This window comes from Streptomyces sp. SAS_270, assembly GCF_052543295.1.
Genome location: NZ_JBMNDS010000082.1, coordinates 1 through 45,654, shown reverse-complemented (window position 1 = coordinate 45,654; position 45,654 = coordinate 1). Strand labels below are relative to the sequence as shown.

The window sequence follows — 45,654 nt, the reverse complement described above, 5'->3', positions numbered from 1 at the left end:
CAAGCGACGAAACGACAGCTCACCACTCCCGCAGAATCACCGACCCCATGCCCGACCAGCGAAATCGACGGCCTCAAGATCGGTACGACAACAGCTACTTAAGGATCCCGCCAGCGGCCGCGGTCAGGGACTATGCCCTTTCCGGGACCCGGACGCCGCAACGCGACGGATCACCGGAAGTCTGCCCCTGAACTGCCCAGGCCGGTGCGCCTGAGCAGTTCAGGTCGCACCGGCCGAGGCTGTCAGGGCACGTCGGCCAGGCGCCGCGCCCAGAAGGGGCGGTCGGTCCAGCGGGCCTCTTGGGCGTGGATGACACGGTGGCCGCGCAGATATGCGCTCCGTGCGGCCGCGACCTGGTCCGCGTAGGCGCCGAGGGACGAGTCCGCGCCGTCAGGAACGCCACTCAGGCGGGCGTCGACGGCCAGGCCCGCGCTCAGCCCGGTGTAGAGGGCGGTCAGCACGCCCTGGGAGGAGAGCGGGTCGAAGGCGACCGCCGCGTCACCGGCGGCGGTCCAGCCGTCTCCGTACACCCGGTCCAGGTGCGCCGTGTGCGCGGCGGCCCGGCGGGGCGCGGTGGGTGACGTGGGCGGGGGCCCGTCCCGGTGGACCCATCGGGACACGTGGCGGGTGGCCGACATCCGTCGGTGGAAGTGGCGTGCGGTGTGGGTGGCGGCCGGCAGGTCGGTGTCGGTGAAGTAGGCGACCAGGCGCCCGCCGGAGGGCTGCGGGGCGGTGTACCACCAGCCGTCCTCGTCGGACTCGACGAGGGAGCGGCGGTCGGTGTCCAGCGGGTCCGCTTCCAGGGGCACGTACAGGGCTGTGAGCCGGTCCCGGACCCGCCGCCGGGCCCCGCACCGGACCGCTATCGCGGCGGCGCGGCCGGTGGCGTCGATCACCCAGCGGCAGCGCACCGTACGCTCGCCACCGGACGCGGACGCGGACCCGGACGCGGACCCGCCTCCGCCTGCGGACCCGCCCCCGCCCCCGCCCCCGGACCCGGAATCGGCCTCGGACCCGGACGCCGGCCCGGTATCGGACCCGCTCCCGCTCCCGCCCCCGGACCCGGACGCCGGCCCGGTATCGGGCCCGCCCCCGCCCCCCGACCCGCTACCGGCAGGGCCCGTGCCGCCGCGCAGGACCAAGGTCCAGCCGCTGTCCGGCGTCCGCACCGTTTCGCGTACGGCCGTGCCCTCGGCGACCTCCGCCCCCGCCGCGCGGGAGGCATCGCGCAGTCGCTGGTCGAACAGCCGTCGGTCGAGGTGCCAGCCATGGCCGTGCGGGTCGTTGATGAAGTCGACGGTGTGCAGGTCGGCCGAACCCCACGCCGAAAGACTGCCGTAGCAGGGCAGGTGTCCGGAGTCGAGAACACGGTCGGCTATGCCGAGATCGCCGAGCAGGACCCGCCCGGCGGGTACGAGCGTCTCGCCGACCTTGGGCGGCCCGGTGCCGGCGTCCGCCAGCAGGACCGTACGGCCCGCCCGGGCGAGCATGAGCGCGGCGGCGCAGCCGGCCGGGCCGCCGCCCGCCACCACGACGTCGTAGGTGTCCGCGCCGAGAGCGAGGGCGGCGCTCACCGCGCGTCGCGGAAGGGGTCGAGTTTCTCGAGGTATCCGGCGGTGATCTCCTCCTCGCGGTAGCCGGTCGCCCTGGCCGCTTCGCCGACGGCCCGCGCCGCGGACTCGGCCTCGACGGCTTCGGGGGCGAGCCTTCCCTCGGGCGAGCGGCCCGCCGCCGCGGCCAACACGTGCGGCCCCGCCTCGGGCACCTGCACGTTGACGAGGTTCGCCCTGTCCGGTGCCTGAGCGAGCGGTTGTCCCGGGCGCGACTCCACCAGGATCCGGTCGGGGAACTTCCCGTCGCCCACGGTGTAGTCGCGCACCTCGACGACGCCGAGTTTGGCCCAGTCCTTGATCATCTGTGTGCGTTGCTCGTTCATGGTGCCGGTGAGTCCGCGCAGCCAGGTCGCCCGCCGCTCGAATGCCTCCTCCCGGGCGCTGTCGTCGCTCCCGGCCGACGGCGTGTTGACCTTCTCGAAGTCCTCCAGCTTGAGCACATGGTTGGGTACCTGGGCAGGCCAGAAGGTCGGCAGGTACGGGCTGTACCGGGGCCCCAGGTTGGCCAACACCTCGTAGCCCGAGCGGCAGCTCGCGGTGTCCGCCTGCCAGGGGGCGGCCATCCAGCGGGTGAGGTCACCGGGGCCCTGTGCCTGGAGGGGGCCAGTGGCGGAGACCGCCTCGTCCGGAAGCAGGGTGGGCCCGTAGTCGGGTTCCGCGGTGGCGGGGGCGCGGTGCCGGATGCGGAAGGGCGCGCTGAACATGCTCGCGTGCCTGATCGGCCAGGTGACCTCGATCCCCGGGTGGAACGCGTCGGCGGCGCAGCCCTCCAGGGCCGCCCGGTCCAGCAGCCCCGGCTGCTCGGCGGCAGGGGCCTCGTCGACCGTGGGGCGCGGCTGCTGCAAGGGTCCGGCCACGAACGCCCCGTCCGCCCAACGCTGCAGCATCCAGTCCTGGGTCGGCGACAGCGCCAGGTGCTGAAGCATGGACTTGGGCTTGCTGGCCATGGCGTCGCCGTACAGCCACGGCCACGGCAGCGGGGACTTTCCGTCACGGTCGTAGTCGCGCAAGGAGGCGTACACCTGGCGGCGCAGTTCCCGGGTTCGGTTGGACGGATCGGCGAGCCTCTTGCGCATCGTCGGCGAGAGGAAGAAGTTGGGGCCGTTCCAGCCGAACTGGGTCGCGAAACCGTGGTTGACCCACTGCAGATCGCAGAACCTGCGGAATATCGGCTCGATGTGATCGGCGAACGAGACCTGCTGTGGGCGGGTCAGCGAACCGGCCTGGACGAAGACGTCGAAGAGCAGGTCGTAGAGGGTACGGACGGACTTCACGCCGGGGGCGTAGTGCGGAGGTCCCACCACGACCCAGGCCGGGACGGCGGTCAGATCCTGGCCGTCGATTGTGACCTTCGCTGTCACCGGGCCGTCGGACACGTCGTCGTACCAGGTGTTGTTGTTGGTGACCCCGGTGATCGGCTGGTTCTTGTAGGAGGCGGAGTTTCCACGGCCACCGAGCACCACCAGGCGGCCGTCGGAACGGGTGGAGATCTCGCCGAGGTACACCGCCTTGTCCATGACCTTGCCGGTGTCGAATTTCTGCGTCTCGGTCTTCGAGCCGCGAACGGTGCGGCTGCCGGGATCGTTGACCAGCTTCTTCCTGTCGGCGACCACGACGTCGGCGTTGCGTCGACCGTACTGCTCTGCCGTGAGCGTCTTGCCCTCGGGGATGTCCAGCGCCAGATGGAACTGATACCAGGCGGCCTTCTTGTTGGCCAGATGCACCGTCCACTGGATCTCGGTGACACCCTCGCTGCCCGGCTTCAGTTCCCGTACGACCTCCCCGGCGGCGTTGTAGCCGTACACACGGAATCGTGCGGCCTGCCTCCGTATCGCCCCGGAAGCGTCCTTGTAGGAGCCGGCGTCCGCTGGTTTCTGGTCCGGTGATTCCGGGCCGATGAAGGGTGCCTCTGCGCTGTTGCCGACCCGGGCGACACCGATGGCGGGGTGGATCTTCACCTGCACGATGTGACTGTCCATCAAAGAACCCTCCGTTGTGGATTCAACCGGTCGAACGTATGTGATCGCACATGAAGAGGGCGCAGGCCGAGCTCGCGTTCCGAGGGCGGGGTTCGGGTCAGGGTCCTGCCCGGCGCCAGTCCGTCACTGGGCCGGGGTCCGTGTGGTCCGCGGGCAATGCCGTGTAGTTAAGCGGTGTCCGCGCTGGTCAAGGGCATAGAGGCATGGCCTGCGAGGGTGTAGAGAGCGCGCCCCGTCTTGCGGATGATGCCCTCGCTTGACCATTGGGACAGTTGAACGCAGAAGCTGTTCAGGTTGGTGATGCACAGCATGCGTGCGAGTTCGCGGCCGTGCCAGGCCCGGCCGGGCTCGGCGGCGAGGATGGTGAGCACGCGGTGCTGGCGGCCCGCAGTCGGCGACGTCCGGGAAGGGGCGGGTGTCGGTGTGTGGGCGGCCGGGCTCCATGAACGGCGATGGCGGACCTGTGGCGGCGGTGGGGTGTCGTGGGCCGTGTAGAGCGTGATGGCGATGCTCTGGCTGGTCAGTGGCCTGTTGTCAGCGGGGCGGGCGGGGGAGCGGGAGATCGGGCACTTGACCTTGCGGATGCTGGTGCGCAGACGGCGGGGCGGGAGCAGGTCGGACAGAACCGCTCGGCCGATGTCGCCGACCAGATCGGAGTCCCCCGCGGCCGGGACGACGCCGCGGCCGGCGGTCAGGAGGTCCCGGGCGGTCTCCAGGGCGGTGGTGAAGCTTGCCCGGTCCGGATCGAGACCCGGCGCTGACTCGATGGCGGCCACCATGGCGATCCGCAGGACCTGGTAGGTGGCCAGCAGCGCCCACATTTCCTGTTCGACTCCGACCGGGTCACCCGAGCGCAGGACCCTGCCGGTGAGGAGCGTGTGACGCAGGGAGTGGAACGCGCCCTCGGCTTCCCAGCGTTCGTGATAGAGCCGTACCAACTGCTCCGCGGGGTCGACGCGATGGTCGAGCAATGTGGTGAGCAGCCGGTAGCGCCCCTGGACGTGGCGGCCGTCGGTGGTGGTGACGGTGATGTCGGCGTCGATGACGCGGAGGAGTCCTTCGGCGATGATTTTGCGCATCTCCTGGTCGCTGGCGCCCGCGTCGCGGGCGTCGAACAGGCGCTGCGCGTACGCCGGTGGGAGGTGGACGGTGAGGCGGCGGAAGCGTCCGTCGTCGGTGCTGCCGACCGGGGCGGTGTAGCCGAAGCGGGCCCTGGTCTCCACGGTGATCCCTCCGGTGGCGGCGGCCTGCTTCCGCCGGCACTTGCGGACCTGCGGCTGCCAGCGGACCCGCACCGCTGCATCGATCTTCGCGGCGATCTCCTCGGACGGGTGCTTGCGCGCGCCGCGCCGGTAGCGGTTGACCGAGTCGGCGGTGACGCCGATCTCCTCCGCGACGGCCTTCGCGGACTTCATCTGCTGAGCAGGTAACCGATCTTGCCCTTCAGGGTCTTGGGCGGCTCGCGGGTGAACATCTCCCAGCTCGCGCGCTCGATGGCGTCCTCAATCTCTCCCGCCACGGCCCTACTCGCCTTCGTCCAGGACCGCGTCGCCGCCCTTGATGTGCCGGGCCGGGTTGAAACCCTGCCCCATCAAGTCGACCGGCCACAGCATCGACTGAACGCCCTCCAGCTTCGCCAGGCCCGGAGTGGGCCCGAGGCGGAACCCGCCCGGCTGGGGCTTGCCGGAGGCGGCGTACGGCAGGGAGTCCAGCGGGCTGTCGCCAGGGCTCGGGTAGACGACACAGTCAGAGAGCACGGCGAGCGGGAACAGCTCGGTCATCCGGGACATGTTCAGCAGCTTGCGGTGCATGTTCACCCGCGCCTTGGAGATGACCGCGGCTCGGATGTCGGGACGCCAGGTCGGCCTCTGCAGGGCCGGCCACCGCTCCCCTGCTTATAGGCCTTGCCCTGCGGGCGCTCACGCAGCTTGCCCACGCCGCCCTTCGTTCTGCAGGTGCGCTGTCAAAGCAGCCCATATGCGGAACGTGCCGTGCGCGCACGACCGGTCGATCCACGTCAGATCCGACGCCGGGACGGTGCGCCACAGCGGATGGAAGCCATTGACCGCGGCCGTCACTTCCGCTGCGGCCAGACGCGGAACCTCCTGCCAGCGCCCAGCTCCCCCACCCCACACCCTTCCGAACACGCAAACCGACACCGAACACCGTGCCGCCGCGCAGTCACAGAAGGATCAGAAGTGCCGTTCCTGGGACAGCGGAACAGGGCGGGGTGTACCGCCCCACGACAGCCGTACCCGCTACAGAAACCGCCCCACTGCAGTGACGCTGTCCTTCACAAACGGGCCAACCAGCAAGAACATCCCAACCTGACATGCCGTCATTGACACCCACCCACTGACACCAAACCGGCACATCGCAGCGGCGGTCTTCACCTGTGCCGCGGCCTGCGTGCGTCCTTCGTGGTGCGGATCCTGCGCTCCAGGTCGGTCAGCGGCTCCAATACGTTGATGGGTTCCGGGGACGTGACCAGCCGGGCTGCGCCGCCGACAAACTCCACATTGGCGTAGTCGCGGTAGTCGAAGACGTGCTGCGAGTTCAGCCGGAAACCTACGGCGGAGGTCGCGTAGTACGCCACGCGCTCCGGGTGGAAGTAGGCGGCCAGACCGTCGCGTACCAGTCGCGCACTGGTGCTGCGCGAGTCGTCGCACAGCCATTGGAAGTAGCCCTCGGCCAGATGCACAGGGACACTCGGAAGGGAGGCGGCGGTTTCCTGGGTGACCCAGCCTGCCTCGACTGCGGGCCTAAAGATGTCCGGGTGGTCGAACTTGGTGATGCAGACCGACACTTGGTGCGGCAGCCGCCCTCGGTCCTGGCGCCCTGCGCTGCTGATTCGCTGACTCAGCTCGGTGAGCGTGGACAGGAAGTGGGTCAGGCCCTGAGCCGTCTCCGAGGCCTCACCCAGCGGGTCGAAGAAGTAGATCAGGCCCTGAGCGTCAGCGAGTTGGTCAACCACCCTGGTGTGGAGGGGGCTTTCCGTCCGGAACGCTTCACCAGGCGCGTCCTGGAGCTCCAGGACGAACTTGGCGTCTCGGTGCCGCTTGCGCAGCAGGCCCACGGCGGGCGTGCGGCCCTGGAACGACCAGCTCACGCCTTCGAGGCTGTCGGTGGCAGTGGGGAAGGTCCGCTCGACCGCCAGCTTCGTCACGCCCTCGTTGAGGAATGCGTTGGCCTTCGCCGTCGTCCCGGCGATCAGCCAGTTTGCTTCCCCGTGCCGCTGCGCCTGCATCGCCGCGATGGGCAGGGCGGCCAGGTACGTCGTCTTTCCTGCACGCGGCGCGCCCCACAGCCCGATCCGGATTCGGTCGCCCGCCGCCGAGTCGTCCTGCCGGGTGGCTGCGGTGGCCCGCAGTGGTTCGGGAGGGCCTTGCGGTACAGATGGCTGGCCATCGAGCAGAGATGCGCGGGTCGGCCGGGGGTAAGGGGTGGGCTCTGCCGACTCACTCAGCACCCACCTGTCCTGCCCCCGCCCTCGGACGATGCGGCCGGCGGAGGAAGTGTCACGGGTAGGGCTCTCGTCAGGCTGCGCCTGCCGCTGGATGGCTTGGAGAGTTTCCTGCATCGTCAAAGGGTCAGCGAGCAGCTCCGTGATCTCCTCAGCGACCCGCGCTTCCCACACATCGAAAGTGTCCTGTTCGCGGTCAAGCTCGCCGTCGTTCATTCTGCCTCCCCTCGTCTGTTGCCACTCCAAGCCTGCCTGAGCTTGCCTCGCGCGTGGCGAAGGTTCGAGTCCACCGTGGCTCTCTTCAATCCGAGGATCTCTGCGATTTCCTCAGGCCGGTAGTCATCGAGATGCCATGCCATGACCTCGCGCTGCCGTTGCGGCAGCCCCAGCAGGAGTTGGAGGACCATGACTGCCTCGCTCAGCTCGTCCGCCACCGTGTCTGGGCGCGTCGGCCGGGGGCCGGCATCCCGGCCACTTGCCACGAAAGACGCTCGCGTTTCGCATCACGTTCGCAGCTGTCCAGTGCTACACGGCGCGCCGTCACACGTACCCATGTCTTCGGGTACGCCACGTTGTCGCACTCAAGGAACAGACGCAGCATCGCCTCCTGCACCGCGTCCGCCACCAGATCAGGAGGGAAACCCTGGAGCATGAGATGCCGGACCAGGTTCGGGTAATCCTTCCGGAAGAAGGCTTCGAACTCGTCGTTCGTCACTGCCAAGGCCTCCCCCCACGCTGATCTCCCATTGCGAAGCACGGGATGGCCATTTCACGGACGGCGTCCCCTGAGCAGCCAGCCCAACGAAACCAGGACCGTCCCGGCGACAGCTGTCGCGACCACAGAACCCGTCGCGGCGAAGACGGTTGCCACTGTCACCCCAACCTCCCTGACCATGACCACTCGCTCGTCCAGACGTCCGGATGCGACTGGCACGACTGGCTGACCGGCTTCGCGTTCGCTGCCGCTCGCGGCAGCGAACGGTCGTTGCGGGTCCGGCGCCTCGTTGATGTCCGTCATACCGACTAGAGCGACGATCTTCCGTAGATCTGTAAAAACCGGCGGCCAACTGTCCGGGCGTGCCCGAGGACCGGGACCCTGACGGCTACCCCTCACGCCGCCGACGGGAGCCGGTCCGAACTCAGCTGTCGCTCCATACAGTTGATGGTCCCGGCCCTCCTGGCCCGTGACCGCGGTACCGCAGCACCGCCGAATCGGTTCTCCGAGAAAGCCATGGAAGGGTCGGTACCCAGCCATGCTCCCCAGGCGATGAACCGAGTGTCGGAGCAAGTCAGAGTTGCGGAGCGGGGCGGCAGCTCTCTCTCTGACTCCGGCAGAGACCCGCCGTAGGAGCACTGGGGTTGGGCTTGCCGCCGAACCGTCCGCCGGCCGGGCGCGACCGCCCCAAGCCCGGTGTCAGCCGCCGCAGTTACCCTCCTGGGATGGCTGACGCTTACGACTTCCTCCTCACCATCGACCTCAAGGACAACCTGACGCAGGACGAGGTCACCGAGCTCCGCTGGCACCTTGGCCTCGGCCCGCAGCCACAACAGCTCTGCATCCTCACCGAGTTCCCCGAGGTGATGCTCGACGACGGCGAACCGATCCTGGACGACAAGGGCGAGATCCAGGCGGAGAACGCCCCGTACCCGGTACTGGCCCAACGGGGCCCGGCCTGGAAGATCGGTGGAGCGGCCCTCTCGGAGCTGGCCCGGCGCGAGATCCCGCGCCCTGGGTGGGCGCTGACGACGCGCCAGGCACTGCACCCCGACGAAACCGAACACGTCGACCAGCTGCTCGACTGTCTCGCGGCCCGCGCCGACTACGACTACGTCGACGCCGACGGCTCGCCCGGAAGCGGCGGCTTCGGCACCTACGTCGGGTACGGGCGCTTCTACGAGGACGACCACGTCACCAGACTCCTCGTGATCAAGAACGGCGAGATCGTCAGAAAAGGATGACCACGATCCCCCAGCTTGCGGAGCGCCGGACCGTCCGTCGCCTGCATACCGTCCCCCACAGCACGGAAGACCAAGTACAGCCATCTCTGGCGGAACGGTGAGATCCTCTCAGCGCTTGCATGCGGCGCAGCGCGGCCCCGCGGCGGACAGGATGACACCCCCTCCCGGAGGCTGGACCGTGCGGAGACCTGTCTCCGCACCCAGCATCGGGCCGGGGTGCGCGGTCTATTCTCCGCCAGTACGGCTGTGGTGGCGCGGAGCGGGTTGTGCGAGGGTCAGTCGAATACGCCTGCTACGACCAGCGTGCCGGGCACGAGGAATAGGTCTTGGCGCACGTGGGGATCGATTCCGGTCCACGCAACGCGTGTGGCCGGCTCCTCAGCGAGTACCACGGGATCGGGGCCAAGTGCGACGGCCACGCCTTCATTGGGGTGGCCGACCTTCCAGCCCCACGCGGAGTAGATCGGGACGAGGTCGCGCCGACCTGCCGCCAGCTTCGCCATCACGAGTCGGTGTCCCACCGCGCGGAAGTGGTCCAACAGAGCGTCACGCAGCAGTGGGCCTATCCCTCTGCGTCGGTGGTCCGGGTGTACTGCGATGACGTCCAAGAGTGCGATCCGGCGGGTGATCTCTTCATCGGACACCTGCAGTCCTGGAAGGGCCAGGCTGATGCCCGCTCCTGCAGCCACACCGACAACTTGGCCGTTGGCCTGTGCGACCAGTCCTGCAGCGAACCGGCTTGCAGGAGAAGGCGCAAGACGATACAGGCCCAACTCCTCCGGGTCGTCTTGCGCAATCACTCCGTGCAGCAGGGGCATGACCTGTGCCAGGTCAGCCTCTGTCAGCGGGCGCAGTACGGGGTCGCTTTTCGGCGCTGCGCCCTGGGCCCGGCGGCTCTGTCGGTGAGTCGTGGGATCAGGCACACTTCCGTGAGGGCGATCAACGACGTTCTGCCGCGGTGACGTCCTGTCATCTGGGACCGTAGTGCGGTGTGATGACCTCATAGCGGTGCTGATTCCGCACTTCAGCGCGGTGCTGGTGGAGCGGGTGGTCCTTGAGCGCGAGACGATCCGGGTCTTGGCCAGGACGCGGAGCCGTAGGGTGCCGTGGCCGGACTGCTCGGTTCGGTCGAGCCGGGTGCACAGCACTTACGAGCGGCGGCTGGCTGATACCCCGGTCGGCGGTCAGCCGGTGCTGGTCGAGCTGACCGTGCGCCGGCTCTACTGCGAGAACAAAGACTGGATCGGCGCCGTCCGCACCGAAGACCTGCCCGGCCTGAACAGCTTCGCCACCGGCCTGGAGAAGGACTGGGACGCCGTCATCCAGGGCCTGAGCAGCCGCTGGAGCTCCGGGCCCGTCGAAGGCCGCGTCAACCACATCAAGATGATCAAACGCCAGATGTTCGGACGGGCCAAGCTCCCGCTGCTACGCAAGCGTGTCCTGCTCACCGCGAGACAGCCGGGCGTCACGAGTGCGAGCTGTGCTTGATAGAACGACGTCATGAGTTCGAACGACGACCAGATAGCGCAGGCCGAGAGCCGACTCGGAGTTCGGTTCCCCGCCGACTACCGGACCTTCCTGGCTACGGAAGGGAGCATGAGCCGATTCGTTCTTCCGGCGGACGACTTCCTGATGATCAACGCCATAGAGGAGCTCGTCGATGTCAACAAGGCAGGCGACATCCAAGAGCGATTCCCCGGCGGCGTCGTCATCGGTGGGGACGGTGGCCGCGAGATGCTCACCTACGACTTCCGGCAGGAGCCTCCGGCTCTTGTTCTGCTCGACAACTCCGCCCAGGACTGGTCGGCCGCCATCCACCAGGCAACCTCGCTGACTGCCTTGCTTGAACAGTTCCCCGAGCAGGGGTGGAACTGGGACGACCAGGAGCCCTCAACTCACTGACCCTCGCCCTCACGGAATGTGTGCCTGATCCGAGTCGCGATGTCGTTTGTCGTTGAGCGCGGATGGCACTGCCGTGTCGGCGAAGGTGAAGTCGCCGAGTTTTAGAGGCACTTGGGGCTTGTGGTGGGACGATGGTTGTGCTTCTCCCGCTGGGGGCACCGATGCGTCCGTCGAAATCCAAGGCCGATCTGTACGCGGCGATCCGCCGGGACCACCGCGCCGGGACGTCGATGCGTGCTCTGCAGCCAGCCGGCAGGGAAGGAGATCTCGACCCTGCCGATCCCCCCCCACACTCCTCAAGGCCGTCCAGGGCCTGTACCAGGCAGTCCCTCGTGCGGCAGAACCCCACGGCCCCCGAGGACAGCGACTGCCTGTTGCTGTCCACCGCCGCGCACCCCAATCTCTGGGACTTCGACAACGCGTACGCATCGCGTCTCGACCATCCCTACAGCGCGCCCCGGCCCACGCCGTCCGAGCGGTCGCCCGCTACCCCCATCCTCCGACGCCCGGTGAGGACCCGTCATGCCCGCCTGCACCACATACACCCTGGCACATGTGGGTCGCCATAGATGATGGTGCGATGAACAACATCAGTGACGCCCACCTGAAGGTCCACTTCCGAATGGAGGTGGACGAGGATGGCTGGCCTCCGACGACCGTCGAAAGCCTCTGGGCCGTGGATCTGGGCGACGGGACCGCGCGCCTGGACAACACCCCGTGGTTCGTCCGCGGGGTCGCGAGCGATGACATCGTCAAGGTCGAGGTCGACGAAGAAGGCTTGTGGTGGGCCGGTGAGACCGTTCGCGCCTCGGACAACTGCACCATCCGGTTGATCGTGCTGAGGGACGGAGGTTCGGCAGCAGCCAGGCAGACCGTGCTAGAGACCTTCCATCGGCTCGGAACAACCGGCGAGGGCATCGAGCAGTTCAGGATGGTCGCACTGGACATCCCGCCGACGGCGGACCTTCCCCCGATCCGCAAGTTGCTGGAGCACGGCGAAGCCCAGGGATGGTGGCATTGGGAAGAAGGGTGCGTCACCACGGCATGGACAGATTCAACCTCGGACTAGGGTCAGGCCTGCCGCGGTCTGATCAAGCCCTCGATCGGCTCGCGGGGCAGCCCGTCGGAGACAGGAAGCGCGATGAGCACGGCCCCGGGTCCACCGGACAGTCCTCCGGAGACATCACCCGCTCACACCACCGGCAGACCAAGTCAGCTCGCGCGCCGGCAGCGCTAAGGCGCCTCGCTGCGTCCGCTGCGGCCGCGAACCATGTCCGATCCACAACCGTCGTCGGGGCGGCTTCAAGCAGCTGCTTGCTTCGCCACGCGCTCAGCCCCGTCACTGACCGAACCGCCAGCACAAGGTTGAGGCCCTTGCTCCCACTTGAAGTCAACCGCACGTCGAACTCTGGATCTTCCACAATCCCCCCATCGGATGCAGCCAGATCCTCTGGCGGACCGATCGCCATCACGGCGCATCGACTCATGCTGCCTAGATCCACTCTCGGGCATCAACCCCAATAGTCCAGAGAAACTTGCATCCGTTGCCCAATGCTCCGCGTCAACCCCCAGCAGCGCAGGCGTCTGGAAAAGATCATCCGCAACCTCGCCGGCCGAATCGAGGAGGCCCGCGCCAACGGCTGGCTCGGCGCGGTCCAAGGACTCCAGATCAGCCTGGAAGCCGCCCGCAACAAACTCTCCTCACTTAACCGACCGGCCCGAACCCGCAACCGCACCTCAGTCACCCCGGGCATGCCGCTCATCCCGGGGGAGATCGATGAGATGCGGCCTCGGCCGTCGATGCTTCCACGGGTCTTCCAAGTCACGCCAAAGATCAGCCGGGTTCACCCTCTTGCTGCCTCCGCAGAGCACCAGGTCGCGGTCAGGCCACGAACTGCACTGTCACTGCACCTACTACGACAAATGCCGAGCCAGAGGAAAGACCCACACCCAAGCGCTCCTCCGCCTCGCCCGCCAGCGGATCAACGTCCTGTTCGCGATGCTCCGCGACGGCACCTTCTACGAACCCCGAACCCCACGCCTCGCTTGACCAAAGACATAGAGGCCCCCCGAGCATCACCACCGCCCTCCCCCCCCCCGGTACAGCCGACTTCGCCCACTCGTGACCAAGCACGAACAGCCCGGACACTGCGCCGGGAAGCAGTCAGAAATACGCGCACGGGCGTATCACCGCAGACCGGTCGCCCCGCCCCGGCACAGCTGACCCAGCCCGCGCGCGGCGGCCGACCCGTGAACTGGCCCCTGTCCCACGGGATGTCAGCACGCAGCACTACCGTCCCGCCATGGACTTGGACTGGGACTGGGACTTCATTGATGACGACCTGTTCTCCTGCACCGGTTGCAACGACGACAACACCCCCGACCCGCAGGTCCGGCGCCGGAACAAGACGCTGTGTGTCCGCTGCGACAGGGCCGCACGGCAAGTCCGCCGCTACCGGATCACCATCCCGCGGAGGAACGCGATCATGCGCTTCCAAGGCGACGTCTGCGCACTGTGCCAAGAAGGCCCGCCAGCCGACCCCTCCCTCGATACCGGCAGCTTCTGGCACATCGACCACGACCACCGCTGCTGCCCGCCCGGTGGCTCCTGCGGCCGGTGCGTCCGCGGTCTGCTGTGCCTGCCCTGCAACGCCACCCGCCTGCCCGCCTACGAACGCCTCCCCGACAGCCCCCGCTTCAACACCTACCTCACCAGCCCACCCGCCCGGCACCCCGCGGCCCGCCCCACCTCGCGAGACCACACAGGCACCCGCGACCTCCACAGTTCCCTCATCGATGCCTTCTTCGCCACCACCACCGACCTCACCGAGACGAACACTCCTCGCCCCTGACTGAGGCGTGCCTGCACGGACTGCGCGCCCGGCTGAGCGAGGACATCGACTCCCTGGACGACTGACCTGCCTCCGCACATTGCGGAGATGGCCCGGAAGGTCGCTGAGGCGCTGGAGGTGCCGCAGCCGGCACCCGCGTGCCGACGGGGTCGCGACGTCGTAGTGGCTGTGACCAGCACGTTCACAACACTCCTCGGGCGAAGGCTCCGGCTATACGGCTGCGACTGGCCGGATTCGACGCTGCTCACTTGGCCGTCAGTGACCCTGAAATTGCCACAGGTAGCTCGCCACCGGAGAGCGACCACCATCTGATTCGCACTCGATGTCCATGTGGCCGTAGGAGGAGGAAACCTCCGGCTTCGCCCACTGTCGTAAATCGCGGTGCGAGCCCTCGTCCGACATGGTCGCGTCCGGCGTGAGGTGGCGAAGAACGCCCCTGGTCGGGCGGTCACCTGCTTGGCGCAGCACCCCTGGCCCCCGGTCCGCGTTGGGCCCGGCCCGGCGGTCTTGTGACTGCTGTCTTGTCGGGTCGTTAGGTCTGATGTGGAGCGCGGCGACCTGACGAACAGGGGCCATTCGGGGGGAAGTTGTAGTGTTCATGACGCTGCGTGCTGGTCTTCGGCGTCGCATCACAGGGGTCTGTGGGTTGAATTCGGCGACAGAATTTCACCTGGCTCCAGGCCGACTGAAATTCCCTGATCGCGGCACATGGTGCGCGGCCGTGCTGTCGGAAGTGCTTTCGCCGTCAGTGATGGGGGCGGTCTCCCTGCTGGTCGTCGGGTTCTCGGCTACCAGGCTCGGCGGCTCGGGGCCTGTGTGGGCTGTCGCGCTTGCGTTCGGCTGTGGTGGGCCACCGCTGGCGTATGCGGTCAAGTCGCTGGGCGGCTGCGGATCGTTGAGTATGCACCTGCTGGGATGGCGGCAGCGCCTGGCTACGGGGATGATCGCTCTCGTTGCCTTGGTGGTGAACCTGGGGCTGGCGGCGGGGTTCCATGCGCCGCGTCGGCTCGTGGATTTTCTTGCCTTCTCGGTGGGTGGCCTTGTTGTAGCGAGTCTTGTGACCGTGGTGTGGCGGATCAGCCTGCATACCGCGGTGGTTGCCAGTCTGCTGGGAGCCGCTGGTGTGCATTGCGGGCTTTCGGTACTGGCTGGGTTGCCGGTGGCTGTCGTCATGGGGTGGGTGCGGGTCCGCGTCAGAGCGCACACGCCGGTGCAGGTCGTCCTCGGTTGTTCGGCGGGCCTGGCCTGGGCAGCCTTCTACTGTGCTGTGTGGGGCTAGCAGGCTCTGATCGACCATCAGCCGTACCAAGAGACATGCACACTCTGATCTCCACGCCTCCCAGATCTGTGAGGCAGCCGTTGGGTTTACGGCTTGGTGGCGACACAGATGGTGTACCGCCAGGTGTCCTGGTGGCGGTACATCTCAACCGCGCTCATCGCGTTGATGAGGAAGTTCTCGCAGCCCACGCTGCGCGTGAGTGCATAGGGCAGCCGGCCGAGCGCTGAGAAGGCCCACAGCATCGGCAGGATCTTCGCCGTCGCGTCGTAGGACGATTCGACGGCGAAACCGGTCCGCCGAAGAAGCCGCTCCAGCTCCCCATGGGTCATCGCGAGCAGCCCTGGCATACCGGAGAGGTCACAGACTCGGAGAAGCGCGGTCCGCGCCTGCGGCGACAGCTGGGCCTGCGGGGTACTCGAATACTCCAGCATCACCAGCTTTCCGCCAGGACGCAGGACACGGAAGAACTCGGCGAGCCCTTGCGGGGGGCTAGGCGAGTGGACGAAGGACTCCATCGTGTAGACGCCGTCGAAGGAGGCGTCGGCAAACGGGAGCGCGTGATAGTTGGCCCGGAGGAAACGGGTGCGCCTGCCCGGCTCGCCTGCCCGGGCCGCCCGCTGCCGCGCGATGGCGATGTCCGACTCGATTCCGTCGATCCCGGTGACATACACCCCGCTTGTCCGTGCGACCGTGCGCGCCGTGTCACCGACGCCACATCCGGCATCGAGCAGCGAAGACGTCGGCGGCAAGGCCAGTTTGCGGGCCGCGATGACTTCCATGCGCCGCATGGCTGCCGTGAATCTCCAGGGGGAATCACCGGGTTCGTACCAGCCGAAGTGACGCGTCCGGCCGAGCAATGCCGTGTACCCCAAACGTGATTCGAACGCCCGGTAGTACGGCAGGACATGCTGCCGGTAGTAAGCATCGGTCGATCGGGTCACCGCCCCAGCCCCTCCGCTTCTCACCTGACGTCGTCACGGACCACAACGATCTGGCGGGCCGGCGGGTAACGCGGACGTTCGCCAGTCGGGCGGGCCTTGAGCCTGCGGTCATGGCGCGCCTGCAGCGGCCGCGCTGTACCGAATGACGTCGCGTCAGCGCGGGGACTGCACGCTCTGTTGGACCTCGGTCATCTCTCTTTCTCAACCAACGGGTGGTTCTGGGGCCTCGGGTGCGGTCGGCACGCAGCCAGCGTCTTCCTCGGCTCGGCGGGCTCGTCCAGCACCGCTCGGGACCCGGCGAGTGCTGCCGCACCCGGGGTGGCGGACAGAGCGTTGTGTGTGCGTCGGTGGAAGGCGAGCAGGCCGAGGAGCGCGGCCCCGGCGAACCAGGTGAGCTGGAGGGCGAGGCAGGAGCGCAGCGGCGTGCCGGTGAAGCCGGCGGCGGTGGAGGCCTGGACGGCGCCGTAGGAGGGGAGGCAGGCGATGGCCCAACTGTTGGCGCCGGAGCTGACGATGGGGTTCTGCAGGGCGGTGTCGAGGACACTGGTCATGACCAGCGCGAACATTCCTTCGACCTCGCGACGCAGGAGGGCTCCGAAGACGACACCGAGGGCGCCGTAGGTCATCGACGCGCAGAACAGTGCGGCGGCGAGCAACAGGGGCTGCTGCGGAGTCCAGGACAAGCAGGCGATTGCGGTGGCATAGGCAGCGATCGCCACCGAGGCAACCGCGAGCGCGGCGGTCTTGGCCAGCACGAGGTGGGTGCGCGGGTAACCGGCCAGTACAAGGCGGCGGTCGAAGCGGCCGCTGGCAAAGGTCGCGGCGAACATCATGAAGCCGGTGATCAGTGTGACGGCGTTGATGGCGCTGGTGACCTGGGTGAGCTGGTTGCCGGTGGGGGTCAAGATGCGGCCGGTGGCCCGCAGCCGGAAGTGGACCCGGGCGCTCGGGACGACGAGGTGGGCCACTGCGCTCCAGGTGGGCACGAAGGCGGCTACCAGGAGCATCGCGAACCGGTTGCTGGCATGGACAACAAGCTCATATCGGCTGGCGGTGCTGAAGAGCATCAGATGCCGCTTCACACCGGCTCCTTCCGCTGCGCGCGCAGCACACCCCGGTCCAGGTGCCAGAGTTCGTCGAGGCGGTCCGTGTCATGTGCGAGGTGGGAGACGACGAGCACGGAACGCCCGGCATCGCGCAGGTGGCTGGCGAGGTCCCAGAAGGACAGGTAAACGTCCCAGTCGAAGCCCTGGTAGGGCTCGTCCAGCAGCAGCGTCTGCGGGTCGTGCATCAGAGCCAGGGTCAAATTCAGCTTCTGCTGGGTGCCTCCGCTGAGCGCCTCGGCGCGTTCGTCGAGGTAGTCAGCGAAGTGCAGGCGCTCCATGATCTCCCTGGCGCGGTGCAAGTCGGGCAGTCCATAGGCGGTCCGGAACAGTTCGAGATGATGGCGGACCGTCAAAGAACCGTTGAGGACGACACTTTGCGGGCAATAGCCGAACCCGCCGTGGTGATGGACGGTGCCGCGGTCGGGCCGCAGTTCACCGGCAAGGATCTTCAGCAGCGTCGACTTACCGGCGCCGTTCTCGCCGACGACTCCGGCAAGGACGCCGCCCTGCAGACGTATGTCAACCCCTCTCAGAACCGTACGCCGCCCGTAGCGGTGGTGCAGGTTGCTGGCCTCCACGGAACCTCCCCCTCGAATCGGCGGCATTGACGTGACCGTGCACGGCAGCGGACCGCAACTTCCTGATCAACGCACCGCACTGCTGGACGTCACGCCACACCGCCCGGCGGCCGGGTCCGCACGGACCCCGGAGCGGGAGAGGTAGAGGCCGACCGTGTCGATCCGGTACCGGTCGACGGCATCGAGCAGCAGGTAGCCGGTCAGCTGCCAGGCCGTGCGCTGGGACATCTCTGCCACAGCCGCGAGAGCGTGACGGCGCCGGGGGTCCTCGAGGGCGGCGTTGGCGAGCGGGGTGAAGGCGAAGCCGATCGGCGTACGGGCGAGGACCTGGTACCAGGCCGCCGCGATGAGCATGCGGGCCAGGTCCTCCTCTTCGTCCTGGCCGTGGTCGATCGGCAGATCCCGGTTGTCGAGGTCCAGGCGCCGCACCGTCTCGGTCAGCCGCACTGCGAGCTCGTTTCCGGCAGCGCGCATCCAAAGGCCCGCGCCGCGGCCGCCGAACCCGCCCGACAACTCGATCCCGATCAGGGAGGCGTCGTCGACGGGCACGGCCGTGGTGAAGGCCAGGCGCAGCCGCTGGTCGATCGCCGTGCCGACGGTGCCGGCCTCGGTGCCGACGCCAGGCGGCGGGAGCAGGACGTGTGCGGCACGGTGCTGGGCACGATAGGAGTCGCGCAACCGCTTCGCGCCGGCGGACAGTTCGCGGTCCAGGATGGCTGTGACGTTGTTCAACGGCCCCTGGGCGACGTCTTCGAGCGGCCCCATGTGGTGGGGCCCGCGGGTGCATTGAGGGGTGGTGACGGGGTGAAGTGGCCCCACCTCGACTCTTGCGGTGAGGCATGACGCCACATCACTCACGAAGAGGCTGACCGCCGAGACGGACGCATCCCAGGCCGCCGACAGTGCGAGTCGTTGCCCGGGTGGCACGGCCCGCACTCGGCGGCGTCCGCCCACAGCGACAGGTCAACCTCCCAGCCGTCGGCGGCGACGATGCGCGCCATCTTCATCACGGACCCGTTGTGCTTCATGTCGATCTTGGGCACGTGATGCAGGAACACCCCGTCGTTGAACCGCTCGCACAGCTCGGCGTACGCCACGGTGTCCAGGATGACCGTGTGAACGCCGATGTCGACGAGCTTGCTCGGGGCGAGTCCCAGCGACTGGCTCTGGTGCTTCATCGCGGTCAGCAAGTACGCGTACCCCTGGTCCAGGACCCGGGCTGCCATGACCGAGTCGTACGGGTAGTCCCGCACCAGGAGTCCGACCTGCTTGTCCCACAAACCTGCCGGCACGACCTCCCGCGCGGCGCGGACCGGTCCGGTTGTCGGGTCGGCGGCCGGGCGGGATGCAGCAGCAGTGGTTCCCATGGAATGCCTCCGATGGACGCGCCCCGGGGATCGGGGCGATGCAGCTCAGCACACCGCGCCCAACGACCAAGCGGTTACCAACTCTCCTGTCGTGCAAGGCGTTTGCACATCGTGCAAGCAGCCTCGACGCGCCCGGCCGGCCCCCGTACTGTGAAGAACCTCCCGTCTGTGCGGTGTGGGAGGACTTGTGCCCGTTGACCCGCTCTGGAACAGCACGACAGCACTGGAGTTAGCCGCGCAGCGGCGCCCCGGCGCGCTCATCCGACTCGGACGCCAGCATCGCGCCTGGACACTCGCTGTGCTCGGAGACCGGATCGGCTGCTCACCCGCCACCGGCTCCCGGCTGGAACGCCGCACACGGATCGTCGACTTGACCCTCGTGCACCGGGCCGCGCTCGAAGTCGGCGTGCCCCGACACATCCTGACGACTTCGCTGGCGCCTCACCCCGCATCGGCACCGGTGGCCACTAGAGTGACGGCCAGTCCGCGTGACGCCGAGGAGGACCCCATGCGCCGCCGTACGCTGCTCACCGCCACGGCGGCCGCCGGCCCCGCCGCCCTGCTGATGGGCAACTACCGTAAACCGCCGCGTAGATGACACGAACGTCCTCTCAACCAGCTCGGCTGCACCGTCATCCTCAACCTCATCGAGAGCACGGCCACAGCCTGAATCAAGGCCGCACGCCCGGCGCCCCACCACCGCCACCGGGCGCTCAACCCTGCCCATACCCACCCCGACCTGCAGATATTTACGCGTCGGAGCCCTGGTGAACCTGTCTACCCGTTCTCGGCCCGATGGAGGAGTGCAGGGTAGTCGAAGGTGCGGTCGCAGTACAGCAGGGGCGTGCGGGGACCGGTGTGCGTGGCCTCGACATGGCCGACCAGGATGCTGTGGTCGCCGCCGTCAAGGACCTCGTGGACCCGGCAGGCCACGCGTACGGCGGCGTCGAGCAGGCCCGGCAGCCCCAGTTCGCAGGGCTCCGTGTCGCCCGCCGCGAAGCGGTCCGCGCCCCGTGCGGCGAAGCGGGCCGCCACCTCGGCCTGGTGCTCGGCCAGGACGTTGACGAGGAAGTGCCGAGCAGACGTGAAGGCGGCGTGCACACTCGCCGTCCTGCCGACGCAGACCAGGACGAGGGGCGGTTCCAAGGACAACGAGGAGAACGAACTCGCGGTGAAGCCCCACTGCCGTCCCGCCCGGTCGACGGTCGTGGTGACCGTCACCGGAGCGGGGACGCGGGCCATCGTCCCGGTGAACGCCTGGCGGTCGAGGGTCCTCGCGGTCATCGTGGGCTCCCGTCCAGAACATTCGTTTCGAGAACATCCACCTCCATGACACCCGGCTCGCGCTGGGGCAGTGTCGGCGTGCGGAAGTCGATGATGGTCTTGAGGTCTGTCGTCGTCCGGTAGTTCGCCAGGATGTCCACCAGCCGGCCGTAGTCGTCGAAGGGGCACACCGTGGACAGGAGTGCCTTGCCGTCCACGATCCCCGTCGACAGCATGTGAGCCGCGGCGACGATCACGTTGGCCGTCTTGTGCATCGGGAAGCTGGTGACGTCGAACGGCGCCGAGCTGATGTTGAGGCCCTTGGCCAGCATCAGCCAGGTGTCGAACTGCTGCATCTCCTGCGAGGCGCCATACAGGACGTACTGTCCTCGCGGCTTGAGCTTGCGCATCGCCAGCCGGCGCGGGTCCTTCTCCCGGTCGGTCACCTTGACCGTGGGAAGCGCGTCGAAGACGTAGTCGAAGGTGTTCTCCGGGACGTCCCGGTCCAATTCGCCGGGGAGGTGTGCCCGCTCGGCAAAGTGCTCCTCGGCGTGCGCGTTACGCCGGGGGTTGGCGTCCACCGAGACCACGCTGTGGGGGGCGAAGAGGCGCTTGATGACGCTGCCGGCGATGATGCCGATCGGGCCGGTGCCGAGGATCAGGACCTTGTCCCCGACCTTCGGCGGATGCGTCAGCAGAGACCGCAGCGCGCCTGTGGTGGGCTCGATGAACGACGCCTCCAGGTCGCCGAGCGACTCCGGGACCTTCACGGCGGCCGCCCTGCGGTCGTCGAAGAAGTTCCGGTCCGCCCAGAAGTGGTCCTCCTTGGCTTCCCCGGAGAACACGGGCCGCACCGAACGGTATTCGGCGAACCCGCCGAAGTCGGTCTGCCCCCAGTAGACGACCCGGTCACCGACCGAGATGTCCACGGAGCTGGTGAACTGCGGTCCGACGTCGACGACTTCTCCGAGGTACTCGTGGCCCAGGATGATCGGGTACTCCGACGGGTAGAGGTGACCCTCGTAGAACGAGATGTCGGTGGAGCAGATGGACACGCACCTCGTCTTCAGCAGCAGGCCGTCGGCCGGGGTCTTCGGGACGGGCAGCTCCGCGAGGACCGTCTTGCGGGGAGCGAGCAGATGGAGGGCTTTCATGTACTGGGTGCTGTTCTCATGCATGGTGGTACTTCTCCTGGCTCTTTCTCTTTGTTCTTTTCCTTGGGCTGTACGGCAGTCGGGAAGCCTCAGCGGTGCAGGACCGGGCCGTCCGTGAGCAGGTACCGGCCGACGGTCTCGAAGTGCGTCGGCGACAAGGTGATGTGCTTGACCGCCGTATGGATGTCGCGGAAGCAGCGTTCGAGCCGGCCGCTGGTGTACACGGCGCGTGAGCCGGCGAGGTCGTAGACGGCGTCGACGGCTGCGGTGGTGTCCTCGGCGACGGTCGCCGCGGTCAGCTTGACGAGCGCGCTGAGCGGTTCGCCGCCGTCCTGGCCGTGCACCGAGGTGCGCTCGGCCGCGTCGGCGAGCAGGAGACCGGCCCGCCGCACCCGCATCTCGGCCCGCGCGAAGCCCGCCTGCACGACGGGACCGAAGCCGCCGGAGGGGGCCTTCGACAGCAACCCGCGGAACGTCTCCACGGCGTCCTGCGCGATCCCCAGGGCCGTGGAGGCGGACGTGAACGGGCCGAAGTCGTAGTAGCCGATGTCGTATGCGCGCGACGCACGGCGCGAGGGCGGACGGAGCAGTGCGGCTCCGTCGACGGTGAGCTCGTCCGGGACGAAGGCCCTTTCGACCTCGAAGTGGGTGCTTCCGGTGCCGCGCAGGCCGACGGAGTGCCAGGTGTCGAGCAGCCTGGTCGCCGATCGGGGGACGAACAGCAGGCGGGTCGAGGAGTCCGGCTCGTCCGTGTCCTCCACAGTGGCCGCGCAGACCAGCCAGTCCGCGTGCGCGGAGCCGCTGGCGAACGCCCAGGTGCCGGTGAGCCGGTGGCCGCCGGGAACCCGGAGGGCCCGGCCCGTCGGATGGACGTTGCCCACGACCAGACCGTCGTGCTCCGCGAAGACGGTACGGGCGGCCGGTTCGGGGAGGTAGTCGGACAGCCGGCCGATGGCGCCCTGCACTCCCATCTGCCAGGCGACCGAAGCGTCCAGCCGCGCCAGGTACTGGAGCACGGCGGAACCGGTGGCCAGGCTGACCTGCCCGCCTCCGAAGTGGCGGCCGACCCACATGCGGTGGACGCCGGCATCCCGCAGTGCCTCGACGACGGCCTCGGGCGTGACACGGTCCCGTTCCGCCCGGTCCCGGTGCTCGCGGATCAGCGGCGCGACCGCGTCGATCCGGTCGAGCCACTCCTCGGTTCCGGCCGGGATCGCTGCCGTCTCCAGGAGCGACGGGCGTGGGGCGGGAGCGGGCACCCGTCCCACGCGGGCTGTATAGGCGGTCACGGTGGTACCTCCTTCGCACGGCGGTGTACTGACTGCCGTTCGCCGCCCTGTGCTTCGTGCGGCGGCGGGGCATGTCACAAGCGTGCGGGGCCCGCTGTCCCGGGCACCTGAGCCGGCGCCCCCCTCCTCGGCCCTGCCGTGGGCGGGACGGGAGCGGGACGGAAACGCCGTATGCGTGGGGTCCTGTCCCGGGACAAAGAGGGGCTGGGCGTCTCATGCGGCTGGGTGTACGGGGCCAGAAGACTGGCCTGCGGGGGTGTCCTACGAGGAGGTCGCCATGAGAGTAGGGCTCGAAACCCTGTCAGCCGTGGACGCCGGGAGGCGGCAGAGCGGCCGCGCCCAGTCCCGCGTTGCGTGCCCGGACGATGGCCTGGGCCCGGTCGTTGACCTGAAGCTTGGTGAAGATGTTGGTGATGTGGTTGCGGACCGTCTTGTCCGAGATGGTCAAGTGCCGGGCGATCTGACGGTAGTTGAGCCCACTGGCGAGCAGGTCGAGGATCTCCAGCTCCCGCGGTGTCAGCTCCGGGAACGCGCTCCGTCCCGGCGCGGCGGCCAGCGAGTCGAAGAACGTGCGCAGCCGTCCGGCGACCAGCGGGCTGAAGACGGCCCCGCCGCGCGCGACCGTACGCATCGCGGTCAGGATCTCCTCGCGGTCTGCGCCCTTGACCAGATAGCCATGGGCGCCGGCCCGCATGGCCGCAAGGACGTTGCCGTCGTCGTCGGACATGCTCAGCACCAGCACCTTGACCTCCGGGCGGTCGGCGAGCAAGCGGCGCGTGACCTCGATGCCGGAGGCGTCGGGCAGTCCCAGGTCGAGGACCACCACCTGGGGCGAGGCGCTGAGACTCAGCGCGATCGCCTCGTCGGCGGAGGCCGCCACCGCGACGACGCGGAATCCGTCCTGGGGGAGGAAGACCCCGCGCAGTCCCTCGAGGAACATCGGGTGATCGTCGACCAGCAGGACGTGCACCGTGTCCGCATCGGTCCTCGGGAAGGTCTCCTCAGTCACGCTGATTACTATAGGTGTTGAGATGACTTCATGGAGTGGTCAAATGACGGGGGCTGTTCGCCGGACGACTGGGGACCGACAGCTGGCCGCCGCGTCGCTGTGCGCTGCGGCCACTGTCGTCCTCGCCGGGCTGTGGATCTGCTATCTCCTGGCCCACCTCGGGAATCCCGGGGTGGCGATGAGCGCGCAGGAGCTGTCAGTTCTGCCGTGTGGTCTGGCGAGCGTCGCCGGGGGAATCCTCCTGCACGCCCATCGTCCCGGCTGCTCGGCCGGCTGGGCGCTGCTGGCCTTCGGAGTCTCCGCGGTCCTGCCGTCCGCGGCGGCTGCCGTCGTCCGGGTGGAAGAGCCCGGCTCCGTGGTGCGTGGCCTGGTGGTCGTCCTGGACATGCTGGCGAACCTGGTCTGGGGCACGCTCTGGTACACACTGCCGCTGTGGTTCCCCCATGGACGGCTGACCAGCCGGTGGTGGCGGCTCTACGTGGCCGGTGTCGCTCTGTGGATGGTGCCGCAGGTGTTCTCCTATGCGGGACTCGCCGAGCGGTTCGGCTCGCCCAATCCGCTGGCCGGCGGATGGTGGGGCGAGACAGCGGCGTCACTGGACACTCGTCTGGCGACCGCCGAGGAGGTGACTTACTACCTGCTCATGGGCGTGAGCGCGGCCGTGCTGCTGATGCGGCTCGGCCGTGCCGAGGCCCGGCAGAGACGTCCCATCCTCGTGGTGGTGTCGGGCTACGTGGTGATGGGGGGCGGTCAGACGGCCTACCGCTACCTGTACGAGACGAACTACTGGCTGGGCTTCTGCCTCTACGTAGCCGGCGCGGTCCTCTGGACGGCGTCCTTCGCCTATTTCGTGGTGCGCACCGGCTCCTGGCGGATCAGCCGCCTGGCGCGGCGGATGCTCGCCGGACTGATGGTGACGACGGTGCTCACCGCCGGCTACGTCGCGGCCGCCGCCGCCCTGTCCACCGGCCTGGCCCTGGGCCGGACCGGCGACGCCCTGGTTCTGATGGCCCTGGCCTTCGTGCTGGGCGCCAGCTTGCGCCGCACCATGGTGTGGGCGACCGGGCTCGTGGACCGCCTGTTCTACGGGGACCGAGCGCACCCTTACCAGGTACTGGACACCCTCGCCCGACGCATGAGCCGTGCGGTCAGTCCCGAGGAGACCCCGGGCACCCTGTGCACCACTGTGGTGGAGAGCCTGCGGCTTCCGGGTGCGGCTCTCGTCGTGCACACACATGCCGGCCCACGTCCGCTCGCGCGGGCCGGCCGGCTGGGCTCCGACCCGCAGGACTTCGACCTGCTCCACCACGGGGCCGTGATCGGCCGGATGTCGGTCAGCCCGCGCGAAGGAGAGACGGGGCTCGACGCCCTGGACACCGCCATCCTCACGTCTCTGGCCAACCAGGCCGCACCGACCCTCGCGTCACTCCGTCTCCAGGAGGAACTTCGGACCAGCCGGGAACGGATCGTCACGGTACGAGAGGAGGAACGGCGCCATCTGCGGCGCGACATCCACGACGGGCTCGGCCCGACCCTGGCCGGACTCCGGCTGCGGGTCGAGAACGCGACCATGCGTCTGACCGACGACGATCCGGTGCGAAACGCGTTGTGCACCGTCTCCGACGATCTCGGCATGGCGATCACGGAGGTCCGGCGGATCACCGAGCGGCTGGGGCCCATACCCCTAGGTGAACTGGGCCTCACCGGCGCCCTTCGCCAGCTCGTGGGCACCTTCGACGGCTCCCGGACCCGGATCGACGTGGACCTCGCCCCCTCACCCCTGCCGCCTCTCCCGGCAGCCGTCGAGGTGGCGGTCTACCGGATCGCCGCCGAAGCGCTGAACAACGCGCTGCGCCACGCCCGGGCCGAACACACGCAGGTGCGGGTGTGCGTCGATGCGGACCGGCTCACGCTCACCGTGCGGGACGACGGCATCGGCTGCGAACCCGACCCCGATCCGCAGTCCTGTGGAGTGGGGCTGCACTCCATGGTGGAGCGGGCCGCCGAGATCGGCGGACTCTGCGCGATCGACCGGATGCCGCAGGGCACCCGGGTACGTGCCGTGCTGCCCCGGTCGATCGGGGCGGGACACCTGAGCGGAGCCGACCCCGCGGGTGTCGGAGTCATCGGCCCCCTGCCTTCCTCGGCCGAAGCGTCGGCCGACGGGCGCTCCTGACGCAAGACGGCGACGGGCGGGCTCTCAGACACGCGCAAAGAAGTGTGCCTGCCGTCTCTCTTCGAGGCGGCAGGCGCGTTGCGGATGGCGCTCAGGACGCGTGCTTCTTGCAGGAAGACCCCGGCTTGCAACACGTAGGGCAGGTGCTGGAATCGGCAGCTTTTCCCGTCAGCTGCTCGGCGCCGGACGCCTGATCGGTGGGGCGCCTGCTCCACGGTTTGGCCAGGAGCGCCGTGACGATCGCAGCACAGGCGGCCGCCGAGGTGATGATCTTGCTCCTCATGTGACTCCTCTCGCTGCGGGACCGGTCCGGCCCCATCACGGAAGCGGCATGTCACCCCGCTTCATAGAGAAACGTTTCACCTCGCCTCACCCAGAAGCATGAGTTCCACGGCTCACTCGTGACCCGACCGCCCGCCCTGCCGCAGCGCACTCACCCTCCGCTCACGGACTCGTGCTTACTGCGCCACGTCGACTTCTTCGCCTTGTTCCCGCATGTCTCCATCGAGCACCAGCGCCGGTTGCCGGGCCGTGAGGTGTCGAGGAACCAGGCGGCACAGTCGGGGCCACCGCACGCACGCACCCGCTCCAGGGCAGGGGATGTCGCGAGGACGAGCGCGTCGCGGGCGATGTCGGCGAGGACCGCTTCGACGGGGTCCGCAGCGGAGTAGGCCAACGCGCCGCTCCTGTCGAGCGCGGGCGCAGGCGGCGCTGCGGCGGCGGAACGGTTCAGCAGATCGCGAGCCTCCGGAGGGCAACCGACGGGGCCACTGTCACCGCGGGCCGCCGTCAAGAGCGCATGCACCGCCTCCCGTAGGCCCTGGGCCTGGCGCAGTACGGCCTCCGTCGGCGCCGGGACGGCGGTGCCGGCTGGGTACGGACCCAGCTGGGCAACCCAGGCGGCCAGGGCCTCGGGGGTGGCCAGTTCCTCGGTGGCGCCCTTCATGCCGCGCAGTCGCAGGGTGCGCATGAAGTCGAGGCAGAGCCGACCGGAGCCGCTGCGGAAACGGGGCGCCGCCGGAGCGGAAGTGGCAGACATGAAAACCACCCTACTGCGGAACCGGTTTTACTGGTACCGTCGAGGAACCGGTTAAATCGGTTCCCGATTTCCGGGCTCCCAGGCGGCCCCGTGCCGCCGGTCCCGGCGGCGCTCCGCCGCCCTTTCCGACTCCCTGTCTCCGTACCTCCTCCTGGTCGAGGTGAGTGTCATGACTGCCGGCCTTCCTTCCAGCGCCTCGCCGACATTGAGCCGGCGACTGATCCTGCTTCTCTCCATCGCCTGCGGCATCGCGGTGGCCAACGTCTACTTCCCCCAGGCCGTCAGCCCGCTGATCGCCGACGACCTGCACGTGACCGCCGAATCCGCGGCCGTGGTGGTCACCTGCGCCCAACTCGGCTACGCCGCGGGCATCTTCCTGCTGGTGCCCCTCGGCGACCGGCTGCGCCACCGCGGGCTCGTCACCACGCTTCTGCTGCTGACCGGCGCGGGACTGGTGCTGGCGGGGACGGCCGGGTCCCTCCCCGTCCTCGCCGTCGCCAGCGTGCTGGTCGGTCTGACCACGGTGGTCCCGCAGATACTCATCCCCATGGCGGCGGGCCTGACCGCCCCCGAGCGCCGAGGTGCGGTGACCGGCACCCTCCTGTCCGGCCTGATCGGCGGCATTCTGCTGGCCCGCACCTTCTCCGGCGTCCTGGGCCAGTGGCTGGGCTGGCGCGCCCCCTACCTGGTCGCGGCCGCTCTGATCCTGGTCCTCGCCCTCGCAATGGCCCGCGCCCTGCCGCGCACGACTCCGGCCACCGACCAGCGTTATCCGGCGCTCCTGGCCGCCTCCCTGCGGCTGCTGCGCACCGAGCCGCTGCTCCGGCGCTCGTGCCAGTACCAGGTGCTGGTGTTCGCCGCGTTCAGCGCCGCCTGGACCGCACTCGCGCTGTTCGTCACCAGTCCACGCTACGACCTGGGCACCCCGGCCGTCGGTGTGATCGCCCTGGTGGGAGCGGCCAGCATGTTCGCCACTCCATTCGCCGGGCGGCGCGTCGACCGCCCCGGGCCCGACTCCGTGAACCTCGTGTGCATGGTGGGCGCCATCGCCGCCGGTGCCCTGCTGCTGACCGGCAACCTCGGCGGAGCCGTCGGATTGATCGGGCTCGGCGCCGGGATGCTGCTGCTCGACGTGGCCATGCAGTCGGGCCAGGTCGCCAACCAGGCCAGGATCTTCGCCCTGCGCCCGGAGGCCCGCGCCCGCCTGAACACGGCATACATGACCTGCGCGTTCCTGGGCGGGAGCGCCGGCTCCTGGCTAGGTGTCCGCGCCTACTCGGCCTTCGGCTGGAGCGGGGTGTGCGGCCTGGTCGCGCTGCTGTCGGGACTGGCCCTCGTACGGCATGTCCTGCGCGGCCGTCCGCTCAAGGCCCCGGCCGAGGTGACGGCAGCCTCGGTGCCCACGGAAACAGAAGAAGACGACGGCGTGCCCGCCGGACGCTGACCCACAGCCCAGAGAAGTACCACCGCAAGACCAAGTAGCACCGAAAGACAGAAGGAGCCGCCCCATGTCCGAGAACCGCCACCCGGAGAACAAGTGGGACTACGTGATCGTCGGGGCCGGCTCCGCCGGGTGTGTGCTCGCCGACAGACTCAGTGCGGACGGCGCGGCGCAGGTGCTCCTGATCGAGGCCGGGTCCGCGAACCCGCAGGACCTGCCCGAGGTTCGGGTACCGGTACTGTTCCCGCGCCTGTTCGGCGGCCACCTCGACTGGAACTTCTCCACCGTGCCCCAGCCAGGCCTCGCCGGCCGCTCCGTACCGATCCCGCGCGGCAAGGCGCTGGGCGGCTCCTCGGTGATCAACGCACAGTTGTGGACCCGCGGACACCGCGCGGACTACGACGGCTGGGCTCAGGCCGGCCTCGACGGCTGGGGCCATGCCGACCTCCAGCCGTACTTCGAACGTGCCGAGCGGCGGATCCAGTTGGCAGGACTCCGCTACCCGCTTCCGGTGACCCCGGCATTCGTCGACGCCTGCGCCCGCCTGGGGCACGCGCCGGCAACCGAGGTCCAGGAAGGGTACGCGCCGGCCCGCGCGACCCACCGTGACGGAGTACGGCACAGCTCGGCCGACGCCTATCTCGATCCGGCGCGCGGCCGGCCGAACCTGACCGTGGTGGCCGACACACTCGTGCGTCGCGTGCTGTTCGAGGGCACCCGGGCGGTCGGGGTGGAGGTCGACGGAGCCTCCGGGCTGGAAATCCTGCGGGCGCGGCGCGAGGTGGTCCTCTCCGCGGGAGCCGTCGGGAGCCCGCATCTCCTACTGCTGTCAGGAGTGGGGCCGTACGAGGAACTGTCCGCGCACGGTATCCCGGTGATCCGGGACCTCCCGTCGGTGGGCCGCGACCTGACGGACCACCTGCTCGTCCCCCTGGCCTTCGAAGCCCGCGGCTTCCGGTCGCCGGGCACGGACGTCTCGCCCGAGCAGATCAGCCAGTACCTGCGGGATCGCAGCGGAACCCTGGACTCGATCATCTCCGAAGCGCTGCTGTTCCTGCGCACCCGCGGGGAACTCACGGCCCCGGACATCGAGGTGGTCCACCTGGTCGTCCCCCTGGGTGACCACCAACGGCCGACGGAACACGGCCTGGCACTCGGCGTGATCCTCCTGCGACCGCGGAGCCGCGGTGCGGTCACCCTGCGCAGCGACGATCCGTACGACGCTCCGCTGATCGATCCGCGCTACCTCTCAGACGAGGCCGGGAGCGACCTGGCCACGTTGGTGGACGGTGTGCGTGCCGCACAACACATCCTGCGCGATCCGGAGTTCGCGAAGTGGCTGGGCGAGCCGCTCACGGACGGGGCGCTGTCCGAGCGGTCCGAGGAGATCGCCGGCTATGTCCGCGCGACCGGCGGCAGCATCCATCACCTCGTGAGTACGTGCCGGATGGGAGCAGACGACCGGGCAGTGGTCGATCCGACGTTCGCGGTCCGGGGCCTGAAGGGCCTGCGTGTGGTGGACGCCTCGGCGATGCCAGGCATCGTACGAGCACACACACACGCGCCGGTGACCATGCTCGCCGAACGGGCCGCCGACATCCTCCTGGAGCAGGGCTGAGTGGCTGACATACCGTTCGTCGTCGCGGGCATACCTCCCAGTTGACAGCGAAGCGAGTCATCACCGACGACTCCTGAGTCACAAGACTCTGGGCTGCTGCAGGGTTGGGCGACAGTTTGACCTGCCCCAGATCCTGGGTTCCAGTTCAGCTTCCCCGCCCAAGCGTTCGACCCGGAAGAGCTCAGGGGCGTTCATCGCCCGGCGGGCACGGCCTCCACGTCACCGCGCGGGGCCCGCTCCTCTGCATCGGCCAGCCAGAAGAAGACCGGCGGCAGGCCGAGTTCGATCACCGTCAGTGCGATCTGGAACCACTGCGGCCAGCCGTGCACGGCGAGCGAGAGCAGCCGGCCCACGCCGCCCAGCAGGAAGACGCCGGCCAGCCACCGCACTACCCGAGCCGGGATCGGACGCTGCCGCGCGGCCCAGAGCCAGGCCAGCCCGTAGCCGACGAAGCTGGCCCCCATGAACCGGCCCCAGCTGTCGACCGTCGCGCCGGCGGAACCGGCGCCGGGGAGCGCCGCGTTGCCGAGTGCCACGTGGAACAGGCCGATCGTCACGCAGGCCCAGCCCATCAGCTGTGTGAGTACGCGCAGAACCCTGGCCACAATCCCTCCAAGCCGCCGAAGCTTAGTTGACATGCGTCTACTACAGTGGGCGCGCTAGTAGACCTGTGTCAACTAAACTGCGTTCGTGCCTCCCCGCCAGCGACTCACCCCCACCGACCGCCGCGCCCAACTCCTCGCCGTCGGCGCACGGCTCTTCGCCGCACACCCCTACGCCGACGTGCTGATGGAGGACGTCGCCGAAGAGGCCGGTGTCTCCCGGGCCCTGCTCTACCGTCACTTCCCCAGCAAGCACGCCCTGTTCGCAGCCGTCTACCAGCAGGCGGCAAACCAGCTGCTCGCCGAGACGCAGCTCGACCCCACCGACTCCCTGGTGGAGCAGCTCATCCAGGGTATGGACGTCCATCTCGACTACTTCGTGGCGAACCGCAACGCCGTCCTCACCGCGAACCGGGTCCTCGCGGGCGACCCGGTGATCCAGACGATCATGACGAACGAGCTGGACGCGCTCCGTGCGCGGCTGCTGACCGTGCTCCCCCTCGCGGACGAGAGCGCCCGCGAGGGCGTGTCCGGCGTCCTGAAGAGCTGGCTGGTCTTCGTCCAGGTCCTCTGCGTCGACTGGCTCACCCACGAGACCTGTACCCGCACCCAACTGCGCGACGTCTGCATCGGCGCGGTTCTCGGCGCCCTCCGGCCCCTCCTCGCCCAGGACCCCGCCCCCGACTGGCCGCCACAAGGGCCCGGCGCGGACGCCTAGACGCAATGCTGTGACTCTGTTGGTGATCTTGGCGGGGTGGTGACGGCGGTCGCTGTTGGTGGTTGGCTGGTCGGTGGCGGGGTGGCCTCGGTTTTGGGGCGGTGGACGGTGTCGATGCGTCCGGCAAGTTTTCAGCGGATTCCCCCGATGACGGTCCGGACGGCGTGGGCGACGTGTCCGAGCGTGACGCCGGTGATGCTGATGCGGGACCGGCTGGATGTGGTGTTCGCCGACGAGGACTTCACGCATCTATACCCCATCGATGGCCGACCGGGCTTCTCACCAGGGCAGTTGGCGCTGGTGTCGGTGCTGCAGTTCGCCGAGAAGTGACTCTGTTGGTGATCTTCAGGAGTGCTGAGGGAGTGTCTAGGGCCTGTCCGGCGGATCTTTATGGGCTGACGCGAGTGCGCCCGGCACGGCTGTGTTGTCGAGTTTCCAGGGCGTACTCATTGCTGACCGAAGATCCTGCCCCAGAGCCGAGTCACACCGTGTTGGGCCGAAACAGTCACGCGAAAGACGGCCAACGGTTGGCGGCCCACTCCCGCCAGTCCGCCCAGCCGGGGGGCGGGCCTTCGGCCCCGCGTCCTCCCAGCTCCGCCGCGTCGGGTTCCTCGAAGTGCGCCCGCCCGTGCAGGATGTCGACCTCAGTCATCGGGAGCGTCTCCTCGGGGGCGGTGGCCCAGCGATGGACGATCCGGGCGCGTTGTGTCTCATCGTTTACCGGCAGGTAGACCATGCGGAAGCAGGCGTCTTCGGCCTCCACCAGCCAGCGGATCGCGGATCGTTCGTCGCGGGACCAACAGCCGTAGTCCACCACAACGTTGGTGCCTAGCTTGACCGCCTCCAAGGCGAGCCAGAGCATGCGCCCTTCCAGCACATCGCGCTTCCCGTCCGCCTCCGCCTTGCCGAACAGGGGAATCATCCAGTCGTCGGGCGTCAGCCGCAGCGCGCCGTGCTCCTCGGCGAGCTGTCGAGCCCTCGTGGTCTTTCCGGCCCCTGGCAGGCCGACCATCAGGAACAATGTGGTCACACCCAGATCGTGTCAGGGTGGCTGGGCGGACGACCACCGCTTTATCTGCCTGATCACGACCTGAGCCACAGGCGGATCGAGGCCACGGTGATTGTGCCGTGGAAGACGTAGGCGCGCTTGTCGAACCTCGTGGCCACGGCCCGGAAGTTTTTGAGAGCGTTGATCGTCCGCTCCACTTCGTTCCTGCGCTTGTAGATCGTCTTGTCGAACCCGGTGGGTCTCCCGCCGCGACTGCCACGGCTTTTGCGGTGCGCCCGTTGGTTCTTGGGTTCGGGGATGGTGTGCTTGATCTGGCGTCGACGCAGGTAGCGGCGGTTGCGACGGGATGAATACGCCTTGTCGCCGCCGAGGTGATCCGGCCAAGTGCGGGGGCGCCCGCCGTCGAGCCGGCGGACGCGGATGCGTTCCATCACGGGGATGAGCTGTGGGGCGTCGCCCCACTGGCCCGGCGTGATCAACAGGGCCAGGGGACGGAGCCCTCCTTCCCCTGCGAGATGAATCTTGCAGGGGAGGCCGCCCCGAGAGCGCCCCAGTCCCTCGTCGGGGCGGTGCTGCCGGGGCGTCGTTCTTTTCCCGGCACCCGCGCAGCTCCCTGGCGCGCTCCTGCGGCGTGCTGGTGAGCCCGGCAGGATGTGGAGTCCACGCTCACCATCGACCAGTCGATGCGGCCTTCCGCATCGGCGTCGGTCAGGATGGCCGCGAAGATCTTGTCCCACGTACCGTCGGCTGACCAGCGTCTGTGCCTGTCGTACACGGTCTTCCACTTGCCGCAACGCGCGGGTAGATCCCGCCACGGCACCCCCGTGCGCTGCCGGTACAAGATCCCGTTGATGATCCTGCGATGGCTCACCCAACGGCCTCCCCGCTTGCCTGACTTCGGCAGACGCGGCTTCAGCCGGGCCCATTCCTCACGCGTCAGATCCCACCGCCCCATGTCCATGCCAACGAGTCGAACACGGAACGGTCACGTGATCCGCCGGACAGGCCCTAGTAACTGCCGGTGGCAGCGCCGTGTCTGCCGCCGGCGCGCCGGAGGCGCGCTGCGTTGCGCCAGGCTCTCCCGTCGAAGTACCTCTGCGCGGTCATCGGAGCCCGGAGTCCTGGAGGAAGCCGCCGCCCTGTTGACCGGGGGCGATTGAGACCGGTCGCAGATCACCGCGCCAGCGAGCCGGCTCGGGCGATGAGTGTTCACATGCGACTGACTCGAAGCCCAATATGCAAGTGGCCGACCTCGTCGGCATCTGCTCAGACGAGACGGACATCACCATCACCCTCGTGCACTGCAAGTACTCCCACGAGCCCACACCCGGCCGCCGCGTCGCCGACCTGTACGAGGTGTGCGGCCAGGCCGTGCGTGGTGCGAAGCGGCGTGAGTACGGTGCCGAGGCGTTGCTGCGGACTCTGTACAACCGTGCCGTGAAGTGGGCCGCCCGCAATCCGGGACAGAGCCCGTACCTGATCGGCAGCATCGACGAGATCTACCGCATCCGCGAGCGCGCGCCTCCGTTGCGCCCCCACATCAACACCGTCATCGCCCAGCCTGGCTTGTCGGCGGCCGCATGCAGCAGCGAGCAGCAGCTCCTGCCGGCTGGGCCCACTCCTGGGTCAAGACAGTGACCAAGGGTGCCTTCATCGTCCACTGCAGCGCCTAGATGTGCCGTCTCATGACATCGGTTCCTCGCGCTCAGGATTGGCGGGCGTAGGACGTGAGGCGATCGGCGAGCGCGATGACGAGGTCGCGTAGTTCATCGGGGCGCTCGATGACGAACGGCCGGTCGAGTGAGACGAGTATCCGAGGCAACCAGTCGAGCCGCTGCGCCCGTAGCTCGACGCGCAGCCAGTGCTCGGCTTCCGGGTCCTGGCCGGCCGCGGGCTCGTGCTCCTCCAGGCTCGCGACGCTGGCGGGAAAGTGCGCGCGGATCTGCTCAACTGTCCCATGGATCCGCAAGGTCACCTCATGCCGGTACTCGGCCGTGGCGAATCCTGACAACACGCGCTGTGCCGGACCGGGCCCCGCGAGCGCCTCGAATGAGCCGGGCAGGGCCCTTGCGGCTGCGATGCGATCGAGCCGGAAGGTTCGGTCCTCGCCGACCTGGGCGTCCTTGCCCGTCACGTACCACCGGCCCGCATGGGCGACGATCCCGTACGCGTGCAGTGTGCGTTCGCTGCGCCGTCCGTCGCGGTCGGTGTAGCGGATCGAGACCGGTCGGCGGTGGCGCACCGCATCGGCGATGGTGAGCAGGAGCCCGGCGTCCGGGTGGTCCAACTCGCCGGGCTGATCCGTGAAGGCGAGAGCTTCCAGCAGTGTGTCGAGCCGGCGGGCGATGTGCTTGGGCAGCACCCGCCGGATCTTGGCTGACGCCGTCTCGTTCGCCGTGCGCTCCGTCGTCGTCAGCCCTGCCCGGCGGCCGGCGACCAGGCCGAGCAGCACGGCCAGCGCCTCGTCGTCGCTGAGCATGAGCGGAGGCAATCGGTACCCGGGAGCCAGCCGGTACCCGCCGTAGCGGCCGCGCACCGACTCCACGGGCACGTCCAGGTCGATCAGCTGGCCCACATACCGCCGCACAGTGCGCCCTTCGACGCCGAGACGGTCGGCGAGCTCGGCCACAGTCCGGGTGCCACCCGACTGCAGCAGCTCCAGGAGTGTCAGCACGCGGCCGGTGGGTCGTGGCATGTTCGCAGCCTAACGCGAATACAGGACCGATTCTGTCCCCTATTTCTCCTAGCCTGCGACGTGCACGCCTCCAGCACAGCCAAGGAGATTCCCATGCACTTCGTCTCGATCCGCATCATCACCAGCGACGTCGCGCGCCTCGTAGAGTTCTACGAGCGAGCTACAGGGACGCGGGCGACGTGGGCCAACGAGGACTTCGCCGAACTCAAGACCCCCGGCGCAACCCTCGCGATCGGCAGCACCCGCACCGTCCCGCTGTTCGCCCCGGGCTCTGCCCGCCCGGCGGACAACCACAGCGTGATCACCGAGTTCCTCGTCGACGACGTGGACCGCGTTCACCAGGACCTGACCGGCTTCGTCACCGACTTCGTCGCCGGGCCCACCACGATGCCCTGGGGCAACCGGTCGCTGTTGTTCCGCGACCCCGACGGCAACCTCGTCAACTTCTTCACCCCCGTCACCCCGGAGGCCATCGAAAAGTTCGCACGCTGACGCTACGCACAGCCGCTCACGCGGGAGCACCGAGATCCCAGGGCTCCCGGTGAACGCGGCCGCCGAGTCCAGGAGCGCCACCAGCAGGGGACATCGCAACGCACCGCTGACCCCCGAAGGACGTCTGCGCTTGTGCCTGCGGGTCGATGCCGGACGTCCGATCGCGCACGTCGCTGCGGAAGCAGGAATTTCCCGCCGCCTCACTCGTCACTGCGCTGCCGCGCCCGAAAGGGTCACAATCGGCGTGAGAAATGCCATGGCAGGCTCCTGACCTGCTGCAAGACGTCAGACGAGCTATACAGTGCGGGGAAGGGCCTTCCAGCAACTGCCCGACCGCATGCGGGAAATGACCTGGTACTGGGCTACCGGCACTCCCGTGGCCGTCATCGCCCGCGGCATGGGGATTGCCCCAGCGACTGCAGGAGTCCACCTCCACCAGGCGCGACTGCGCCTGGCCTCCGATCCCGACCTGACCGACGCCCATGCGCCGACCAGTGATCGCTGAAGAGCACCACGGAAAGATCCCGGACCGCTTGCGCGCCCCGAGCGACCATGGCCGCGGAGAAGAGGAGGACAGCGGCTGTGACTCGGCCGGCGACTTCGATGCCGGCCCAAATGGCCTTTTCACGGCCCCTGTTGGAGGCCTGCAGGGCCGCCTCGTGGTGGGGAAACTGAGGAGAGCGCCCGCGATGGCCCATGGGGTATTGGGGCCCTCAGCCCGGACAAGCTCTTCCGAGAAGAAGTAACCCAGCTCATCCGCTCCTTGGGCATCACACCGCAGAGTTGGCAGCCCCGCACAATCGGGTGTGCGAAACCGGTTCAGCGCCGTCAGCCGAGGGCGTGCAGCAACTCGCGCTCGCGTTGCGCGCTGAGGCCTGCGCGCCTTTCCCGGTCCAGCCCCTGCTCGCGTTCCCAGCGCAGCGTGTCGGCCAGCATCTCCGCCCGGGCTCGGTGGCGTAGCCCCGCGGCGCCCGCCGAGGACCCGTCCCGGGCCGACCACCCTTCCCAGCCCGGCTCGACCAGCCACATCGCCAGCGATTCGGATCCCATGTACTGGGCCACGCCGTTGGCGAGCAACCACGCCGATTCGGCGGTGACCACCGGGCCGGTGTGCCCGCCGGCGGCGCGGGACAACTCGATCCACTCCTCGAAGGGAACGACCGGGCCGACAGCGTTGTATGTGCCGGTGGTGCCCGTCTCCGCGGCGTCGAGCAGCCAGGCGGTGAGGTCCCGCACGTCGACTGCCTGGGTGGGCAGGGCCGGTGTGTCGGGGACCAGCATCGGCCCTCGCGGATCGCGGGCGGCGCGGGCGACCCAGTAGCCGGAGCGCCCGCTGTGATCGCCCGGGCCGCCGATGAGCCCCGCTCGTGCGATGAGGAGGCGGTCGCCCACAGCATCCGTCGACGCCTGCTCGCAGGCGACCTTCGCCTCGCCGTACAACTCGAGGTCGACGTCGCTCCGGTCAGTCGGGGCGAGCAGGGCCGCGGACTCGTCCGCCCCCGGCGTGGCATGGGAGGCGTAGGCGTTGCCGGACGAGAGGTACACCCAGTGTCCGGCCTTGCTGCCCAGCACGTCGAGCGCTCGACGAACGAAGCCCGGCTGCCATGACACCTCAACGACCGCGTCCCACACGCGATCGAGCGTGGGCTCATACGCCGACGGATCGCGCCGGTCGGCCGCGACCAGTGTCGCTCCGCCAGCCACTTCTCCGCTCCGGCCACGCGCGAGGCAGGTCACCCGATGACCGCGTTCGATCGCCTGCTGCGACAGCTCCCGAGCCACCCATGCCGTTCCACCCAGAACCAGGATCTCCATACCGACACACAAACACCGGGATCACCGCCCGGTCAGGCGGATTCGCTGACAGCAGATGGTCAGCCGTCAGATCGATCTCAACCCTCGTGCAATGACATCGACCGGCCGAGGCAGAGAGCAGGACGCGTTTGCGAAGGAGAGCGAATCCTGGGCGGCCGAACATCTGGAGCCTGGCGGAGCGGAGCGGACCGGGCCCGATCTGTTGCGGCCCCGGGCGTCGGGGCGGGGTACCGGGCCGCCGACGGCACGAGTCCCGTGAGGTCTTGACGACTCGTGCGCATGTCAACGTCTCCACCCCGTGGCGTCGAAAGGACCCGTCCCCGTTTATGCGGCGGGGCTGAGTTCGGCTTGGCCGAACAGCAGGGCGTAGCCGGTGGGGAGTTGATGGAGGATGCGGGTGATCAGGTCAGGGCCCGCGTAGGCGACGACGGCGGAGAGGACAGAGCCGGTGTCCCAGCGGGTGGTGGCCAGAGAGGCGCCAGTGCGGGTGGCGAGGTCCTTGACGAAGGCCCAGCCGGTCAGCGGCTGGGTGTCGGGGATCTGCGTGGTCAGTGTGCGTGCGGCCTCCAGGGGCAGGCGGGCAGCCAGGTCGACGCGTTCGTCGCCGGTCAACTGCCGGCCCAGCCCCGCCAGGACCAGGCGGACGGCTTCCTCAGCTCTCTCGCGGGTGGGGTAGGCACCCTCGTAGCGAACCTTCTCCAGCATCTGCTCGTACGCCGTCGAGTACGGCTGCTGGTGCTCAAGCGGTCCGCGCACTTCGGTGATCACTGCGGTGCATGCCTTTCGTGGAGTCAGGGCCAGGTGATGCGGATGTGGCACCGAGGTAGTGGTCAGGTGGGCTGGGGGCGGCCGAAGAGCAGGTCGTAGCCGACGGGGAGCTGGAACAGGATCTGACCCAGTAGGTCGTCGTCGGCCGCGTCGGCGACCGTGGACAGCACGGCGCTGACGTCCCAGGTTGCGGTCTGCTCAGTGGCGCCCTCGATCCAGGTTGCCGTCGCCCGCACGAACCGCTCCGGGGGCAGCGGTTCGGCGCTCTGCAGCGGGTTGAGCAGGATCAGGGCGAACTCCTCCGGCAGGCGTGCCGCGAGCTGGGCGCGGACCTCGCCGACCAGGTGCGCGCCGAGCAGGGCGAGCACCACACGGGCCGCGCGCTCGGCTTCCTCGACAGTGACGTACTTGCCGCGTTCGGTCACGTGGTCGAGGAACGTTTCAGGTCGCAGAGTCATCTCGGCCGCCACCCCTTCTTCTTCAGACTGCCCAAGGGGTGCGGAGGGCGGGGCGAGGGGGAGATCAGGTGCCCGTCCTCCGCACCTGGCTGGCCGGTGTCAGCCTGAGATCTCCTTGTGGCCGGTCCCGATGCCGATGGAGATCTTGCGGGGCTTGGCGCGCTCGGCGATCGGGATGCGCAGGGTGAGCACGCCCGCGTCGTAGTCGGCCTTGATGTGCTCGGTGTCGAGGGTGTCGGCGAGCACGATCTGGCGGGAGAAGACGCCCAGCGGCCGCTCGGACAGCTCCATCTGCACGTCGTCGCCCTTCGCGACCGGTCGTCGCTCGGCCTTGACCGTCAGCATGTTCCGCTCGACGTCGATGTCGATCGCGTCCGCGGCGACGCCGGGAAGGTCGAAGGCCACCACGTACTCGTCAGCCTCGCGGTAGGCGTCCATCGGCATCGCCGACGGCCTCGACCAGGTACCCGGGCCCATCAGCTGCTGCGCCAGCCGGTCCAGGTCACGGAAGGGGTCAGTGCGCATCAACATCGTGAAAACACCTCCAGCAGGTTCAGGCAGTTACTGCCAATGCGCCTCACTGGCACCGTTGTAACATGTCATCCAATGGATGACAAGCGTGATGTCGTCTACATGATGACAACCCGAGGGAGGTGCCCGTGAGCCCGGCCGACCAGCCGTCCCTGTCCAGCACCGATGCCCACAGTCCGGCGTCGTTCCTTGCCGCCGCCGCGGCCCTTAACGCCATAGACGACGCCCTGCGCGCCGCCCGGCACACGGCTCCCGACACCCCCGGCGCCGGGCCGGGCCCGGAGCAGGCCCTGGCCTCCCTGATGCTGCTGCGGCAGGTCCGCGAGCAGCTCGCCGGGTGGGAGAGCGGCCTGATCGAAACGGCCCGCGACGCGGGTGCCAGCTGGGCCGACCTCGCCCACCCTCTCGGTGTCGCCAGCCGTCAAGCCGCCGAACGCCGCTACCTTCGCGGCCGCCCCGGCCCGACCGGGAGCACCGGCGAGCAGCGCGTCCAGGCCACCCGCCAGGCCCGGGCTGCCGAACGCACCACCACCACCTGGGCCCGCCGCAATGCGGCCGCCCTGCGCCGCATCGCCGGTCAGATCACCGCACTCACCGACCTTCCCCCCGCCGCCCGCCGCCCGCTCAGCGAGCTCCACGCGGCCCTCGCCCACGACGACCCCACCGCCCTCATCAACCCCCTGACCGCCACCCGGCCTCATCTGACCACCGCCCACCCCGACCTCGCCGCCCAGCTCGACACCCTCACTCCCCCTTGACCCCGCCCAGACACGCGCGGAAGAGACACAGTTGGCTTTTGCGGCCGCTGCCCAAGGCGGTGGCTCAGTCCTCTGCCCCGTCGTCGTCATCCGTTTGAGGAACCCGGAGCTAGCGGCCCCCTGCCTGCTCCGCGAAGCAGGAAGCCCTCTACCGGGCCATGCTCCACACCCGACCGCCGGCCGTCGGCGCACTGGAGCCAGACAAAGCAACTGACCGCCCTGGCCACCCGGGCGCCCGCTACCGGGCGGGTGGCTCCGCGCTCGATCGGTCGGCGTCGCCGGGGCGCGGAGGCGAGGCCTAGCCAACCCGTCCCAGGTCAAGGCGCTTGTCCAGGTGGAAGGTGCCGTACCGGTTGACGATCGACCAGAACAAAGGCCGAGCACGGACTGGAGCCGGCCAGGATGCGGGGCAGCGAGGCGCGCGTGAGGCTGGTGTCATGCCGGAGCGCCGCGTGATCGTCTGCCCGCCGTCCGGGACGGGTGGCCGCAGGGTGTGCGTCGACGATCAGGTGCTCGGCACGGCCTACAGCCTCCATGACCTCACCGTGTTCCTGCAGAACGCGGGGCTGACCGGCTGGGACGAGCTGGACGTCATCGAGTCGGAATGGATCGAGTGGCACGAGGGCGGCCCGGAGGTGTGGAAACCCTGAACGCGCGCAAAGGCCGCCGGAACGGCGCAGTGCACGACGTGGAAGCCGTCCTTGACGAGCTTTACACCACGCCGCCGTCCGACTTCGTCGCCCGACGGGAGACGCTGGCCGCCGCCGCGAAAACTGACGGCCGGGTGGATGATGCCCGCCTCATCCATGCCGCCCGCCGCCCCACCCTCGCGGCCTGGGCGGCCAACCTTCTGCTGCGCTCCCAGCCGGAAGAGAGTCGGCAGTTCCTGGAACTGGGGCGGGCGCTGCGCGAGGCCTACCACGCCCTGGATGCCGCCGAACTCAAAGAGCTCTCCGCGCAGCGCCGCCAGGTTGTTGCCACCCTGTCCCGGCAGGCCGCCCAGCACGCCCTCGACGCCGGGCACCGGCTCTCGGAACCGGCCCGGCAAGACCTCGAAGCGTCTCTGCGCGCCGTGCTCGCCGATCCGGAGGCAGCCGATCAGTGGGCGGGCGGGCGCCTGGTCACCGCCCTCACCCCGCCATCGGAATTCCGCCCCGCCACCGCACCAACGGCCCAGAGGCCGGGCACCCGCAGCCGCCCGGCGCCCCCGCCTGCGGCACAGTCCTCCAAGGACGAACTCGCCGAGCAGCGCCGCGCCCGCCAGAAGCAGCTGGCCCGAGCGCAGGAGGCAGCAGAGGCAGCCGCGCAGCGCCTGCGCGAAGAGCGCGCACGGCGAGCGGGCGCCGACGCCGAGCTGCAACGGGCGCGCGACCGCACCGAGCAGGCCCGCCAGCGGATATCCGTAATCGAGGAGCAACTGCAGCAGGCGCGCGAGGAGTTCCAGCAAGCCGAGAACGAACAGCAGGAAGCCGAGGAACACAGCCAGACCGCCGCCGACGCCCTCGCCGAGGCCGAGCGGGAAGCCCACGACACCGCGCAGCACATACGCCGCATGACTAACTGATCGTTTCAGAATGCCGTCCTGCGGAGACGCTGGCGGCCCCATGGACAATCCCTTCAGCCACGGGCTCAGGGGGGAATGACGCCATATGGAACAGGTTGGGGCTGCGCGAGACCTCGTGCTCGGTTACGTCCGCGCTCTGAACGCGATTGACGAGGCCATGCGTCGAAGAAACCCGCTTGTCAGGGTGGGAGACAACCAAGGACTGACCTCTGGTCAGAGTTCGTAGGGGTAGAGAGCGATCTTCTCGCGCTCGATGAAGAGCTCGACCCAGGTGCCGGCAACACCTTCGGGCAGCGGATCACCAAGGTCCAACAGGATATGCGTGCCGTCCAGGTCCAGCAGGGCGGCACCGTCCTCTGTGAGGCTCAACCGGCCCCGCAGCACAACGCAATGCCCGCCAGTCCGGAGCCCAGGACCGATACCAACAGCCGACTTGGCGTTCCGCCCCCAGACGATGTCCTCGTCGATCGTCCACTCGACGTGATACTCGCCAGGCTCCGCGGTCCGGTCCCCGCACCATCGGACTGCAGTGTGACCAAACGCGGTTCGGACATCGGCCAGCCAAGGGGTTCCGGGAAACATCGCGACCTTCACCAGTTCGATCAGCACGGGTCGATCATGCAGTATTCGAGGTGCCATCGGAACCTGTGAAGTTTCGCCGCTGCCTGGCACAGGTTCGCCGGAACATGTGCGCTTTGGCGAAGGAGTCGTTGGAGGCGATGGCAACGGAGTTCTTCTCCTCGCGTTCGGTGAGCACCTGGAAGAGGAGTTCGGTGCCGTGGCGGTCGAGTTGTATGTGAACAACTTCCCAGCTAACCAGCCGGTGACATCCACTCAGACGGACAACTGACAACCCACAAACACCGTCGGAGCCATCCTTACGAAAACCATTGGTGCCCGGCTTGCTCCGCTGATGGACTGACGTCCTACCGTGAGTCTGCCGCGTGACGGAGGTAGTGGTTGTGACGGGTTATGACGTGCTTGCCGAGGTGTACGAATGGCTCATCTCGGATGCAAAGTTGCCTCCAGCCGAGTTCGCTGCGTCGTTCGACGACGTCCTCAAACTCCTGCCGTCGAACGCTCACGTCCTCGACTGTTCGTGCGGAACCGGACAGTTGGCGGTTGGCCTCGCCGGTCGTGGCATGCAGGTTGTCGCAACTGACGCCAGCGAGGCGATGGTTCGTCGGACTGCAGAGTTGTCTGAGGAGTTCGGGGCATCCGTCCGGGCCGTACGGGCGAACTGGGAAGAGTTGCCCGACCATTTCCAGGACAACACGTTCGACATGGTGTTCTGCGTCGGCAACTCGCTTCACCATGCCACGGGCGCGCCAGGCAGGGGTGCTGCTCTGGAGTCGATGTCACGGCTTCTGCGCCCCGGCGGGCGCTTGGTACTCACATCCCGCACTTGGGAACTCGTGAGGGCCAGAGGTTCCCGGCTGGAGATCAGTGACCGACTCGTCCGCCGGAACGGTCGCGATGCCGTCGTGGTCTACCGCTGGGAGATTGCGCCGCATTGGGAGGAGGAGCACCACATCGAGATTGCGATCGCGCAAGTTGATGCGACCGGGTTGGTTCTTGTCCGCTCGGAACTGCTGTCCTGCTGGCCCTACCGGTACGAGGAACTCGAAGTCGAGCTGCACCGGGTCGGACTCCAGACGGAACTGAGCACGTTCGATCTTGAGGCCGAGAACTACATGGTGGTCGCGAGCAAGGTATGAACACCGGACTTTCAGTCCCCGGCCGGACCGCGCGGTTGCTCGCAGGACGCTTGCGCCTTCTCATCGGTGCGGGTTCAAATGGTCAACGCAACGCCTCGGACGAGGAGTGCTCGTCGATCAGACGGCGGTAGATCCGGGGTGACGGTGTGGCGCTGTTTCCTGGTCGCATCCAGATCAATGAGCAGGATCTCGTCGATCAGCGGCGTGAACGGATCCAGCTTCGACGGCCGCGCCGAAGCAGTTGTCGTGCGTGGCTGCGGCCAAGCCGAGGTCAGGGCCTTGTTGACCGTGCTCCAGGTGACGCCGTACTTGCACTGCAACGCCGGGTTCGACATGCCATCGCGGGAGTCGCGCCGCAGCACGGCGTACAACTCGACCTTCGACTGGCCAGGCAGCATCGGGGGTGCTCCGTTACTGAACACATCCAGCCTGACACCGCAACCCCGATGGTGACGTCAGAATTCGCGAACATCTTTCTGGGCCATCACCTGGTGCCGTCAGCTTTCACGAACAACTGACGTCACCAGCTACCGACAGAACCACCCGCCATCATGCTGAAGGTTTCCGCGACTTCCTCGACCTGATCGACCTTCAGGCCCAGCCCCGGGTCGTCATCCATCTCGGCTGTGACAGCCCTGCCGCGGGCAAGACGCCGGTCGTGCACCAATTGCTGATCACCCACCCCCGGTTCGAACTGGACTTCACCCCGACCCGCTCGTCGTGGCTCAACCAGATCGAACGATGGTTCGCCGAACTGGAACGGTGCGCCTGCACGCAGCTACTTCTGCTCACTCGAGGAACACCACAGCAGATGAAACAGCGGCGGCTGCACCAGCAGCGGTGCGGCGCGGGCCGCCCAACGGCGGGCGGTGGAGACCTGCCTGGCCCCGCCGGTGAGCCGGCGCTGAACCGGCACCGGGAGGACGACACCGCCGACCGCATCGGCCCCAGGGTGTATACCCGTGGGCCGATGCTGCACGGGAGGCGCACGTGACAGCGTTCCCCTGTGCCCACGGGCTGGCCGTCGCGGCACGATTGACGATCCGTGACCACAGGAGGGGCCCATGACCACCATGCCATTCGTCAGCCGGAAGGGCACGACGCGCCGGCGCATGCTGGGAGCCGCGCTGGCCGCCGGGGCCGCCGTGCCGCTTGCCGCCGTCGCCAGCCCCGCATGGGCGGGCCCGGGTGCGCCATCGCCCGCCCCGAAGCGGCTCACGCTGCCCGTGCCCACCGGGACGCCCCCAGGGGGCACGGTCCAACTGCACCTCGTCGACCGCTCGCGCCCGGACGACATCGCGGGCCCCGGGCACTTCCGCGAGCTGATGGCCACCGTCTGGTACCCCGCCCGGGACGTCGAGCGGTACCCGGTGGCGCCCTGGATGCCAGCCGGCGCCCTTCAGGCGTTCCTCGCCGACGCGGGGTTCAGCGCCCTGGTCCCCTTGGCGCCCCTCACTGCCGGGCACGTCGACGCTCCGGTACGGCGGTCGGGCCGACGGCTGCCCGTCGTTGTGTTCTCGCACGGCGCGCACAGCCACCAGGGCGACCACACCCTCATGGTTCAGGAGCTCGCCAGCCATGGATATGCGGCTGTGACGGTGGCTCACCAGCACGACACGTACACCGAATTCCCCGACGGCCGGGTCGCCGTCCCCCTCTACGACCGGAAGGCGCCGACGCTGCCTGGGGACTTCGCCGCTGACCTGCGCTTCGTCCTCGACTGCGTCGAGCTGATCGCCGCCGGGTGCAATCCGGACGTTGACCAGCGGGAGCTGCCCGCCGGGCTGCTCGGCTCCCTCGACCCGCAACGCATGGGTGCCTTCGGCTGGTCGAAGGGCGGGACGGCCACCGCCTGCGCCATGCTCGCGGACGAGCGCATCCTGGCCGGGCTGAGCCTCGATGGCCCGATGCAGATGAACCCGCCGCTGACCGGCGACCTGAGCCGGCCGTTCATGATGATGTCCGCCGAGTTCACCCGGGCCACGGATCCCGAGGCCGCCGCGTTCTGGGCACACCTGCGAGGCTGGCGCCTGAACATCCAGGCCCAGGGCGCCGTCCACGTCTCGTACGGCGACAACGAGGCGCTGTACCCACAGGTGGCGAAGCTGTTCGGATGGAGCGGGCAGCAGCTCCAGGATGTGATCGGCACTCTCGATCCTGACCAGGCGGTGAAGATCCAGCAGGCGTACCCGCTCGCGTTCTTCGACGAGCACCTGCGCCACCGTCGGGGCCACCTGCTCGACAGGCCGTCCCCAACCTTCCCGGCAGTGACGTTCCTCCCCTGAGCACCCGGGAGCATGGCGGCGCTGTCCGTCGCAGGTGCTCGAGGGAACAGGACGACTGGGCCGAGTTCAACCCGAACAGCCTCGGGTTCAGTGCGCCGCAGGACGGCTTGTGCGACGTGTAAGAGATCGGCAGCCGAGATCGTTTGACAAGCGGTCAAGATCACTTGTTGCCGGGCACTTGCTGCTCCTGCTGCTCGCCGGAGGCATGCAGCA

47 protein-coding genes and 3 pseudogenes are annotated in these 45,654 nt (G+C 68.7%); 20 read left to right on the top strand and 30 right to left on the bottom strand.

Annotation, left to right across the window (positions count from 1 at the left end):
• Positions 1–242 precede the first annotated feature (242 nt).
• From ACN6LB_RS37355 to ACN6LB_RS37325, 7 genes and pseudogenes are all read right to left on the bottom strand, one after another.
• Entirely contained in the window at positions 243–1,574 is a 1,332-nt protein-coding gene (locus tag ACN6LB_RS37355; RefSeq protein ID WP_445029744.1) for an NAD(P)/FAD-dependent oxidoreductase, read from the bottom strand.
• The gene (locus ACN6LB_RS37350; RefSeq protein WP_445029743.1) at positions 1,571–3,592 is read right to left on the bottom strand and encodes a LodA/GoxA family CTQ-dependent oxidase; all 2,022 of its coding nucleotides are present in this window, start codon (positions 3,590–3,592) and stop codon (positions 1,571–1,573) included. The genes ACN6LB_RS37355 and ACN6LB_RS37350 overlap by 4 nt, the downstream gene beginning before the upstream one ends.
• A gap of 167 nt (positions 3,593–3,759) precedes the next feature.
• A pseudogene (gene tpg / locus ACN6LB_RS37345) lies at positions 3,760–5,066 on the bottom strand (telomere-protecting terminal protein Tpg).
• A gap of 49 nt (positions 5,067–5,115) precedes the next feature.
• Positions 5,116–5,537: pseudogene (locus ACN6LB_RS37340) on the bottom strand (telomere-associated protein Tap); the annotation flags it as partial.
• Positions 5,538–5,981: 444 nt separating this feature from the next.
• The gene (locus ACN6LB_RS37335) at positions 5,982–7,271 is read right to left on the bottom strand and encodes a hypothetical protein (protein WP_445029742.1); all 1,290 of its coding nucleotides are present in this window, start codon (positions 7,269–7,271) and stop codon (positions 5,982–5,984) included.
• Positions 7,268–7,462, bottom strand: coding sequence for a sigma factor-like helix-turn-helix DNA-binding protein (locus ACN6LB_RS37330; RefSeq protein WP_445029748.1), 195 nt, complete (start codon positions 7,460–7,462; stop codon positions 7,268–7,270). Before ACN6LB_RS37330 ends, ACN6LB_RS37335 begins: the two co-directional genes overlap by 4 nt.
• A gap of 11 nt (positions 7,463–7,473) precedes the next feature.
• The gene (locus ACN6LB_RS37325) at positions 7,474–7,770 is read right to left on the bottom strand and encodes an RNA polymerase sigma factor (protein WP_445029741.1); all 297 of its coding nucleotides are present in this window, start codon (positions 7,768–7,770) and stop codon (positions 7,474–7,476) included.
• 725 nt (positions 7,771–8,495) lie between these two features.
• On the opposite strand from ACN6LB_RS37325, the gene ACN6LB_RS37320 reads away from it, so the two are divergent.
• The gene (locus ACN6LB_RS37320) at positions 8,496–9,014 is read left to right on the top strand and encodes a hypothetical protein (RefSeq protein ID WP_445029740.1); all 519 of its coding nucleotides are present in this window, start codon (positions 8,496–8,498) and stop codon (positions 9,012–9,014) included.
• A gap of 275 nt (positions 9,015–9,289) precedes the next feature.
• On the opposite strand, the gene ACN6LB_RS37315 is transcribed toward ACN6LB_RS37320, so the two are convergent.
• Positions 9,290–10,018 (bottom strand): GNAT family N-acetyltransferase, encoded by a 729-nt coding sequence (locus ACN6LB_RS37315; protein WP_445029739.1) that lies wholly within the window; start codon positions 10,016–10,018, stop codon positions 9,290–9,292.
• A gap of 4 nt (positions 10,019–10,022) precedes the next feature.
• On the opposite strand from ACN6LB_RS37315, the gene ACN6LB_RS37310 reads away from it, so the two are divergent.
• The 3 genes from ACN6LB_RS37310 to ACN6LB_RS37300 all read left to right on the top strand — a co-directional run bounded on the left by ACN6LB_RS37310 (position 10,023) and on the right by ACN6LB_RS37300 (position 11,985).
• Positions 10,023–10,502: a transposase family protein gene (locus ACN6LB_RS37310; protein ID WP_445029738.1), complete on the top strand. Its 480-nt coding sequence runs from the start codon at positions 10,023–10,025 to the stop codon at positions 10,500–10,502.
• Positions 10,503–10,514: 12 nt separating this feature from the next.
• On the top strand, positions 10,515–10,916 hold the full coding sequence (locus tag ACN6LB_RS37305; RefSeq protein WP_445029737.1) for an SMI1/KNR4 family protein: 402 nt from the start codon (positions 10,515–10,517) through the stop codon (positions 10,914–10,916).
• 580 nt (positions 10,917–11,496) lie between these two features.
• Positions 11,497–11,985, top strand: a complete 489-nt coding sequence (locus ACN6LB_RS37300; protein ID WP_445029736.1) for a DUF4265 domain-containing protein — start codon at positions 11,497–11,499, stop codon at positions 11,983–11,985.
• 22 nt (positions 11,986–12,007) lie between these two features.
• Here the strand turns inward: ACN6LB_RS37300 and ACN6LB_RS37295 are convergent, their stop codons facing one another.
• Positions 12,008–12,385 (bottom strand): ribosomal protein L7/L12, encoded by a 378-nt coding sequence (locus ACN6LB_RS37295; RefSeq protein ID WP_445029735.1) that lies wholly within the window; start codon positions 12,383–12,385, stop codon positions 12,008–12,010.
• A gap of 440 nt (positions 12,386–12,825) precedes the next feature.
• Here ACN6LB_RS37295 and ACN6LB_RS37290 point away from each other — a divergent pair.
• From ACN6LB_RS37290 to ACN6LB_RS37280, 3 genes and pseudogenes are all read left to right on the top strand, one after another.
• A pseudogene (locus ACN6LB_RS37290) lies at positions 12,826–12,966 on the top strand (IS110 family transposase); the annotation flags it as partial.
• A 253-nt stretch (positions 12,967–13,219) separates the two neighbouring features.
• Entirely contained in the window at positions 13,220–13,768 is a 549-nt protein-coding gene (locus ACN6LB_RS37285; RefSeq protein WP_445029734.1) for an endonuclease domain-containing protein, read from the top strand.
• A 592-nt stretch (positions 13,769–14,360) separates the two neighbouring features.
• On the top strand, positions 14,361–15,047 hold the full coding sequence (locus ACN6LB_RS37280) for a hypothetical protein (protein ID WP_445029733.1): 687 nt from the start codon (positions 14,361–14,363) through the stop codon (positions 15,045–15,047).
• An 86-nt stretch (positions 15,048–15,133) separates the two neighbouring features.
• Here the strand turns inward: ACN6LB_RS37280 and ACN6LB_RS37275 are convergent, their stop codons facing one another.
• From ACN6LB_RS37275 to ACN6LB_RS37255, 5 genes are all read right to left on the bottom strand, one after another.
• Complete coding sequence (locus ACN6LB_RS37275) at positions 15,134–15,988, bottom strand: class I SAM-dependent methyltransferase (protein WP_445029732.1); 855 nt, start codon at positions 15,986–15,988, stop codon at positions 15,134–15,136.
• A gap of 188 nt (positions 15,989–16,176) precedes the next feature.
• Positions 16,177–17,070 carry an ABC transporter permease gene (locus ACN6LB_RS37270; protein ID WP_445029731.1) on the bottom strand — a complete coding sequence of 298 codons (894 nt, stop codon included), beginning with the start codon at positions 17,068–17,070 and terminating at the stop codon, positions 16,177–16,179.
• Positions 17,067–17,672, bottom strand: coding sequence for an ATP-binding cassette domain-containing protein (locus tag ACN6LB_RS37265; RefSeq protein ID WP_445029730.1), 606 nt, complete (start codon positions 17,670–17,672; stop codon positions 17,067–17,069). The genes ACN6LB_RS37270 and ACN6LB_RS37265 overlap by 4 nt, the downstream gene beginning before the upstream one ends.
• A 66-nt stretch (positions 17,673–17,738) precedes the next feature.
• Positions 17,739–18,437, bottom strand: coding sequence for a hypothetical protein (locus ACN6LB_RS37260; protein ID WP_445029729.1), 699 nt, complete (start codon positions 18,435–18,437; stop codon positions 17,739–17,741).
• An 89-nt stretch (positions 18,438–18,526) separates the two neighbouring features.
• Positions 18,527–19,039 carry a hypothetical protein gene (locus ACN6LB_RS37255; RefSeq protein WP_445029728.1) on the bottom strand — a complete coding sequence of 171 codons (513 nt, stop codon included), beginning with the start codon at positions 19,037–19,039 and terminating at the stop codon, positions 18,527–18,529.
• A 187-nt stretch (positions 19,040–19,226) separates the two neighbouring features.
• Between ACN6LB_RS37255 and ACN6LB_RS37250 the strand changes: the two genes are divergently transcribed.
• A complete protein-coding gene (locus ACN6LB_RS37250; RefSeq protein WP_445029727.1) occupies positions 19,227–19,637 on the top strand; it encodes a hypothetical protein in 411 nt (136 codons plus the stop codon).
• A 179-nt stretch (positions 19,638–19,816) separates the two neighbouring features.
• Here ACN6LB_RS37250 and ACN6LB_RS37245 read toward each other — a convergent pair whose 3' ends face one another.
• From ACN6LB_RS37245 to ACN6LB_RS37230, 4 genes are all read right to left on the bottom strand, one after another.
• Positions 19,817–20,323: a flavin reductase family protein gene (locus tag ACN6LB_RS37245; RefSeq protein WP_445029726.1), complete on the bottom strand. Its 507-nt coding sequence runs from the start codon at positions 20,321–20,323 to the stop codon at positions 19,817–19,819.
• Entirely contained in the window at positions 20,320–21,480 is a 1,161-nt protein-coding gene (locus ACN6LB_RS37240; protein WP_445029725.1) for a zinc-dependent alcohol dehydrogenase, read from the bottom strand. The genes ACN6LB_RS37245 and ACN6LB_RS37240 overlap by 4 nt, the downstream gene beginning before the upstream one ends.
• Positions 21,481–21,545: 65 nt before the next feature.
• Complete coding sequence (locus ACN6LB_RS37235) at positions 21,546–22,745, bottom strand: acyl-CoA dehydrogenase family protein (RefSeq protein ID WP_445029724.1); 1,200 nt, start codon at positions 22,743–22,745, stop codon at positions 21,546–21,548.
• Positions 22,746–23,046: 301 nt separating this feature from the next.
• Positions 23,047–23,754, bottom strand: coding sequence for a response regulator (locus ACN6LB_RS37230; RefSeq protein ID WP_445029723.1), 708 nt, complete (start codon positions 23,752–23,754; stop codon positions 23,047–23,049).
• 43 nt (positions 23,755–23,797) lie between these two features.
• Between ACN6LB_RS37230 and ACN6LB_RS37225 the strand changes: the two genes are divergently transcribed.
• Positions 23,798–25,930: a sensor histidine kinase gene (locus tag ACN6LB_RS37225; RefSeq protein WP_445029722.1), complete on the top strand. Its 2,133-nt coding sequence runs from the start codon at positions 23,798–23,800 to the stop codon at positions 25,928–25,930.
• Between the two features lie 433 nt (positions 25,931–26,363).
• Here ACN6LB_RS37225 and ACN6LB_RS37220 read toward each other — a convergent pair whose 3' ends face one another.
• On the bottom strand, positions 26,364–26,969 hold the full coding sequence (locus tag ACN6LB_RS37220; protein WP_445029721.1) for a CGNR zinc finger domain-containing protein: 606 nt from the start codon (positions 26,967–26,969) through the stop codon (positions 26,364–26,366).
• Between the two features lie 169 nt (positions 26,970–27,138).
• Between ACN6LB_RS37220 and ACN6LB_RS37215 the strand changes: the two genes are divergently transcribed.
• The gene (locus ACN6LB_RS37215) at positions 27,139–28,413 is read left to right on the top strand and encodes an MFS transporter (RefSeq protein ID WP_445029720.1); all 1,275 of its coding nucleotides are present in this window, start codon (positions 27,139–27,141) and stop codon (positions 28,411–28,413) included.
• A gap of 64 nt (positions 28,414–28,477) precedes the next feature.
• The gene (locus ACN6LB_RS37210) at positions 28,478–30,028 is read left to right on the top strand and encodes a GMC family oxidoreductase (protein WP_445029719.1); all 1,551 of its coding nucleotides are present in this window, start codon (positions 28,478–28,480) and stop codon (positions 30,026–30,028) included.
• Between the two features lie 191 nt (positions 30,029–30,219).
• Here ACN6LB_RS37210 and ACN6LB_RS37205 read toward each other — a convergent pair whose 3' ends face one another.
• Positions 30,220–30,633 (bottom strand): DUF4345 domain-containing protein, encoded by a 414-nt coding sequence (locus ACN6LB_RS37205; protein WP_445029718.1) that lies wholly within the window; start codon positions 30,631–30,633, stop codon positions 30,220–30,222.
• An 85-nt stretch (positions 30,634–30,718) separates the two neighbouring features.
• On the opposite strand from ACN6LB_RS37205, the gene ACN6LB_RS37200 reads away from it, so the two are divergent.
• Complete coding sequence (locus ACN6LB_RS37200) at positions 30,719–31,348, top strand: TetR/AcrR family transcriptional regulator (protein WP_445029717.1); 630 nt, start codon at positions 30,719–30,721, stop codon at positions 31,346–31,348.
• Positions 31,349–31,384: 36 nt separating this feature from the next.
• The gene (locus ACN6LB_RS37195; RefSeq protein WP_445029716.1) at positions 31,385–31,678 is read left to right on the top strand and encodes a hypothetical protein; all 294 of its coding nucleotides are present in this window, start codon (positions 31,385–31,387) and stop codon (positions 31,676–31,678) included.
• Between the two features lie 175 nt (positions 31,679–31,853).
• Here ACN6LB_RS37195 and ACN6LB_RS37190 read toward each other — a convergent pair whose 3' ends face one another.
• On the bottom strand, positions 31,854–32,378 hold the full coding sequence (locus tag ACN6LB_RS37190) for an AAA family ATPase (RefSeq protein WP_445029715.1): 525 nt from the start codon (positions 32,376–32,378) through the stop codon (positions 31,854–31,856).
• Between the two features lie 53 nt (positions 32,379–32,431).
• Positions 32,432–33,312, bottom strand: a protein-coding gene (locus tag ACN6LB_RS37185) for an IS5 family transposase (RefSeq protein ID WP_445029747.1) whose coding sequence is annotated in 2 segments (ribosomal slippage) — positions 32,432–32,952 and positions 32,952–33,312 — 882 coding nt in all. Because the reading frame shifts where the segments join, the coding sequence is not laid out codon by codon here.
• Positions 33,313–33,599: 287 nt separating this feature from the next.
• Here ACN6LB_RS37185 and ACN6LB_RS37180 point away from each other — a divergent pair.
• Positions 33,600–33,995, top strand: a complete 396-nt coding sequence (locus tag ACN6LB_RS37180) for a hypothetical protein (protein WP_445029714.1) — start codon at positions 33,600–33,602, stop codon at positions 33,993–33,995.
• A gap of 67 nt (positions 33,996–34,062) precedes the next feature.
• Here ACN6LB_RS37180 and ACN6LB_RS37175 read toward each other — a convergent pair whose 3' ends face one another.
• Positions 34,063–35,052 carry a helix-turn-helix transcriptional regulator gene (locus ACN6LB_RS37175; RefSeq protein WP_445029713.1) on the bottom strand — a complete coding sequence of 330 codons (990 nt, stop codon included), beginning with the start codon at positions 35,050–35,052 and terminating at the stop codon, positions 34,063–34,065.
• A gap of 93 nt (positions 35,053–35,145) precedes the next feature.
• Between ACN6LB_RS37175 and ACN6LB_RS37170 the strand changes: the two genes are divergently transcribed.
• Positions 35,146–35,544 (top strand): VOC family protein, encoded by a 399-nt coding sequence (locus ACN6LB_RS37170; protein WP_445029712.1) that lies wholly within the window; start codon positions 35,146–35,148, stop codon positions 35,542–35,544.
• Positions 35,545–36,372: 828 nt separating this feature from the next.
• Here ACN6LB_RS37170 and ACN6LB_RS37165 read toward each other — a convergent pair.
• The 4 genes from ACN6LB_RS37165 to ACN6LB_RS37150 form a co-directional block, all read right to left on the bottom strand.
• Positions 36,373–37,359, bottom strand: a complete 987-nt coding sequence (locus ACN6LB_RS37165; protein ID WP_445029711.1) for an NAD-dependent epimerase/dehydratase family protein — start codon at positions 37,357–37,359, stop codon at positions 36,373–36,375.
• Between the two features lie 324 nt (positions 37,360–37,683).
• Complete coding sequence (locus tag ACN6LB_RS37160; protein ID WP_445029710.1) at positions 37,684–38,127, bottom strand: DUF2267 domain-containing protein; 444 nt, start codon at positions 38,125–38,127, stop codon at positions 37,684–37,686.
• A 62-nt stretch (positions 38,128–38,189) separates the two neighbouring features.
• The gene (locus ACN6LB_RS37155; RefSeq protein WP_445029709.1) at positions 38,190–38,585 is read right to left on the bottom strand and encodes a DUF2267 domain-containing protein; all 396 of its coding nucleotides are present in this window, start codon (positions 38,583–38,585) and stop codon (positions 38,190–38,192) included.
• A 99-nt stretch (positions 38,586–38,684) separates the two neighbouring features.
• A complete protein-coding gene (locus ACN6LB_RS37150) occupies positions 38,685–39,116 on the bottom strand; it encodes an Hsp20/alpha crystallin family protein (protein WP_445029708.1) in 432 nt (143 codons plus the stop codon).
• Between the two features lie 128 nt (positions 39,117–39,244).
• On the opposite strand from ACN6LB_RS37150, the gene ACN6LB_RS37145 reads away from it, so the two are divergent.
• From ACN6LB_RS37145 to ACN6LB_RS37135, 3 genes are all read left to right on the top strand, one after another.
• On the top strand, positions 39,245–39,874 hold the full coding sequence (locus ACN6LB_RS37145; RefSeq protein ID WP_445029707.1) for a type III effector protein: 630 nt from the start codon (positions 39,245–39,247) through the stop codon (positions 39,872–39,874).
• 437 nt (positions 39,875–40,311) lie between these two features.
• Positions 40,312–40,524 carry a hypothetical protein gene (locus tag ACN6LB_RS37140; protein ID WP_445029706.1) on the top strand — a complete coding sequence of 71 codons (213 nt, stop codon included), beginning with the start codon at positions 40,312–40,314 and terminating at the stop codon, positions 40,522–40,524.
• Entirely contained in the window at positions 40,521–41,438 is a 918-nt protein-coding gene (locus ACN6LB_RS37135; RefSeq protein ID WP_445029746.1) for a hypothetical protein, read from the top strand. The genes ACN6LB_RS37140 and ACN6LB_RS37135 overlap by 4 nt, the downstream gene beginning before the upstream one ends.
• A 213-nt stretch (positions 41,439–41,651) precedes the next feature.
• On the opposite strand, the gene ACN6LB_RS37130 is transcribed toward ACN6LB_RS37135, so the two are convergent.
• Positions 41,652–42,047, bottom strand: coding sequence for a hypothetical protein (locus ACN6LB_RS37130; protein WP_445029705.1), 396 nt, complete (start codon positions 42,045–42,047; stop codon positions 41,652–41,654).
• Between the two features lie 353 nt (positions 42,048–42,400).
• Between ACN6LB_RS37130 and ACN6LB_RS37125 the strand changes: the two genes are divergently transcribed.
• Positions 42,401–43,156 (top strand): class I SAM-dependent methyltransferase, encoded by a 756-nt coding sequence (locus tag ACN6LB_RS37125; protein WP_445029745.1) that lies wholly within the window; start codon positions 42,401–42,403, stop codon positions 43,154–43,156.
• A 74-nt stretch (positions 43,157–43,230) separates the two neighbouring features.
• Here the strand turns inward: ACN6LB_RS37125 and ACN6LB_RS37120 are convergent, their stop codons facing one another.
• On the bottom strand, positions 43,231–43,554 hold the full coding sequence (locus tag ACN6LB_RS37120) for a hypothetical protein (RefSeq protein ID WP_445029704.1): 324 nt from the start codon (positions 43,552–43,554) through the stop codon (positions 43,231–43,233).
• Between the two features lie 122 nt (positions 43,555–43,676).
• Positions 43,677–43,838, bottom strand: coding sequence for a hypothetical protein (locus ACN6LB_RS37115; RefSeq protein WP_445029703.1), 162 nt, complete (start codon positions 43,836–43,838; stop codon positions 43,677–43,679).
• A gap of 382 nt (positions 43,839–44,220) precedes the next feature.
• Here ACN6LB_RS37115 and ACN6LB_RS37110 point away from each other — a divergent pair, with 382 nt between their 5' ends.
• On the top strand, positions 44,221–45,441 hold the full coding sequence (locus ACN6LB_RS37110; protein ID WP_445029702.1) for an alpha/beta hydrolase: 1,221 nt from the start codon (positions 44,221–44,223) through the stop codon (positions 45,439–45,441).
• Positions 45,442–45,654 lie beyond the last annotated feature (213 nt).

What these genes read in the sequence shown, in the direction of transcription:
- ACN6LB_RS37350 (WP_445029743.1), bottom strand. Translation starts at nt 3,592, where the DNA reads ATGGACAGTCACATCGTGCAGGTGAAGATCCACCCCGCCATCGGTGTC.
- ACN6LB_RS37335 (WP_445029742.1), bottom strand. Translation starts at nt 7,271, where the DNA reads ATGAACGACGGCGAGCTTGACCGCGAACAGGACACTTTCGATGTGTGG.
- ACN6LB_RS37330 (WP_445029748.1), bottom strand. Translation starts at nt 7,462, where the DNA reads ATGGTCCTCCAACTCCTGCTGGGGCTGCCGCAACGGCAGCGCGAGGTC.
- ACN6LB_RS37320 (WP_445029740.1), top strand. Translation starts at nt 8,496, where the DNA reads ATGGCTGACGCTTACGACTTCCTCCTCACCATCGACCTCAAGGACAAC.
- ACN6LB_RS37315 (WP_445029739.1), bottom strand. Translation starts at nt 10,018, where the DNA reads ATGAGGTCATCACACCGCACTACGGTCCCAGATGACAGGACGTCACCG.
- ACN6LB_RS37305 (WP_445029737.1), top strand. Translation starts at nt 10,515, where the DNA reads ATGAGTTCGAACGACGACCAGATAGCGCAGGCCGAGAGCCGACTCGGA.
- ACN6LB_RS37300 (WP_445029736.1), top strand. Translation starts at nt 11,497, where the DNA reads ATGAACAACATCAGTGACGCCCACCTGAAGGTCCACTTCCGAATGGAG.
- ACN6LB_RS37295 (WP_445029735.1), bottom strand. Translation starts at nt 12,385, where the DNA reads ATGGCGATCGGTCCGCCAGAGGATCTGGCTGCATCCGATGGGGGGATT.
- ACN6LB_RS37285 (WP_445029734.1), top strand. Translation starts at nt 13,220, where the DNA reads ATGGACTTGGACTGGGACTGGGACTTCATTGATGACGACCTGTTCTCC.
- ACN6LB_RS37260 (WP_445029729.1), bottom strand. Translation starts at nt 18,437, where the DNA reads ATGGGGCCGCTCGAAGACGTCGCCCAGGGGCCGTTGAACAACGTCACA.
- ACN6LB_RS37255 (WP_445029728.1), bottom strand. Translation starts at nt 19,039, where the DNA reads ATGGGAACCACTGCTGCTGCATCCCGCCCGGCCGCCGACCCGACAACC.
- ACN6LB_RS37245 (WP_445029726.1), bottom strand. Translation starts at nt 20,323, where the DNA reads ATGACCGCGAGGACCCTCGACCGCCAGGCGTTCACCGGGACGATGGCC.
- ACN6LB_RS37240 (WP_445029725.1), bottom strand. Translation starts at nt 21,480, where the DNA reads ATGCATGAGAACAGCACCCAGTACATGAAAGCCCTCCATCTGCTCGCT.
- ACN6LB_RS37225 (WP_445029722.1), top strand. Translation starts at nt 23,798, where the DNA reads ATGACGGGGGCTGTTCGCCGGACGACTGGGGACCGACAGCTGGCCGCC.
- ACN6LB_RS37220 (WP_445029721.1), bottom strand. Translation starts at nt 26,969, where the DNA reads ATGTCTGCCACTTCCGCTCCGGCGGCGCCCCGTTTCCGCAGCGGCTCC.
- ACN6LB_RS37215 (WP_445029720.1), top strand. Translation starts at nt 27,139, where the DNA reads ATGACTGCCGGCCTTCCTTCCAGCGCCTCGCCGACATTGAGCCGGCGA.
- ACN6LB_RS37210 (WP_445029719.1), top strand. Translation starts at nt 28,478, where the DNA reads ATGTCCGAGAACCGCCACCCGGAGAACAAGTGGGACTACGTGATCGTC.
- ACN6LB_RS37175 (WP_445029713.1), bottom strand. Translation starts at nt 35,052, where the DNA reads ATGCCACGACCCACCGGCCGCGTGCTGACACTCCTGGAGCTGCTGCAG.
- ACN6LB_RS37170 (WP_445029712.1), top strand. Translation starts at nt 35,146, where the DNA reads ATGCACTTCGTCTCGATCCGCATCATCACCAGCGACGTCGCGCGCCTC.
- ACN6LB_RS37165 (WP_445029711.1), bottom strand. Translation starts at nt 37,359, where the DNA reads ATGGAGATCCTGGTTCTGGGTGGAACGGCATGGGTGGCTCGGGAGCTG.
- ACN6LB_RS37155 (WP_445029709.1), bottom strand. Translation starts at nt 38,585, where the DNA reads ATGACTCTGCGACCTGAAACGTTCCTCGACCACGTGACCGAACGCGGC.
- ACN6LB_RS37150 (WP_445029708.1), bottom strand. Translation starts at nt 39,116, where the DNA reads ATGTTGATGCGCACTGACCCCTTCCGTGACCTGGACCGGCTGGCGCAG.
- ACN6LB_RS37140 (WP_445029706.1), top strand. Translation starts at nt 40,312, where the DNA reads ATGCCGGAGCGCCGCGTGATCGTCTGCCCGCCGTCCGGGACGGGTGGC.
- ACN6LB_RS37120 (WP_445029704.1), bottom strand. Translation starts at nt 43,554, where the DNA reads ATGCTGCCTGGCCAGTCGAAGGTCGAGTTGTACGCCGTGCTGCGGCGC.
- ACN6LB_RS37110 (WP_445029702.1), top strand. Translation starts at nt 44,221, where the DNA reads ATGACCACCATGCCATTCGTCAGCCGGAAGGGCACGACGCGCCGGCGC.